Source organism: Rhizobium sophoriradicis, from assembly GCF_025200795.1.
Classification (GTDB): domain Bacteria; phylum Pseudomonadota; class Alphaproteobacteria; order Rhizobiales; family Rhizobiaceae; genus Rhizobium; species Rhizobium sophoriradicis.
Genome location: NZ_CP104152.1, coordinates 3,770,295 through 3,826,050 on the forward strand (window position 1 = coordinate 3,770,295; position 55,756 = coordinate 3,826,050).

The 55,756-nt window shown below is 62.2% G+C and carries 55 protein-coding genes and 1 tRNA gene (2 of these 56 only partly in view); 27 read left to right on the top strand and 29 right to left on the bottom strand.

Annotated elements, in window-relative coordinates; genetic code table 11:
• Together N2597_RS18485 and N2597_RS18490 are read left to right on the top strand one after the other, a co-directional pair.
• Nucleotides 1-190 carry the final stretch of a YdcF family protein gene (locus tag N2597_RS18485; protein ID WP_170961493.1) on the top strand. Its footprint begins 527 nt before the window's first position, so only the last 190 of its 717 coding nucleotides appear in the window; its start codon lies beyond the left edge, outside the window; it ends in the stop codon at nucleotides 188-190.
• A gap of 86 nt (nucleotides 191-276) precedes the next feature.
• Entirely contained in the window at nucleotides 277-1,074 is a 798-nt protein-coding gene (locus N2597_RS18490) for a lysophospholipid acyltransferase family protein (RefSeq protein ID WP_183598542.1), read from the top strand.
• A 58-nt stretch (nucleotides 1,075-1,132) separates the two neighbouring features.
• Here N2597_RS18490 and N2597_RS18495 read toward each other — a convergent pair whose 3' ends face one another.
• Complete coding sequence (locus tag N2597_RS18495) at nucleotides 1,133-1,663, bottom strand: gamma-glutamylcyclotransferase (protein WP_039623548.1); 531 nt, start codon at nucleotides 1,661-1,663, stop codon at nucleotides 1,133-1,135.
• Nucleotides 1,664-1,713: 50 nt separating this feature from the next.
• Here N2597_RS18495 and N2597_RS18500 point away from each other — a divergent pair, with 50 nt between their 5' ends.
• Nucleotides 1,714-2,730, top strand: a complete 1,017-nt coding sequence (locus N2597_RS18500; protein WP_096771513.1) for a DUF2125 domain-containing protein — start codon at nucleotides 1,714-1,716, stop codon at nucleotides 2,728-2,730.
• 12 nt (nucleotides 2,731-2,742) lie between these two features.
• On the opposite strand, the gene N2597_RS18505 is transcribed toward N2597_RS18500, so the two are convergent.
• The 4 genes from N2597_RS18505 to N2597_RS18520 all read right to left on the bottom strand — a co-directional run bounded on the left by N2597_RS18505 (nucleotide 2,743) and on the right by N2597_RS18520 (nucleotide 6,059).
• On the bottom strand, nucleotides 2,743-3,162 hold the full coding sequence (locus N2597_RS18505; protein WP_183598544.1) for a GNAT family N-acetyltransferase: 420 nt from the start codon (nucleotides 3,160-3,162) through the stop codon (nucleotides 2,743-2,745).
• Between the two features lie 7 nt (nucleotides 3,163-3,169).
• A complete protein-coding gene (locus N2597_RS18510; RefSeq protein WP_183598546.1) occupies nucleotides 3,170-4,096 on the bottom strand; it encodes a prephenate/arogenate dehydrogenase family protein in 927 nt (308 codons plus the stop codon).
• The gene (hisC, locus tag N2597_RS18515; RefSeq protein WP_183598548.1) at nucleotides 4,093-5,202 is read right to left on the bottom strand and encodes a histidinol-phosphate transaminase; all 1,110 of its coding nucleotides are present in this window, start codon (nucleotides 5,200-5,202) and stop codon (nucleotides 4,093-4,095) included. The genes N2597_RS18510 and hisC overlap by 4 nt, the downstream gene beginning before the upstream one ends.
• Nucleotides 5,203-5,282: 80 nt before the next feature.
• A complete protein-coding gene (locus tag N2597_RS18520) occupies nucleotides 5,283-6,059 on the bottom strand; it encodes a class I SAM-dependent methyltransferase (RefSeq protein ID WP_038691615.1) in 777 nt (258 codons plus the stop codon).
• A gap of 53 nt (nucleotides 6,060-6,112) precedes the next feature.
• On the opposite strand from N2597_RS18520, the gene gloB reads away from it, so the two are divergent.
• Nucleotides 6,113-6,883, top strand: coding sequence for a hydroxyacylglutathione hydrolase (gene gloB / locus N2597_RS18525; RefSeq protein ID WP_183598549.1), 771 nt, complete (start codon nucleotides 6,113-6,115; stop codon nucleotides 6,881-6,883).
• Nucleotides 6,883-7,305 carry a cupin domain-containing protein gene (locus N2597_RS18530; RefSeq protein WP_077992034.1) on the top strand — a complete coding sequence of 141 codons (423 nt, stop codon included), beginning with the start codon at nucleotides 6,883-6,885 and terminating at the stop codon, nucleotides 7,303-7,305. Before gloB ends, N2597_RS18530 begins: the two co-directional genes overlap by 1 nt.
• A 3-nt stretch (nucleotides 7,306-7,308) precedes the next feature.
• On the opposite strand, the gene yddG is transcribed toward N2597_RS18530, so the two are convergent.
• Nucleotides 7,309-8,199, bottom strand: a complete 891-nt coding sequence (gene yddG, locus N2597_RS18535; protein WP_096761991.1) for an aromatic amino acid exporter YddG — start codon at nucleotides 8,197-8,199, stop codon at nucleotides 7,309-7,311.
• A 30-nt stretch (nucleotides 8,200-8,229) separates the two neighbouring features.
• The gene (locus N2597_RS18540; protein ID WP_039622511.1) at nucleotides 8,230-9,009 is read right to left on the bottom strand and encodes a DUF3108 domain-containing protein; all 780 of its coding nucleotides are present in this window, start codon (nucleotides 9,007-9,009) and stop codon (nucleotides 8,230-8,232) included.
• A 239-nt stretch (nucleotides 9,010-9,248) separates the two neighbouring features.
• On the opposite strand from N2597_RS18540, the gene rpmB reads away from it, so the two are divergent.
• Nucleotides 9,249-9,548: a 50S ribosomal protein L28 gene (gene rpmB, locus N2597_RS18545; protein WP_004679586.1), complete on the top strand. Its 300-nt coding sequence runs from the start codon at nucleotides 9,249-9,251 to the stop codon at nucleotides 9,546-9,548.
• A 111-nt stretch (nucleotides 9,549-9,659) separates the two neighbouring features.
• Nucleotides 9,660-10,295 (top strand): VUT family protein, encoded by a 636-nt coding sequence (locus N2597_RS18550; RefSeq protein WP_039622513.1) that lies wholly within the window; start codon nucleotides 9,660-9,662, stop codon nucleotides 10,293-10,295.
• A gap of 15 nt (nucleotides 10,296-10,310) precedes the next feature.
• Here the strand turns inward: N2597_RS18550 and N2597_RS18555 are convergent, their stop codons facing one another.
• The 5 genes from N2597_RS18555 to N2597_RS18575 form a co-directional block, all read right to left on the bottom strand.
• Complete coding sequence (locus tag N2597_RS18555; protein ID WP_096761993.1) at nucleotides 10,311-10,877, bottom strand: ATP-binding protein; 567 nt, start codon at nucleotides 10,875-10,877, stop codon at nucleotides 10,311-10,313.
• 62 nt (nucleotides 10,878-10,939) lie between these two features.
• Nucleotides 10,940-11,965, bottom strand: coding sequence for an esterase-like activity of phytase family protein (locus N2597_RS18560; RefSeq protein WP_096761994.1), 1,026 nt, complete (start codon nucleotides 11,963-11,965; stop codon nucleotides 10,940-10,942).
• A 24-nt stretch (nucleotides 11,966-11,989) separates the two neighbouring features.
• Nucleotides 11,990-13,891, bottom strand: coding sequence for a cobaltochelatase subunit CobT (gene cobT, locus N2597_RS18565; RefSeq protein ID WP_183598551.1), 1,902 nt, complete (start codon nucleotides 13,889-13,891; stop codon nucleotides 11,990-11,992).
• Nucleotides 13,892-13,903: 12 nt separating this feature from the next.
• Nucleotides 13,904-14,896, bottom strand: a complete 993-nt coding sequence (gene cobS / locus N2597_RS18570; RefSeq protein ID WP_004679595.1) for a cobaltochelatase subunit CobS — start codon at nucleotides 14,894-14,896, stop codon at nucleotides 13,904-13,906.
• Between the two features lie 305 nt (nucleotides 14,897-15,201).
• Nucleotides 15,202-15,819 carry a J domain-containing protein gene (locus N2597_RS18575; RefSeq protein ID WP_096771518.1) on the bottom strand — a complete coding sequence of 206 codons (618 nt, stop codon included), beginning with the start codon at nucleotides 15,817-15,819 and terminating at the stop codon, nucleotides 15,202-15,204.
• 102 nt (nucleotides 15,820-15,921) lie between these two features.
• Between N2597_RS18575 and N2597_RS18580 the strand changes: the two genes are divergently transcribed.
• On the top strand, nucleotides 15,922-16,206 hold the full coding sequence (locus tag N2597_RS18580) for a BolA family protein (protein ID WP_183598553.1): 285 nt from the start codon (nucleotides 15,922-15,924) through the stop codon (nucleotides 16,204-16,206).
• Between the two features lie 42 nt (nucleotides 16,207-16,248).
• Here N2597_RS18580 and N2597_RS18585 read toward each other — a convergent pair whose 3' ends face one another.
• The 3 genes from N2597_RS18585 to N2597_RS18595 are packed head-to-tail and all read right to left on the bottom strand — an operon-like array spanning nucleotide 16,249 to nucleotide 19,276.
• Nucleotides 16,249-17,559, bottom strand: coding sequence for an HlyC/CorC family transporter (locus N2597_RS18585; RefSeq protein ID WP_039622521.1), 1,311 nt, complete (start codon nucleotides 17,557-17,559; stop codon nucleotides 16,249-16,251).
• The gene (aroB, locus tag N2597_RS18590; RefSeq protein WP_183598555.1) at nucleotides 17,559-18,689 is read right to left on the bottom strand and encodes a 3-dehydroquinate synthase; all 1,131 of its coding nucleotides are present in this window, start codon (nucleotides 18,687-18,689) and stop codon (nucleotides 17,559-17,561) included. The genes N2597_RS18585 and aroB overlap by 1 nt, the downstream gene beginning before the upstream one ends.
• The gene (locus N2597_RS18595; protein WP_183598557.1) at nucleotides 18,686-19,276 is read right to left on the bottom strand and encodes a shikimate kinase; all 591 of its coding nucleotides are present in this window, start codon (nucleotides 19,274-19,276) and stop codon (nucleotides 18,686-18,688) included. The genes aroB and N2597_RS18595 overlap by 4 nt, the downstream gene beginning before the upstream one ends.
• A 148-nt stretch (nucleotides 19,277-19,424) precedes the next feature.
• Here N2597_RS18595 and N2597_RS18600 point away from each other — a divergent pair, with 148 nt between their 5' ends.
• The 9 genes from N2597_RS18600 (at nucleotide 19,425) to N2597_RS18640 (ending at nucleotide 27,467) form a co-directional block, all read left to right on the top strand.
• Complete coding sequence (locus tag N2597_RS18600) at nucleotides 19,425-19,601, top strand: hypothetical protein (protein ID WP_183598559.1); 177 nt, start codon at nucleotides 19,425-19,427, stop codon at nucleotides 19,599-19,601.
• Between the two features lie 5 nt (nucleotides 19,602-19,606).
• Nucleotides 19,607-20,560, top strand: coding sequence for a site-specific tyrosine recombinase XerD (xerD, locus tag N2597_RS18605; protein ID WP_183598561.1), 954 nt, complete (start codon nucleotides 19,607-19,609; stop codon nucleotides 20,558-20,560).
• Between the two features lie 62 nt (nucleotides 20,561-20,622).
• Complete coding sequence (locus N2597_RS18610) at nucleotides 20,623-21,576, top strand: acetyl-CoA carboxylase carboxyltransferase subunit alpha (protein ID WP_183598563.1); 954 nt, start codon at nucleotides 20,623-20,625, stop codon at nucleotides 21,574-21,576.
• 195 nt (nucleotides 21,577-21,771) lie between these two features.
• A complete protein-coding gene (locus tag N2597_RS18615) occupies nucleotides 21,772-22,998 on the top strand; it encodes a L,D-transpeptidase family protein (RefSeq protein ID WP_077992054.1) in 1,227 nt (408 codons plus the stop codon).
• Nucleotides 22,999-23,003: 5 nt separating this feature from the next.
• Nucleotides 23,004-23,228, top strand: a complete 225-nt coding sequence (locus N2597_RS18620) for a sulfurtransferase TusA family protein (RefSeq protein ID WP_183598565.1) — start codon at nucleotides 23,004-23,006, stop codon at nucleotides 23,226-23,228.
• 466 nt (nucleotides 23,229-23,694) lie between these two features.
• A complete protein-coding gene (locus N2597_RS18625) occupies nucleotides 23,695-24,672 on the top strand; it encodes a TRAP transporter substrate-binding protein (RefSeq protein WP_183598567.1) in 978 nt (325 codons plus the stop codon).
• 148 nt (nucleotides 24,673-24,820) lie between these two features.
• Nucleotides 24,821-25,399 (top strand): TRAP transporter small permease, encoded by a 579-nt coding sequence (locus N2597_RS18630; RefSeq protein WP_077992057.1) that lies wholly within the window; start codon nucleotides 24,821-24,823, stop codon nucleotides 25,397-25,399.
• Between the two features lie 4 nt (nucleotides 25,400-25,403).
• Complete coding sequence (locus tag N2597_RS18635; protein WP_077992059.1) at nucleotides 25,404-26,684, top strand: TRAP transporter large permease; 1,281 nt, start codon at nucleotides 25,404-25,406, stop codon at nucleotides 26,682-26,684.
• A 9-nt stretch (nucleotides 26,685-26,693) separates the two neighbouring features.
• A complete protein-coding gene (locus tag N2597_RS18640) occupies nucleotides 26,694-27,467 on the top strand; it encodes a FadR/GntR family transcriptional regulator (protein ID WP_077992060.1) in 774 nt (257 codons plus the stop codon).
• 34 nt (nucleotides 27,468-27,501) lie between these two features.
• Here the strand turns inward: N2597_RS18640 and N2597_RS18645 are convergent, their stop codons facing one another.
• Both N2597_RS18645 and N2597_RS18650 read right to left on the bottom strand, forming a co-directional pair.
• Nucleotides 27,502-28,662 carry a CobW family GTP-binding protein gene (locus tag N2597_RS18645; RefSeq protein WP_183598569.1) on the bottom strand — a complete coding sequence of 387 codons (1,161 nt, stop codon included), beginning with the start codon at nucleotides 28,660-28,662 and terminating at the stop codon, nucleotides 27,502-27,504.
• Between the two features lie 28 nt (nucleotides 28,663-28,690).
• Nucleotides 28,691-29,824: a D-alanyl-D-alanine carboxypeptidase family protein gene (locus tag N2597_RS18650; protein ID WP_077992066.1), complete on the bottom strand. Its 1,134-nt coding sequence runs from the start codon at nucleotides 29,822-29,824 to the stop codon at nucleotides 28,691-28,693.
• A gap of 157 nt (nucleotides 29,825-29,981) precedes the next feature.
• Here N2597_RS18650 and N2597_RS18655 point away from each other — a divergent pair, with 157 nt between their 5' ends.
• A complete protein-coding gene (locus N2597_RS18655) occupies nucleotides 29,982-31,145 on the top strand; it encodes a M20 aminoacylase family protein (RefSeq protein WP_183598571.1) in 1,164 nt (387 codons plus the stop codon).
• A gap of 158 nt (nucleotides 31,146-31,303) precedes the next feature.
• Nucleotides 31,304-31,380, top strand: a tRNA-Arg gene (locus tag N2597_RS18660).
• Between the two features lie 34 nt (nucleotides 31,381-31,414).
• Here N2597_RS18660 and N2597_RS18665 read toward each other — a convergent pair.
• Together N2597_RS18665 and N2597_RS18670 are read right to left on the bottom strand one after the other, a co-directional pair.
• A complete protein-coding gene (locus N2597_RS18665; RefSeq protein WP_004679623.1) occupies nucleotides 31,415-31,660 on the bottom strand; it encodes a DUF982 domain-containing protein in 246 nt (81 codons plus the stop codon).
• A 92-nt stretch (nucleotides 31,661-31,752) separates the two neighbouring features.
• Complete coding sequence (locus N2597_RS18670) at nucleotides 31,753-32,271, bottom strand: DUF2937 family protein (protein WP_183598573.1); 519 nt, start codon at nucleotides 32,269-32,271, stop codon at nucleotides 31,753-31,755.
• 163 nt (nucleotides 32,272-32,434) lie between these two features.
• On the opposite strand from N2597_RS18670, the gene N2597_RS18675 reads away from it, so the two are divergent.
• Together N2597_RS18675 and N2597_RS18680 are read left to right on the top strand one after the other, a co-directional pair.
• Nucleotides 32,435-32,698, top strand: a complete 264-nt coding sequence (locus tag N2597_RS18675; protein ID WP_096762000.1) for a hypothetical protein — start codon at nucleotides 32,435-32,437, stop codon at nucleotides 32,696-32,698.
• A 104-nt stretch (nucleotides 32,699-32,802) separates the two neighbouring features.
• Nucleotides 32,803-32,955, top strand: coding sequence for a hypothetical protein (locus N2597_RS18680; RefSeq protein ID WP_009994881.1), 153 nt, complete (start codon nucleotides 32,803-32,805; stop codon nucleotides 32,953-32,955).
• Between the two features lie 95 nt (nucleotides 32,956-33,050).
• On the opposite strand, the gene N2597_RS18685 is transcribed toward N2597_RS18680, so the two are convergent.
• Together N2597_RS18685 and N2597_RS18690 are read right to left on the bottom strand one after the other, a co-directional pair.
• Nucleotides 33,051-33,341: a BON domain-containing protein gene (locus N2597_RS18685; RefSeq protein ID WP_009994883.1), complete on the bottom strand. Its 291-nt coding sequence runs from the start codon at nucleotides 33,339-33,341 to the stop codon at nucleotides 33,051-33,053.
• Nucleotides 33,342-33,403: 62 nt separating this feature from the next.
• Nucleotides 33,404-34,057, bottom strand: coding sequence for a hypothetical protein (locus tag N2597_RS18690; protein WP_096762117.1), 654 nt, complete (start codon nucleotides 34,055-34,057; stop codon nucleotides 33,404-33,406).
• A 369-nt stretch (nucleotides 34,058-34,426) separates the two neighbouring features.
• On the opposite strand from N2597_RS18690, the gene dxr reads away from it, so the two are divergent.
• Nucleotides 34,427-35,617: a 1-deoxy-D-xylulose-5-phosphate reductoisomerase gene (gene dxr, locus N2597_RS18695; protein WP_096762001.1), complete on the top strand. Its 1,191-nt coding sequence runs from the start codon at nucleotides 34,427-34,429 to the stop codon at nucleotides 35,615-35,617.
• A gap of 3 nt (nucleotides 35,618-35,620) precedes the next feature.
• Here the strand turns inward: dxr and N2597_RS18700 are convergent, their stop codons facing one another.
• From N2597_RS18700 to hemA, 7 genes are all read right to left on the bottom strand, one after another.
• Complete coding sequence (locus N2597_RS18700) at nucleotides 35,621-36,706, bottom strand: ABC transporter ATP-binding protein (RefSeq protein ID WP_183598575.1); 1,086 nt, start codon at nucleotides 36,704-36,706, stop codon at nucleotides 35,621-35,623.
• An 11-nt stretch (nucleotides 36,707-36,717) separates the two neighbouring features.
• Nucleotides 36,718-38,640: a glycoside hydrolase family 127 protein gene (locus tag N2597_RS18705; RefSeq protein WP_183598577.1), complete on the bottom strand. Its 1,923-nt coding sequence runs from the start codon at nucleotides 38,638-38,640 to the stop codon at nucleotides 36,718-36,720.
• A gap of 15 nt (nucleotides 38,641-38,655) precedes the next feature.
• A complete protein-coding gene (locus tag N2597_RS18710) occupies nucleotides 38,656-39,519 on the bottom strand; it encodes a carbohydrate ABC transporter permease (RefSeq protein ID WP_183598579.1) in 864 nt (287 codons plus the stop codon).
• Nucleotides 39,516-40,433, bottom strand: a complete 918-nt coding sequence (locus N2597_RS18715; RefSeq protein ID WP_183598581.1) for a carbohydrate ABC transporter permease — start codon at nucleotides 40,431-40,433, stop codon at nucleotides 39,516-39,518. The genes N2597_RS18710 and N2597_RS18715 overlap by 4 nt, the downstream gene beginning before the upstream one ends.
• Before the next feature lie 75 nt (nucleotides 40,434-40,508).
• Nucleotides 40,509-41,747 (bottom strand): ABC transporter substrate-binding protein, encoded by a 1,239-nt coding sequence (locus N2597_RS18720; RefSeq protein ID WP_183598583.1) that lies wholly within the window; start codon nucleotides 41,745-41,747, stop codon nucleotides 40,509-40,511.
• A 54-nt stretch (nucleotides 41,748-41,801) separates the two neighbouring features.
• Nucleotides 41,802-42,779, bottom strand: coding sequence for a LacI family DNA-binding transcriptional regulator (locus N2597_RS18725; RefSeq protein ID WP_341356205.1), 978 nt, complete (start codon nucleotides 42,777-42,779; stop codon nucleotides 41,802-41,804).
• A 339-nt stretch (nucleotides 42,780-43,118) separates the two neighbouring features.
• Nucleotides 43,119-44,333: a 5-aminolevulinate synthase gene (hemA, locus tag N2597_RS18730; protein WP_010059967.1), complete on the bottom strand. Its 1,215-nt coding sequence runs from the start codon at nucleotides 44,331-44,333 to the stop codon at nucleotides 43,119-43,121.
• Between the two features lie 325 nt (nucleotides 44,334-44,658).
• Here hemA and N2597_RS18735 point away from each other — a divergent pair, with 325 nt between their 5' ends.
• The 3 genes from N2597_RS18735 to N2597_RS18745 all read left to right on the top strand — a co-directional run bounded on the left by N2597_RS18735 (nucleotide 44,659) and on the right by N2597_RS18745 (nucleotide 53,503).
• Nucleotides 44,659-44,916, top strand: a complete 258-nt coding sequence (locus tag N2597_RS18735) for a YMGG-like glycine zipper-containing protein (protein WP_004679653.1) — start codon at nucleotides 44,659-44,661, stop codon at nucleotides 44,914-44,916.
• A gap of 169 nt (nucleotides 44,917-45,085) precedes the next feature.
• Entirely contained in the window at nucleotides 45,086-47,014 is a 1,929-nt protein-coding gene (locus tag N2597_RS18740; RefSeq protein ID WP_183598585.1) for an autotransporter assembly complex protein TamA, read from the top strand.
• 66 nt (nucleotides 47,015-47,080) lie between these two features.
• A complete protein-coding gene (locus tag N2597_RS18745) occupies nucleotides 47,081-53,503 on the top strand; it encodes a translocation/assembly module TamB domain-containing protein (protein ID WP_183598618.1) in 6,423 nt (2,140 codons plus the stop codon).
• Nucleotides 53,504-53,569: 66 nt separating this feature from the next.
• Here the strand turns inward: N2597_RS18745 and N2597_RS18750 are convergent, their stop codons facing one another.
• A complete protein-coding gene (locus N2597_RS18750) occupies nucleotides 53,570-54,007 on the bottom strand; it encodes an Lrp/AsnC family transcriptional regulator (RefSeq protein ID WP_179363777.1) in 438 nt (145 codons plus the stop codon).
• Nucleotides 54,008-54,129: 122 nt separating this feature from the next.
• On the opposite strand from N2597_RS18750, the gene rocF reads away from it, so the two are divergent.
• Nucleotides 54,130-55,065 (top strand): arginase, encoded by a 936-nt coding sequence (rocF, locus tag N2597_RS18755; RefSeq protein WP_096762007.1) that lies wholly within the window; start codon nucleotides 54,130-54,132, stop codon nucleotides 55,063-55,065.
• 17 nt (nucleotides 55,066-55,082) lie between these two features.
• A protein-coding gene (gene rocD / locus N2597_RS18760; RefSeq protein ID WP_183598587.1) for an ornithine--oxo-acid transaminase crosses the window boundary here: on the top strand, nucleotides 55,083-55,756 show its 5' portion. 526 nt of this gene lie beyond the right edge of the window; only the first 674 of its 1,200 coding nucleotides appear in the window; the start codon lies at nucleotides 55,083-55,085; the stop codon falls past the right edge of the window.

A 55,756-nucleotide genomic window follows, 5' to 3' on the forward strand; every position in this document is an offset into this window, starting at 1 on the left:
CGACATCGAGTTCATCCCCTATCCCGTGGTCAACTCGGATCTGAAGACCCGCAACTGGTTCACCGATCCGAACGCGATGCGCGTCATGCTGGCCGAATATCTGAAGGTGCTGCTGGCCGGCGCCCGCAACATCACCGGCTTCGGCCGTCATACCGGATTGCGCTCGGCCAGCGTATCCGCCTCAGACTAGGTTTTACATTCGGATGGCATCAAACGCTTTTTAAGACGGGCAATATCGTGTAGGCCGGTCGCGTGAGCATGCCTCGGGAAAATTTCATGATCGCCCTGCGTTCCGTCCTCTTCAACACGATCTTCTATGCCAATCTCATCATCCGGATGATCGTGCTCTCGCCCTATTATTTCGTGGTGCCGCGGCTTACCGCCTATGAAATCCCGAAGAACTGGGCGCGCTCCAATCACTGGCTGATGCGCGTGATCGTGGGCACGACCTTCGAGGTCGAGGGACTGGAGAACCTGCCTGACGGCAGCTACATCCTGGCGCCGAAACACCAGTCCTTCTGGGACACCTATGCGCTGCTGCCCAGGCTCAAGGACCCGGTCTACATCCTGAAGCGCGAGCTGATGTGGATTCCGCTCTTCGGTTGGTATGCGAAAAAGCAGCGCATGATCCCGGTCGATCGCGGTGCCCGCGGCAAGGTGATGGTGGACGTGTTGAAGCGCACGAGGGAAGAGCTTTCGACCGGCCGCCAGCTCATCATCTATCCCGAGGGCACCCGCCGCCCGCCAGGCGCCGAGCCGGTCTATAAATACGGCATCGCCCGCATGTACCGCGACCTTGGCATTCCCGTCGTGCCGGTCGCCATGCATCCCGGCCTGTTCTGGCCGCGGCGGAGCATCCGCCGTTATCCCGGCCATTTCAAGGTGAGAATCCTGCCGCCGATCATGCCGGGAATGGATCCGGACGCCTTCTTCGCCCACCTGATCGAGGTGACCGAACGGGCAAGCGACGAGCTCTTGCTCGACACCATCGAACGGAATCCGCATCTGCCGCTGCCGCCGACAGCGATCGCCAGGTTGACCGAGCTACGCAAAGTGAAGGCGGCGACGGCCTGAAATTACAAGGACGCTGTAACACTTTGAGTTGCTGCCTGATTCCTTATATCGACACCGATCAGGCAGCCCGCAGCCGTTCCACCTCGTTGACGACCTGCTCTAACCACTGATCGCGAATGCCCATCTGCCTCAGATGCGCAAGCGTGTTGAAGACATAGGCATCATTCGGACCGGACTGGCCGCTGGCCTCGTTCACCACCCGTGCCGCCGCGAGCGTGTCAAGCGTGCCGGCATATTGCTCGTGGTCGCGATCAGCGACATAGGTCACCGCCTGCGTCCTGCGACCGCCGGCGAACTGCAGCCGGACCCGGCGTTCCAGATAGACATTGGTGACAAGTTCGCGGGCGCGGAGATACTCGATCACCTCATCCCATCTGTCCGGCGCAATCCGGAAGGCCATGCCGCGGCAGGCGCCGCCCCTGTCGAGGCCGAGGACGAGGCCCGGATTGTCGCGCGTTCCGCGATGAACGAAGGACCGGACACAGAGCGAACGCCTGTAACCATGCACCAGGGCTTCTGCCCGTTCCAGAAACTCAAAGCCCGGATTCCACATCAGCGAGCCGTAGCCAAACACCCAAAATTCGTCCATATCGCACGCCAGACCGGAATCACATTCGCGATTCACCATTGGAGAACATCATGGCAGCGTCAAGCCGATCCGGCAGCGGTCAATCCAGCAGCGGCAAGAAATTCTGGTTGCTGGGCGGAGGCATTCTCCTGGTGATCGCGCTTTATACCGGCGGCTGGTTCTATGCGGCATCGGCGTTGAAGACCACGGTGCTGAAAGCGATCGCGCCGCGCGATCAGGCGGGCGTCAGCGGCGAATGCTCCGATATCGAATTCCGCGGCTATCCCTTCCGCATCGGCCTGTTCTGCTCCAAGGTCGATGTCGACGACAGTGTCAACGGCGTCTCCGCCACCTTCGGCGCCCTGCGCTCGGCAGCCCAGGTCTATGCGCCCGGCAATATCGTCTGGGAACTCGATTCCCCGGCCGAGATCCGCACCAGCAACGGCCTCTCGATCTCGGCCCAGTGGGCGAACCTGCAGTCGAGCCTGGCGACCAGACTGAAGGGCATCGACCGCAGCTCGATCCTCATCGAGGGCCTAAAGGCGACGGCGGTCTCTTCCTTCACCGGCCAGACCGTAAGCTTCGATGCCGCCCGTACGGAAATCCATCTGCGCCAGAACGGCGCCGATCTCGACGGCGCGATCTCCGTGCAGGATGCGAATACCGCAATCACGGACTGGCCCCAGGTCTTCCCGAAACTCTCCGCCAGCATCGATCTCACCGTTACCGGCAAGGCCGGCCTGATCGACGGCAGCGACCCGAATGGCCTCAATGGCGCAGCCGGCGAGCTGCGCCGCATCGTCGCCGACATCGGGGACGGCAAGGTCATGACGCTGACCGGTCCCTTCTCCTTCGACGAACAGGGTTTCCTGTCGGGAAAATTCAAGCTGGAGATCGAACGGCTCGGACCATGGGGCGACAGCCTGAAGCAGACCTTCCCGGACATTGCATCGACCGTCAACACGGCGACCAAGCTCTTGAAATCGCTTGCCGGCGGCAAGGATAAGGTGTCGGTCGATCTCGTTGTCGATCATGGCAACGCCACCGTCAGCGGCTTCATCCCGCTCGGCCGGATACCGCCGATCTGAGAGGCTCGCCTTTCAGCCGATGTGCTTGATGAAGAAAACCTCGGGCACCGATTGCAGACCGGGCAGCTCGATGGCGCCGGTTTCGATAAATCCGTTGCGGTGATGCCAGTCCTGCGGCCGGCTCTCGTCGCATTCGCTCGATGTCATCAGCATGCGGGCGCCCTCGGCACGCATCGCCTGTTCCCAGGCAAGAAACAGCGCCGTGCCGACACCCGACCGGCGACGGGCAGTCTGGATACGGATCATTTCCATATAGGGAACCCTGCCCCAGAAGCGCGAGAAGCGCAGGAAGCCAACGATCTCGCCGGCCTCCTTGGCGACGAGATATTCGCCGAGCGCCACGCATCGCGATATCCATGCCTTGCCGGCATTGGCATCTTCGCGCACCAGCCAATCGATATCCGCCTGGGTCGCGCTGACCACCTCCACCATCGCGCGGCTACTTCTTGTCCAGCGGATGGGGGCGGCCGAAATCGGGGGCATCGACGTCCTGGCCGGCCTGGACGATCGAGCGGCGGATGGCGCGCGTGCGGGTGAAAAGTTCGAAGATCTTGTCGCCCTCACCCCAGCGGATCGCCCGCTGCAGATAGGCGAGATCCTCCGAGAAGCGTGCCAGCATTTCAAGGATGGCATCGCGATTGTGCAGGCAGACATCGCGCCACATCGTCGGGTCGGAGGCGGCGAGACGGGTGAAGTCGCGAAAGCCGGAGGCGGAATATTTGATGACTTCCGATTCCGTCACCGTCTCCAGATCGTCGGCGGTGCCGACGATGTTGTAGGCGATGATATGCGGCAGGTGCGAGACGATCGCCAGCACCTTGTCGTGATGTTCCGCATCCATCTCGTCGACCTTCGAGCCGAGCGCCTCCCAAAAGCCGCGCAGCCGCTTCAGCGCCGTCTCGTCGGTTTCCGCGACCGGCGTGAAGATGCACCAGCGGCCTTCGAAGAGGCCGGGAAAGCCGGCATCGGGACCGGACTTTTCCGTGCCGGCCAGCGGATGGCCGGGGATGAAATGTACATTCTCAGGCATATGCGGCTGCATCTGCGCGATGACGGACGCCTTGGTGGAGCCGACATCGGTGACGATTGCGCCGGGCTGGAGGTTGCCGGCGATTTCCTTCGCCACGCTTTCCGAAGCACCGACCGGCACCGAAACGATGATGAGGTCGGCATGCTTGACGGCCTCTGCCGAAGAGGTCGTATAGCGATCGCCGAGGCCAAGCTCTTCGGCACGCTTCAGCGTACCGGCGCTGCGTGTGGCGACGACGATCTCTTTCGTCAGCCCGAGCCGGCGAATGTCGTGGGCGAGCGAAGATCCGATCAGGCCGATGCCGATCAGCGCGATTCGGTCAAACAGCACGCTCATGCCTGACGTCCCATGAATTCGCGGAGTGCTGCGATGACGCCGCGATTGGCCTCTTCAGGACCGATGCTCATGCGCAGCGCATTGGAAAAGCCGTAGCTGCGCACGGCTCGCAGGATGTAACCGCGGCTCGTCAGTAGTTCGTCCGCATCGGCGGCACGCTTGCCATCGATCTCGGGGAAATGGATGAGGACGAAATTGGCGACCGAAGGCGTGACTTTCAGCCCGATCGCTTCCAGCGCCTCCGTCAGCGTTCCCACCCACATCTGGTTGTAGGAGACGGCCTGCTGGACGAAAGCCTGGTCGCGGATGGCCGCGGCACCGGCAGCGATCGCCGCCGCATTCAGGTTGAACGGCGCGCGGACGCGGTTCACCGCGTCGACGATCTCGGCCGGCGCGTACATCCAGCCGACGCGCAGCGCCGCCAGACCGTAGGCCTTCGAAAAGGTGCGGGTCATCACCACGTTGGAGCTGGAAGACACCACCTCGATGCCGGCTTCGTAGTCGTTGCGGCGCACATATTCGGCGTAAGCCGCATCGAGCACGAGGACGACGTGTTTCGGCAGGCTTGCCTGCAGGCGGCGGATTTCGCTGACCGGAACATAAGTGCCGGTGGGATTGCCGGGATTGGCGATGAAGACGATCCTCGTCCTTTCCGTCACCCCGGCCAAAATCGCGTCGACATCGACGGTGTAGTCCTTTTCCTTGACGACGACGGGCGTGGCACCCGTGCCCATGATCTGGATCTTGTAGACGAGGAAGCCGTGCTCGGTGATGATGCCTTCGTCGCCCGGGCCGAGATAGACATGGCAGAGCAGGCCGAGCAGTTCGTCCGAACCGTTGCCGCAGAGGATGTTTGCCGGATTGAGGCCGTGCACGGCGGCGATCGCCTCGCGCAGTTCGATAGCCTGTCCGTCGGGATACCGTCCGAGATTATCGGCAGCGGCCTTGACGGCCTCGATCGCTTTCGGGCTGGCGCCGAGCGGCGTTTCGTTGGAAGAGAGCTTGTAGACTCGGGCAACACCCGGCGCATGTTCCTTGCCCGGCACATAGGATGCAATATCGAGAATACCGGGACGCGGAACGGGCTTGCTGATCTCAACGCTCATGGGTCGACCTTGGATTTTCCGGAAAATGACCAAGTGGCATTAAAGCGGAATGCGGTTCTTGTCGAGAGCCCGGAACGGGGTCACCGGTTGCGCGCCGTCGGCACGCCGTGGGGTGCGAGCACCGGTACGAAGACGCGGCGCGACGCCCGTGCCGCCACCGGCAGTCCCTGATAGAGCCGCTTCTGCGCCTCGACGATGATGACGCCCGAAAAGGCTGGCCACAGCGTCCGGCCGATCCGCTCGAAGGCGCGGCGAAGCCGCAGGATGGTCCTGAGTTTCGAGGGCGGAAAGAACAGCGCTTCGGCAGTCGCGCCGGGCGTGAAATTCGTCTCGCGCAGCAGATGCGTCAGCTGACCGCGCGAATAGGGCCGGCCCGAACCGAAGGGCGTATGCTCCATGCGCGCCCAGACGCCACGCCGGTTCGGCACGACGATGACCAGCCGTCCGCCCGGCGCCAGCACCCGCCAGAGTTCCTTCAGCGTCTCGCGCGGGCTTTCGGCAAATTCCAGCGAATGCACCATCAACACCCGGTCGATCGAGGAATCCGGCAGCGGCAGTTCCTCATCGAAAATCAGCGTCGTCGACGACAGCGAGCCCATCGGCCAGTTCACTGCGCCCTGTCCGGCCGGCATGAAGGCGAAGGTGCGTTCGGTATCGGCTTGGAATCGATCGAGGAAGGGCACGGCATAACCGAGACCGACCAAGCGCTCCTGCGGCAGGCGCACCCAGAGCGACGACAGCGCCATGGCGATCGACTGCTCGGCAAAACGCCCGAGGTCGGAATGATAGAACTGACGTAGGTCGACGATATCGGCGTGCATTGCGATAAATGTTATCAGCGGGCGGTTGGACTTCAAGGCCGGAACCTCTACATTCCCGCGAGACTCGCATGACAAAGGATTATTGAACGATGAAACCTTTGGAATTAGACGTTTTTCTCTGCCGCACCGATAATTTCGGCGTTCTCGTGCACGATCCGGAGACGGGATTTACCGCGGCGATCGATGCGCCGGAGGAGGCGCCGATCCTGGAAGCGGCGACACGGCGCGGCTGGAAGATCACGCATATCTTTACCACCCATCATCACACCGATCACGTCGCCGCCAATCTGGCGCTGAAGGAGCAGTTCAGCTGTGAAATCATCGGCCCGATCAACGAGGCCGTTGCCATTCCCGGCCTCGACCGGACGATGGCGGATGGCGACAGGTTCCTCTTCGGCAACCACACGGTCCACGTGATCGAGACGCCGGGCCACACCGCCGGCCACATCTGCTATCACTTCGTCGATGACAAGCTGCTTTTTGCCGCCGACACGCTGTTTGCTCTCGGCTGCGGCCGTCTGTTCGAGCGCCCAGCCGCCGACATGTGGCATTCGCTGCAGAAACTTGCCGTGCTGCCGGATGAGACGGCCATCTATTTCGGCCATGAATATACGCTCTCTAACGCCCGCTTCGCGCTGACGGTCGATCCCGACAACGAACGCCTGAAGAGCCGCGCCGCCGAGATCGAGGCTTTGCGCGCCGAGGGCAAATTCACCATTCCGACGACACTGGGACTGGAAAAGGAAACCAATCCATTCCTGCGCGCCGGCGATCCGGCCATCCGCCGCAACCTGATCATGGAGGGCAAGACGAACGAGGAAGTCTTCGCCGAAATCCGCAAGCGCAAGGACAATTTCTGATGTCGCCCGAGGACATTGTCCGGCAACTTGGCTTGCAGCCGCATCCGGAAGGCGGTTGGTACGTCGAGACATTCCGCGATGCGGCGGGCGGAGAGCGCGGACATTCGACCGCGATCTATTACCTCCTGACCAGCGGGCAGCGCTCGCACTGGCATCGCGTCCACGACGCCGCCGAGATTTGGCATTATTACGCCGGCGCGCCGCTGGCGCTGCACCGCTCTCAGGATGGGGCGGCAAGCGAGACCCTGACGCTCGGACCGAATCTGATCGCCGGCGAGCGGCCGCAAGCGGTCATTCCCGCCAATTGGTGGCAATCGGCGGAAACCCTTGGCGATTTCACCCTGGTCGGCTGCACCGTTTCGCCCGGTTTCGTATTTGCAAGCTTCGAAATGGCCCCACCCGGCTGGAAGCCCGGCGGCTGAACCCTATTTCGCCGCGGCCGGCCGCAGCCGGGACTTGCGACGGAACATCTCCTGGGCGGCCAGTACCGCCCCGCCGGTGACGAGCAGGCAGGCGAGCGCGATACGCCAGCTCGGCTCGGCAAATCCGAACAGCGTCAGGATCAGCGTCGAAAGCAGGGGTGCTGCATAACTTGCCGCGCCGAGGATCTGGATATCGCCGTTCTTGACGCCGTAATCCCAGGCGTAAAAGGCTGCGCCGACGGGCAAAAGCCCGAGCCCGATGACGGCGATCCACTCGAAGCCCGTTGCCGGCCAGACGGTCACTTCCAGGCCGAGATGGCAGAACAACGACAGGATTGATGTCGCAAGGCAGAAGCCGGTGACGACGTCGGTGGAGACGGCCTCGAAGCGCCGCGTCAACAGGGAATAGCCCGACCAAGTGAAGGCGCAGAGGAAGGCGGCGCCGTAACCGACGGCATAGGCGCCGTCGAAATCGATGCCGTTGCGGCCGACGATCAGGAAGGTGCCGTAAAGCCCGGCCAGCGCGCCCGCCACGTGATACCAGCGCAGCCGTTCGCCCGGCAGCAGCGCCGAGCCGACGACGATCAGCAGCGGCCAGAGATAGGCGATCAGCCCCGCCTCCACCGCCGGCGCGTTCCTGAGCGCGGTGAAATAGAGGAAATGGTAGCCGAAGAGCCCGGCAATGCCGGTGAGCCACACCTTTGCCGGCTGCTTCAGCAGCGTCAGCCGCGACGGGTTGAGAATAAGCACGACGAGGCCGGGGACGCTGCCGATCGCAAAACAGATGGCCGAAAGCTGGAACGGCGGCATCTTGCCCGAAGCAGCCGTAAACAGCGCCAGGAACGACCACATCAGAATGGCCGTAAAACCGATCAGCGTCGCGCGAAGTTTCACCTGTCCCCCTTCACGGAGGCGAATGCTCCGTCAGCTGACGCTGCCATATTTGACGGCAGTGATCGTCACCATTCCATATTCGGTTGGAATGCGCACATAAACAGGAGCATATACATTTGCAGCGTCCGACTTGGCAAACCAGATTTCCATGCGGTCGCTTTTGCTCAGATAGTCAATGTCCTTGCGGCCCTTCTTGTAGCCCGAGCGCGGCACGAAGCGGACGCCGCAGACAACCGCCTTGCCCTTGAAGCCGTCGGTGGAAAAATCCTCGTCGCCCTTCGGCGAGAGCACCAGATCCATGCGCGTCTCGCCATCGAAGATCGGCAGCGTCTGCGAGCAGACCTTGGTGTCGCCGGTGAAGACCAGGCCGGAGATCGGGTCGAGCACCGAGCGCATGTCGCGCGGCGTGACGTCGATCCAGTTCTTCGGCCGCTTCGGCGGTGGGGTCGTCGTCGCCGAGATGATATCGCCGTTGCGGTAGCTGACCTCGTAGACGCGGGCCTTCTTGCCGCTCTTATAATAGAGCGAATATTTCAACGCCTGCAGCCGATCATTGCGCACGACGCCGGTGACGCTGGTCTTTGCCGAGATAGTCTTGACGAGATTGGCAAGGCCGGCCGATTTGATATCGCCGGCGATTTTGTAAGAATGATCGTCCTCGATCTGCGTCAGGAACGCGGCGCGCGCGATCGGCAGGCCGGCAAGCGTCACCCGGTATACCGTCCGGTGCTGGATCTCGGCCGCCGCTGCCGGTATGGCAAGGAGCGCGGCGATGGCCGAAATGAAAATGCGTCTGCCCGAATGAGCCATGTGTGTAGCCTTGTCCAACCGCGCGGCAGTCCTTGCCGACACGCTCTATACTCCTGCCTTGAAGGGAAGAAAACAGCAGCTTTTTGACAGAATTGCGGGAAAGGCCAAGGTTTGGCTTGACGCGAGCAGGCTCTCTGACTATAGAACCGCAACTTTCCAATCATGCCTGTTGGATTGCGAGCCCGGTTTTGCCGGGGATGGCAATCCGATGGCCCGAGAAAAACAAGAATAGGTGTTCCATGTCCCGCGTGTGCGAATTGACCGGCAAGGCCGTCCTGACTGGTAACAATGTCAGCCATGCCAACAACAAGACCAAGCGCCGGTTCCTGCCGAACCTGTGCCAGGTAACGCTGATTTCCGACGCTCTCAACCAGCGTTATCGTCTTCGCGTTTCGGCTGCTGCTCTTCGTTCCGTCGAGCATCGTGGCGGCCTCGATGCCTTCCTGCTGAAGGCCAGCGAAAACGAACTGTCGATGCGCGCCCGTCTGCTGCGCCGCCAGATCGTCAAGAAGACTGCCGAAGCCGCAGTTGCTGCGTAAGCTTCTGCCCTTCTTGCATACGGCTTCAAAGGCTTGAACGGGTGATACCGGACAAGCCTTTTGCTTTGCCGGATCGTCTCTCCAACTGGTGGCATCACCCAGAATAAAAAAATGCTGAAGACCCGCTATACCATTGCCTATGTCGCGCTGATGACGCTTGTCGTCGTCGCCTCCAACTTCCTCGTTCAGTTTCCGCTGAACGCCGAAGTCGCCGGCATCAACCTCGCCGACATCCTGACCTGGGGCGCCTTTTCCTATCCGGTCGCCTTCCTGATCACCGATCTGACCAACCGCCAGTTCGGCCCGCAGACGGCCCGCAAGGTGGTCTTTGCCGGCTTCGTTGTCGGCGTCAGCCTCTCCTTCTTCACCTCGGTGCCGCGTATCGCCATTGCCTCCGGCTCGGCCTACCTCGCCGGACAGTTGCTCGATATCGCCGTTTTCAACCGCCTTCGCCGCCAAGCCTGGTGGCGCGCGCCGCTCCTCGGCTCGCTGATCGGCTCGGCGCTCGATACGGTGATGTTCTTCTCGCTGTCCTTCGCCGCGTTTTTCGTCGTCCTCGGACCGAACGATCCTTTCGCGCTCGAATCGGCGCCCATCCTCGGCGTCTTCGCAGCAGAAGCTCCGCGCTGGATCTCCTGGGCGATCGGCGATTTCGCCGTCAAGATGATCGTCGGCCTCGTCATGCTGCTGCCCTATGGCGCGCTGATGAACGTGCTGCGGCCGATGCAGCCCGCCCGCGCCAGCTGAACACGCCGGAGAAGTTCACCGACGCCGCCGGACCGCACCGGCGGCGATGGCGGGGTGCAGAAGAACCTCTGCGAGCAGGTCGTCGATGTCTCGCGACGAATCGAGCCGCAGCACCGGCGCGGTCTGCGTTTCCAGCCATTGCTCATGCGCCGCGAGGCTGCGGCGCTCGGGGCCGGCCGTATCGTAGCTTGCTGCCCATGCCAGGAATTCTCCGCTTTTGGCTTCCATGTCGCCGCCGAGCCCGATCCTGTCTCCGTATCGAGCCGCCTCGCGCGCACGGATTCGCGCCATGCGAAGCTCCGGCTCGATCCTGAGGAACACGATCAGATCGTAGAGCGGCTCGAGCGGCCTGCCCCATTTCAGCGCCGATCCGGAAAGAATCCAGCCGCCGGGCCGCCGCGTCTCCTCGAGCAACAGCCTTATGCGCTCGCCGGCATCCCGCGGCGTCGTGAACGGCGGATCGGTCGGCAGCCAGAAGAAATCGTCGGTGTCGAGATGAGCGATATCCAGCTTTTCGGAAAGCGCACGGCCGAGCGACGTGGTGCCGGAACCGGACGCACCCATGACATGAATATGCACCATGATTTTCCTCCGAAACCGCCGCTTCTGCGATACCGCCAGCGGGATAACCGAGGCATGTGACGTCAATCTGACGATCCGAGCAATTGCGGCTCATCGTCAAGCCGGAATTCCAGCATCAGATTGCGCTGCAGAATGGAATGATTATCGTCCGACACCAGAATGATATGGGTCGTGCCGTCGGCCGCCCGAAAAGCATCGAGACCCTCCATATTGTCGATCTGCGAATTGAAATTGCCTTCGAGCAGCAATTCGCCCTCGACCACGGCTCCCGGCCTGATATCGGCGCCCTTGATGCGTCGAAGGCGCATGCCGATGCCTTCGGCCATATTGAAGCGGCGCTCGAGCAGCAGCAGATCGCCGTTCGGCAGGAAGGCGCCGTCGGTGACGTCGAAACTCCCGTCCCGCGCCACCGCGAAGCGCCCCTTCAGCGGTCCGCTGAGGACCGCCGCCACCCGGTTGCCCTCGCTGTCGAGGCCGCGTTCGGAGACGATGACCACACCGCCCTTGAGCGGGCTCGATGAGGGCGCGACAGCAATCGTCTCGATACCGCGATTGTCCTTCAGCATCTTGCGCGGAATGAGGAGCGGCAGGGTGCCGACCGCCGGCGATTCGGCAAAGCCCGGATCGGGATAGACATCGACGCGATGATCCTGCTCGAAGGAGACCAGGATCCGATCGCCGTCGAGCGCCAGGCCCTCGGCATCCATATGGCCCTTACCCTCGAAGCTACGCCCGGCGCGGTTCTTCATCGGGGTGATCTCGACATCCGAAACGCCCCAAAGCTTGCCCTTGGCATCGCGCTCGATGCTGCCGGTCAGCCACTGGCCGGTATCGAGCACGACCACGAAATGCTTCTGGTCCGGCCGGAAGCGGATGGAGGAAAGCGAGCCGAACAGCGCCTTGCCGGAAACCATCTCCAGGCCGCCAAGAAATTCCAGCGATCCGAATTTGGTCTCCGAAGAGCCGATCCTGAAATCCGATATTTGCCGGCTAATGACCGGCACTTCATCGACCGCCCATGAGGGGCAAGCGCCTGTTGCGACGCAGAGAGCGATCGAGGCCGCACGGCAGAGGCGCTTGCCTGTCATTCCGGCGATTTCCCTGAAGCGGCGTCAGCCGGCACGGCGCAGCCGGCCGCCGCGCGGCTGGACGGATTGATCTTCGAAGAGCGAGGCAAGCTGCTCGGTCATCGCACCCGCAAGCTCGTCGGCGTCGACGATCGTCACGGCCCGGCGGTAGTAGCGCGTCACATCGTGACCGATACCGATCGCCAGCAATTCCACCGGTGAACGGGTCTCGATCCGCTCGATGACGGCACGCAAATGCCGTTCGAGATAATTGCCGGGATTGACCGACAGGGTCGAATCGTCCACCGGCGCCCCGTCCGAGATCATCATCAAGATGCGGCGCTGTTCACGCCGCGCGAGCAGGCGGTTATGCGCCCAGATCAGCGCCTCGCCGTCGATATTTTCCTTGAGCAGACCCTCGCGCATCATCAGCCCGAGATTGGCGCGCGCCCGCCGCCACGGCGCATCGGCCGATTTGTAGACGATATGGCGCAGGTCGTTGAGGCGGCCCGGCGTCTGCGGCTTGCCGCCGGCAAGCCAGCTTTCCCGCGCCTGCCCGCCCTTCCAGGCCTTTGTCGTAAAGCCGAGGATCTCGACCTTGACGCCGCAGCGCTCTAGCGTGCGGGCAAGAATGTCGGCGCAGGTGGCGGCAACCGTGATCGGCCGGCCGCGCATCGAGCCGGAATTGTCGATGAGCAGGGTGACAACCGTATCGCGGAACTGCGTGTCGCGCTCCATCTTGAAGGAGAGCGCCTGCATCGGATCGATGATGATGCGCTGCAGCCGGGCTGGATCGAGATAACCTTCCTCCAGGTCGAAATCCCAGGAGCGGTTCTGCTGCGCCATCAGGCGGCGCTGCAGCCGGTTGGCGAGGCGGCCGACGGCGCCCTGCAGATGCGCCAGCTGCTTGTCGAGGAAGGCGCGCAGGCGCTCCAGCTCGGCGGCGTCGCAGAGTTCCTCGGCGGTGATAATCTCGTCGAACTCTTCGGTATAGACGTGATAATCGACCTTCTCGTTGAAATCGGCGAAGGGCGTGTTCGGGCGGCGGGTCTCGCCCGGCGTTTCCGAATCGTCCTCGCCCTCTTCCATCATGTCGTCGTCGGAGATTTCGGCGCCTTCGGTCTCGCCGTCCTCCATCTGTTCGTCGGCGACTTCACTGTCTTCGACCGGGGCGGCCTCGGTGCCGGCATCCTCGTCGACCTCGTCCTGATCCTGCTCGTCGCCGCTCGGCTGGTCTTCCTGCTCCGACTGATCGTCGTTGTCGGCTTGGCTGTCGTCGTCGCCGTATTCCTCGGCCATCTCCATGGCCGACAGCATGTTGCGGATCACCTTGGCGAAGGCCTGCTGGTCGTTGATCGCGCCCGACAGGTTGTCGAGTTCGGAGCCCGCCTTGTCCTCGATGAAGCCGCGCCAGAGGTCGAGCACCTTGCCGGCGGAGGCTGGCGGCCGCTGGCCGGTCAGCTTCTCGCGCACCATCATGGCGACGGCTTCGCCGATCGGGGCATCTTCCTGGCGTTCGATACCGGTGAAATTCGCCTTGGAATATTTCTCTTCCGTCATCGAGCGCAGGTTCGACGCCACCCCTTCCATGCGCAGCGCACCGATCGATTCGACACGCGCCTGCTCGACCGCATCGAAGATCACCCGGGCGTCCGAGCCCTGCGGCGCCATCGTCGTATGCACCTTCTCGTCATGGCAGGCCAGCCGCAGCGCCATGGAATCGCCGAGCCCGCGGGTGACCGCCAGCTCATGCGCCGTCGGCCGCTTGGAAAGCTCCGGCAGACGGATGCGCTCGCCGGTCATACCCGGCCGTTCGTTGGCGAAGGTCACCTCGACATCGCCGTCGCCGGCGATCGAGCGCACGCAGCCGGATATCGCCCGACGCAACGGCTCGACATCGACGGGCGCACCAGGCTTTGCTTTCGAATTGTCACCGCGAGCTGCCATGATCGGTCGGTCTCAGGCTCCGAGAACGATGTTGGCGGCGCTTTCCTTCAGCTCGACGCCGAAGGCCCGCTGATAATGCTCGGCGACCAGCGGCCGCTCCAACTCGTCGCACTTGTTGAGGAAGGTGGTGCGGAAGGCAAAGGCGAGATCACCGAAGATCTCGGCGTTCTCAGCCCAGGTAATGACCGTGCGCGGGCTCATCACGGTGGAGAGGTCGCCGTTCATGAAGGCGGCACGCGTCAGGTCGGCAACCCGCACCATCTTCGACACGGTCTCGCGGCCTTCCCTGTCCTTGCCGAAGCTCTTCACCTTGGCGGCGACGATATTCACTTCGTGATCGTGCGGCAGGTAGTTCAGCGTCGTGACGATCGACCAGCGGTCCATCTGCGCCTGGTTGATCTGCTGCGTGCCGTGATAAAGGCCTGTGGTATCGCCGAGGCCGATCGTATTGGCGGTCGCAAACAGGCGGAAAGCCGGGTGCGGCCGGATGACGCGGCTCTGGTCGAGCAGCGTCAGGCGGCCGGAGGATTCGAGCACGCGCTGGATGACGAACATCACGTCGGGACGGCCTGCATCATATTCGTCGAAGACGAGCGCGACATTGTGCTGATAGGCCCAGGGCAGGATACCGTCTTTGAATTCGGTGACCTGCAGCCCGTCCTTGACGACGATGGCGTCCTTACCGACGAGATCGATACGGCTGACATGGCTGTCGAGGTTGATGCGCACGCAGGGCCAGTTAAGCCGTGCCGCCACCTGTTCGATATGCGAGGACTTGCCGGTGCCGTGATAGCCGGAGATCATCACGCGTCGGTTATGGGCAAAGCCTGCGAGAATGGCGAGCGTCGTGTCGCGGTCGAACAGATAGTCGGGATCGAGGTCCGGCACATAGGCGTCGCCCTTGCTGTAGGCGGGGACGCGGATGTCCGAATCGATGCCGAAGGTCTCGCGAACCGAAACGGTGGTGTCGGGCAGTTCAGATATATCCAGGTCGATCTTGCTCATCATGTCTCCAAGGCGGGTGATGCCACCCGGCCATACTGTCTCAGGCCATGTCGCAACCGTGACGCCGCGATTATCTCCGCGCCCGTCCAGGTCGGAACGTCGGCGATACTTCTCCGGGACTGAAACGAAACCTCGGCGGGATGATGTCCGCTTGCGAGCATTCTTGAAAGAGTCCCGGACAAGAAACGCCGCGTCCGGAAGGTCGGCGGAGGCGATGGGTAAACACGCAAATAGGAGCCGCGTTTGCCTGCGGCCTCAGCCGATTTGGACCATACCCGATTGAAGCCTAAGAGCAAGGACGGGAATTAACAAAAACCGTTCTGCTTCAACAATTGATAGGCCTGGATGACGGCGCGGAAGCGCTCCTCCGAGCCGCGGTCGCCGCCATTGGCATCCGGATGGTGCTTCTTGACCAGCTCCTTATAGCGGCTCTTGATCTCCGCCGACGTCGCATTGGCGTGCAGCCCCATCGTATCGAAAGCCTTGCTTTCCAGCGACTTCAGCTTGCGCGCCTGGGGAAAACGCGGGCCGCTGCCCTTGCCGCCTTCCTTGACGAAACCGAAGGGATCGCGAACGCGGGTATAGGCGCCGGAGCGGACTTCCGAATGCAGCGGACTGTCCTTCGCCGACTTGTTGACGCCGACGGTCCATGTCGGCCGATGGCCGGTGATCGCCTCTTTCTGATATCGGGCGATCTCGCCGTCCGAAAGGCCGGAAAAATAATTGTAGCCCTTGTTGTATTCCTTGACGTGCTCGAAACAGAACAAAAAGAACTGGCCTTCCGCATTGCGTCCGACAGGAGCGCGATGCGAACCTTTCTTGTCGCAGCCGTCCCACTGGCAGGTAGGCGGCGCCTGCTCTGCGTCCTGCTCGCGTTTGCGGCGTGTTCGGATGCGATCGAAATATTTGGAATCAAGTCTCATGGCGGCGCTAATTATGGGGCTGTCGGAAGGCGACAACAAGAATTGACAAATGGGAATGTTGCTGGCTTGGTGGGAACCCCTTTCGCCCAACAGCAAGACCGGATGATGACCCTCAGGACCCGCATCGAAGAAAAACTTGTCGAAGCCTTCGCGCCCGAACGCCTGAGCGTCACCGACGAAAGCCACCTGCACGCCGGCCATCAGCCCGATATCACAGGCACCGGCGAAACCCACATGCGGGTGAGGATCGTTTCGGCGAAATTTGCCGGCCTGTCGCGGCTGGCGCGCCACCGCGCCATCACGGATCTGCTGAAACCGGAGCTCGATGCCGGCCTCCATGCGCTGGCCGTCGAACCGGCAGCACCGGGCGAGGCGACGCGATGGTAGCAGCGCCTATATGGGGAATGGTCGCCGGCGATCCAAGCGGGATCAGGCCGGCTTTGCGCCGTCTTCCCCGGCGGGACGGATGCGCAGCTTGGTGATGCGGTTCTTCTCCCGCTTCATGACGACAAAACGTTTGCCATAAAAGGTGAAGGCCTGGCGCTCTTCCGGAATGGTCATCGATTCATGGATGACGAGGCCCGCGATCGTCGTCGCCTCCTCGTCAGGCAGGTTCCAATCGAGCGCACGATTCAGGTCGCGGATCGGCACGCCGCCATCGACGACGACCGAACCATCCGCCTCCTGGCGCACGCCCTGAATCTCGATGTCGTGCTCGTCGGAAATGTCGCCGACGATTTCCTCGAGAATATCCTCGAGCGTGACGATGCCCTGGACCTCGCCATATTCGTCGACGACGACGGCGAAATGCTGTTTGCGGCGCAGGAAGGCATTGAGCTGGTCTTCGAGGTTGGTGCTGTCGGGCACGAACCACGGCTTCTGCGCGATCTTGACGATATCGAGATTCTGCGGCTCCATGTTTGGCTCGGCCAGCGCCCGCAAGAGATCCTTGGCGTGAACGACACCGATGATGTTGTCGATCGTGCCTCGCCACAGCGGCATGCGCGTATAAGGGCTTTCGAGGATGGCGCGCACCACCGCCTCCGGCGGATCGTCGGCATTGATCGCCCGCATCTTCGTGCGGTGGACCATGATATCAGACAGTTCCAGCTCGCCGAGATCGAGCACGCCGCCGAGGCGATCGCGGTCGGCCTTCACCACCGACCCCTCGCGATGCAGCAGATCGACGGCGCCGCGCAATTCCTCATGGGCCGTCAGCATCGAGACCTCCCGCGAGAGATTGATGCCGAACAGCGCAAGAATCCGCCGCACGATGCCGTTGACAAAGGAGGAAATCGGACCGACGACGGTGACGAAAAGCCTGGTCGGAAGCGCGACGGCGAGGGCGAAGCGCTCGGGCGCCGATATCGCCCAGCTCTTCGGCAGCACTTCCGCGAAAATGACCAGGATGACGGTCATCGCCAGCGTCGCCAGCGCCACGCCGGAACTGCCGAACAGCCCGAGAAACAGGCTGGTGGCGATCGACGAGGACAGGATATTGGCGAGATTGTTGCCGATCAGCATCGCGCCGATCAGCCGGTCGCGCCGCTCGATCAGCTGGCGGACGAGGCCGGCCCGCTCGTCGCCGTTGACCTCAAGCGTATGGATGCGACTGCGCGACACGGCGGTCAGTGCGGTTTCCGAGCCGGAAAAGAAGGCGGACGTCAGCACGAGCGCGGTGATCGAAAGGATCTCCGGCCAATATGTCGTGAGAAATGCCAGAGCGCCTTCGACCGTCATCAGGGATGTTTTTCCCGGAGAAAGCTGATCACCTCGGAGGCCGGAACGTCGTGGGCGACGAAGGACTGGCCGATGCCGCGCGTCAGGATGAAGGTGAGCTTGCCGCCCTTGACCTTCTTGTCCTGCGCGATCGCCTCCATCAGCACCTCAGCCGGCGGCAGCTCGCCCGGAATTTCGGACATCCTGGTCGGCAAGCCGACCGCCTGCAGATGCCGCGCGACGCGGCGCGCATCGTCGGGGCTTGCGAGGTTCATCCGTGCGGAGAATTCATGCGCCAGCACCATGCCGATCGAAACGCCCTCGCCGTGCACAAGGCGGCGGCTGTCATAGGCGGTCGCCGCTTCCAGCGCATGGCCGAAGGTGTGGCCGAGATTGAGCAATGCCCTTTGGCCGTTCTCGCGCTCGTCGGCGACGACGACATCGGCCTTTGCCTGGCAGCTTGTGGCGATCGCTTCGATGCGCGCGGAACCACCTGTAAAAACCGCCTTCCAGTTCGCTTCCAGCCAAGCGAAGAAATCCGGCTTATCGATCAGCCCGTATTTCGCCACCTCGGCGTAACCGGCGCGGAATTCCCGTTCGCTCAGCGTGTTCAGCACGTCGGTGTCGGCCAGGACGAGGTCCGGCTGATGGAAGACGCCGATCAGGTTTTTGCCGTGGCGGGAATTGATGCCAGTCTTGCCGCCGACGGAGGAATCGACCTGCGCCAGCAGCGAGGTCGGCACCTGCACGAAGCGCACGCCGCGACGCACGATGCCAGCCGCAAACCCCGAGAGGTCGCCGATGACGCCGCCGCCGAGCGCGATGACGCAGTCGTTGCGCTCGATGCGGGCTTCCAGCACCTTGTCGCAGGCCGTCATCAGATGTTCGAAACTCTTCGTCTTCTCGCCGGCCGGCAACACGACCGCAGCCGAGGCGATGCCCGCCGCATCGAGGCTGGCAACGAGGGCGTCGAGATAGAGCGGCGCGACATGTTCGTCGCTGATGACAGCCGCCTTGCGGCCCTTGAGGCGCAAAGCGATCTCGGCGCCGGCCCGGGCAATCAGCCCCGGCCCGATCAGGATGTCGTAGGCGCGCTCGCCGAGGGGCACATGCACGGTCTGGACGGCCGAGGCGGAGCTTATCGCATTCATGACGCTGTACTTTCCTTCTGAGCTTCGACCATCGCCTTCAGCACCTCGTCGGCCATGATTTCCTTGCGCACGTCGCGCGAGAGCACGGTAAGATCAGCCTGAGCGTAGATCGGATACCGTGCGTTCATGAGGTTTTCGAGCGTCTGCTTCGGATTTTCGGTCTTGAGCAGCGGCCGCGTGTCGCGTTTGTTGACCCGTTCCCAGAGCACCTCGAGATCCGCCTTCAGCCAGACCGAAAGGCCGCCCCTCTTGATATGCCTGCGCGTCCGCTCGTTGACGAAGGCGCCGCCGCCGGTGGAGACGACGCGCGGACCGCTCTTCAGCAGACGCTTCATGACCCGCGTTTCCAGCGCCCGGAACTCGTCCTCACCATAGGCCGCGAATAGTTCGGCGATCGTCATGCGCGACACCCGCTCGATTTCGTGATCGCTGTCGATGAAGGGAATGCCGAGTTGGCTGGCGACAATGCGCCCGACGGCGGATTTTCCCGCACCCATCAGGCCGACGAGGATCAGATTGCGTGAACCGAGCGCGGCGCGAGCTCTGTCTTTCAGGCTGTCAGCAACGGTCAGCAGTGGTTCACTCATCGGTCCATTCACACTTTGTTTGCAAACCGTATCGACAAATGCAGGTGGAGCGTCAAGTCGCGGTCAAGGGAATCATCGCTTGAATACCGCTTCTTGCGCTGTCAGATACGCTTCTTATAACAGAAGCAGAGCATGAAGGAGTTGCCGGATGCCGACCCTGTTCCGTTTTCTGTTCGTCTGCGCGATCCTCGCCGGGACGGTTTACGGAGCGATGTGGGCGCTTGCGACCTTCGTGGAGCCCGAGCCGCGCGACGTGACGATCCGCATTCCGTCCGAGCGGGTCAATCCGCCGCCGACGGGCACGATCGACACCATCGGGAAGTGAGAGACATGAGGGATCTCGGCCGCGCCCATGTGGAATCCTTCCTGGAAATGATGAGCGCCGAACGCGGTGCCGCCGTTAACACGCTGCAATCCTATGAGCGCGACCTCGATGACATCAGGTCCTTCCTGAACGGCCGCAGCATAAGGTTGACCGAAGCCGCCTCCACCGATCTTTCCGCCTATCTCGCCTCGCTCGCCAGCCAGGGTTTCAAGCCCTCCTCGCAGGCACGCCGGCTCGCGGCCATGCGGCAGTTCTATAAGTTCCTCTACGCCGAAGGCATTCGCACTGACGATCCTACAGGCGTGCTCGACGCGCCGAAGAAAGGCCGGCCGCTGCCGAAGACGATGGGGGTCGAGGAGGTCGGCAGGCTGCTGTCGCAGGCGCAGGCCGAGGCCGACGACCCGGCCCCGGGCCAGTTGCAGCGCCTGCGCATGCTGGCGCTGCTGGAACTGCTCTATGCCACCGGCATGCGTGTCAGCGAACTGGTCTCGCTTCCCGCCCGCGTCCTCGACCAGGAGGGCCGCTTCCTGATGATCCGCGGCAAGGGCAACAAGGAGCGGCTGGTGCCGTTGTCGCTCTCGGCGATCAGAGCTTTGAAATCCTACGGCGGCCTGCTGGCTGCCGAAAATGCCGCGGCAAAGGAGCCGCAGGAAAGCCCCTGGCTGTTTCCGGCCGCCTCGAAGGAGGGCTATCTGCCGCGTCAGGTTTTTGCGCGAGACCTGAAGAACCTGGCGATCCGCGCCGGCCTGACGCCGTCGCTGATCTCGCCGCACGTCATGCGCCACGCCTTTGCCAGCCATCTGCTCGCCAACGGCGCCGACCTGCGCGTCGTGCAGGAACTCCTCGGCCATTCGGACATTTCGACCACACAGATCTACACACATGTGCTCGAAGAGAGGCTGCAGCAGCTCGTCCAGACGCATCACCCCCTTGCCAAACAGGCGAAAAAGCACGAATAGGACCGGCGACAAGGGGCGGAGCCAGGAAAACGCCCCGGGCACAAGGAACGGAAACGCACCTCATGCACAATTATCTCGACTTCGAAAAGCCGATCTCCGACCTCGAAGGCAAGATTATCGAACTGAAGAAGCTCGCCACGGAAGACGAGAGCATCGACACCACCGATGAAATCGGCAGGCTCGAGATCCGCGTCCGCGAGGCGATCGTCGAAATCTATTCCAAGCTCAATCCCTGGCAGAAGACACAGGTCGCCCGCCATCCGCAGCGCCCGCACTTCGTCGACTACGCCAAGACCCTGTTCCAGGAATTCACGCCGCTCGCCGGCGATCGCAAGTTTTCCGAGGATGCCGCAATCCAGGCGGGCCTCGCCCGCTTCCGCGGCCAGCCCGTCGCCGTCATAGGCCAGGAAAAGGGCAACGACACCAAGACCCGCCTGAAGCATAATTTCGGCAGCCCCCGCCCCGAGGGCTACCGCAAGGCGATCCGCATCCTTGAAATGGCCGATCGTTTCGGCCTGCCGGTGATTTCGCTGGTGGATACGGCAGGCGCCTATCCCGGCGTCGGCGCCGAAGAGCGCGGCCAGGCCGAGGCGATCGCCCGCTCGACGGAAATGTGTCTCGGCGTCAAGGTTCCCCTCGTTTCCGTCGTCATCGGCGAAGGCGGCTCGGGCGGCGCGATCGCCATCGCCACCGGCAACAGGGTCTATATGCTCGAGCATTCGATCTACAGCGTAATCTCGCCGGAAGGGGCCGCCTCCATTCTCTGGCGCGATTCGACCCGCGCCCGGGAAGCGGCGACCAACATGAAGATCACCGCCGAAGACCTGAAATCGCTCGGCGTCATCGATGGTATCATTTCCGAGCCGCTCGGCGGCGCCCATCGCGATCCCGACAGCGTCATTGCCGCAACCGGCGACGTGATCGCCAATGCACTGGCCGAAATGGCATCCCGCTCCGGCGAACAATTGCGCAACGAACGGCGCCAGAAATTCCTCAACATGGGCCGAAATTTGTAAGCTAAGCGGCAGCTCTTTGCCGATTGAGGCCAAACCTTGGCCACATTGATGTTATCTCTGACATTTGCGCTTGCGGGGGCGTTCCTCACACGTCATAGGCTGGTAAGGATTTGTGAAGTATAAGCCGCTTATGATTCTGCCTCGTGCCAGGACTCCTTAAGCGACCGGGTCGCACTTCTTTATGGGCTAGTTTGGATGCGCATACGTCATTTTGCCTATGTTTCCCTCATCGCGCTGGCTCTGACCGGCTGCAATGACGCGCTGGAGACGGCGCAGGTCGACCTTTCCAAGGTCAAGAACAAGGTCGAGCAGCCGCTTCCTCCTCATATTCTCGCCGCCATGTCCGCCAAGGGCATGGACCGCAACTCGCCGATCATGATCCGCATCTTCAAGGAAGAAGGTGCCATGGAGATCTGGAAGGCGAAGACCGACAACCGCTTCGACAAGATTGCCGACTACAAGATTTGCGCCTGGTCCGGCCGCCTCGGTCCGAAGGTCAAGACTGGCGACCGGCAGGCGCCGGAAGGCTTCTACGACCTGACACGCGCCAACCTGAACCCCAACTCGAAATATTATCTGGCGATCAACACCGGCTTCCCGAACCGCTACGACGCGGCGAACGGCCGAACCGGCTCCGATCTGATGATCCATGGCGCCTGCTCGTCCTCCGGCTGCTATTCGATGACCGACCAGCAGGTGCTGGAGATCTATGCTTTTGCCCGCGACGCTTTCAAGGGTGGTCAGGCGACCGTGCAGCTGCAGGCCTTCCCCTTCCGCATGACGGCGGAAAACATGGTCAAGCATCGCCTCGACAGCAATTACGAGTTCTGGAAGATGCTGAAGGTCGGCTATGACAATTTCGAAGTGACGAAGCGCCCGCCCGAGGTGAACGTCTGCGAGAAGAAATACGTCTTCAATCAACAGGCAACCGATGGCGGCGCTTTCAATGCCGCCGGCAAATGCCCTGCCATGTCGACGCCGCCGGCGCTGACGGCAGCCCTTGCCTCCTATGGCAAGACCTACGATGCCGACTATGCCAAGGCCATGAGCAAATATGACGGCATGGCCTGGTACGACCCGTCCGAAGCCGAGCGCAAGGCGGTGGTCGCCAAGCTGCGCAAGGGCCGCGAGCTGGCCTTCGCCCCGACCGGCACCTCGCTGGAAGCCGGCCGCATGGTCAAGGTCGCCGAGCTCGAAGACCTGATGGCCAAGCGCACCGCCCACAGCGTGACCACCCAATCCGCGACAGGCGCCACGCCCGCAACGCCCGCCCAGCCGCAGGCAACGGCCGTCGCGGCCGCAGCCCCTGCGGTCGTGCCGGTGCCGATGCAGAACCCGCTGGCCTTTACCGCGCCGGAACCGCAAGAAACGGCAGAAGCCGTGACGAAGAAGCCGTTCTGGAAATTCTGGGCGCGGAACTGAACGGCTTGAACCCCGTTCTGTACGATCTCCGTGGCCTGAAATGCCCACTGCCCGTGATCAAGACACGCAAAAAGCTTGCCGCCATGGCAAGCGGTGCGCTCATTCGTGTCGACACCACCGATCCGCTTGCCGTGATCGACATGCCGCATTTTTGCAGTGAGGACGGCCACGAGCTGGTCGAGACCGAAAAGACCGAAAGCGGCCACCGCTTCCTGATCCGCAAGCGCTAAACTTTTCTACGATAAATAGTCAGAGCAGATGCCGTCCGGAACGGCAGGATCACAGCCGCTCTCGGCGCATTTCCAATTTCCCTGCCATTTCTCGGCTCCGCCGCTCGGAAGTCGCTCCCGCGCCAAAAATTCATCATACAACTACACAGCTTTTGTATGTTGACATTATACTTGGCTGGTTCTAGCCATAGTAAGCCGGTCGGAGGAACGGCAAGAATAGAGGAGGCTGACTGACCCACATCTTCTGTTTCCACGAGAAGGGTAAGCGTGCGCCATCAGATCCGATGAGCACGCCGAGACCGTTTGCTATGTCTCGATGAGGCCTTTCGCGTGATGTTTCCAGCGCGCCTGCCCATGCGGGGCCGGCCTCGCAAATTGCAGGAAGCAGGCGAAGCGTGCAGGGATCTTCAGCAAAGCCGGGATACTGACTTCTGAGAATAATCGTCATGCAAAATGGGAGGAGAGCATGAAAAACTTTGTCAAACTGGCCGCCGGTCTTATGGTTGCCGCTTCAGTCATGAGCAGCGCCGCCAGCGCGCAAACGGTGCTGAAATCGTCCGATACTCATCCGGACGGCTATCCGACTGTTGAGGGCGTCAAATATTTCGGCGAACTGGTGAAGGAGCGTACGAAGGGCCGCTATTCGGTCGAAGTGTATCATTCCGCCCAGCTTGGCGAAGAGAAGGACACGATCGAACAAGTACGCTCCGGCGTGATCGAGCTCAACCGCGTGTCGATGGCGCCCTTTAACGGCACGGTGAAGGAATCAATCGTTCCGGCCCTGCCCTACATCTTCCGTTCGGAAGAGCACATGCACAAGGTCATGGACGGCGCGGTCGGCGATCAGATCAAGAAGGCCTTCGAACCGGCCGGCCTCGTGGTGCTAGCCTTCTACGATGCAGGCGCGCGCTCGTTCTACAATAAGACGAAGCCGATCAATTCAGTTGCCGATATGAAAGGTCTGAAGTTCCGCGTCATCCAGTCGGACATCTTCGTCGACATGGTGGCGGCCCTCGGCGCCAACGCGACGCCGATGCCCTATGGTGAAGTCTATTCGGGGATTGAAACCGGCGTCATCGATGGCGCTGAAAACAATTTTCCGAGCTACGACACCGCCAAGCATGCGGAAGTGGCGAAGAACTACTCGCTTGACGAACACACCATCCTGCCGGAGGTGTTCGTGATGAACAAAGCGGCGTTCGACAAGCTGACGCCCGAGGATCAGGAAATCTTCAGGCAGGCAGCCAAGGACAGTGTCGCCAAGCAGCGCGAGCTCTGGGCAGCCAAGGTCGCTGAATCACGTGCCAATGTCGAAAAGCTCGGCGCGCAGATCACCACACCGGACAAGCAGGGCTTCATCGACGCGATGGCCCCGGTTTACGAAAAGCACGTCAAAGACGACGTGCTGAAAAAGATGGTCGCGGATGTAAAGGCTGTGCAGTAGCCTTCGCTTGCCTTCCTTCTTGCGGGAGGCCGCGTGAGCCATCGGGGTGGAGGACTACCTCCACCCCATTTCACCCTTCCGTGCCCCACATTTCTTGATCGATCCTCTCTGTAAGGGAGAGCGTCCGCCCGATTTCGACGAGGCCTGCATGTCGAATAACCTGATCCCCGTCACCAACTTCCTGGCGCGCCTAAGCAACGCTGCCTTGTGGCTCGCCGGCGGCGGCCTGATCCTGATGACGGTCTTTGTCGCCTGGCAGGTATTCTGCCGTTACGTATTGAACGACTCGCCGAGTTGGACGGAGCCGGGCTCGGTCATGCTGATGAGCTGGTTCATCTTCCTGGGCGCCGCCGTCGGGATCCGGGAAAACAATCATCTTGGTTTCGACGTGCTGCTTTACGTCCTGCCAAAATCAGGAAAGCGCGTCCTGCGCATGATCTCGGACGTCGTCATTCTCGCATTCGGCGCCGGCATGATTTGGTATGGCGGCGCGCTCATGAGCCTGACCTGGAACACGACCCTGCCGTCGCTGGGCATTTCCGGCGCGTTCGATTATCTGCCGCTAGCCGCCGGCGGCGTCCTTGCCGTGATCTTCTCGCTGGAGCGGATTGTGCTGCGCCTCGCTGGTGAGCCGATCGACGACGTGCTGGATGAAGTTCTGCCGGCAGAGATTGCCGTCGAGATCGAAAACATCCAAGCCGACCCGAACGCCAAATTGAAAGTGTAGCGCGATGGAACTGTGGATTCTGTTCGGTGTTTTCACCGCCCTAATGCTGATCGGCACTCCGATTGCCTTCTGCCTCGGCGTCGCCAGCTTCGCTACGGTGCTATACATGGGCCTGCCGCCGCTCGTCATCTTTCAACGGCTCAATTCCGGCATGAGCGTCTTCTCGCTGCTTGCCATCCCCTTCTTCATCTATGCCGGTGACCTGATGGTGCGCGGCGGCATCGCCAGCCGCATCGTCGCCTTCGCCGCATCATTAGTGGGGCATGTGCGCGGCGGCCTCGGCCAGGTCAATGTCGTCACTGCGACGCTGTTCGGCGGCATTTCCGGTTCGGCGGTGGCAGAGGCCGCAGCCGTCGGGGGGCTGATGATCCCGCAGATGAAGCAGCGCGGCTATGGTGCCGACTACGCGGTCAACGTCACCTCGATGGCGGCACTGATCGCGCTGCTCCTGCCGCCTTCCCACAATATGATCATCTATTCGATCTCCGCCGGCGGCAAGATATCGATCGCCGATCTGTTCACCGCCGGCGTCCTGCCTGGCCTGTTGCTCGCAGCCGCACTCATGGTGACCGCCTACATCGTCGCACGCTCCCGCGGTTATCCAACGGAACCGTTTCCCGGCTTGGTCATGGTGGCTCACCTGCTCGCCGTCGCGGTACCCGGGCTTCTGCTGATCGCCATCATCTTCGGCGGGGTGAGGTCCGGTGTTTTCACAGCGACGGAAAGCTCGTGCATCGCTGTGCTATACGCGCTGCTGGTAACTCTCTTCGTCTACCGGCAGATGAGCTGGAAGGACTTCGTCCACGCGACGCAGGGCGCCGTGCGCACGACGGCAATGGTACTCCTGATCATCGGCACCGCCGCCGCTTTTTCCTGGCTGATGGCCTTCCTCAAGGTGCCCGCTTCGCTGGTTATCTGGATGAAGAGCGTCGCCGACGACCCGCTGACGGTGCTGCTTCTGCTCAATGTGCTGATGCTGGTGCTCGGCACCTTCATGGACATGGGACCGACCATCATCATCTGCACGCCGATCTTCCTGCCGGTGGCACAGGCTTACGGTGTCGATCCGGTGCACTTCGGCGTGATCATGATCCTGAATTTCGGCATCGGGCTGAACACCCCTCCTGTCGGCGCCGTGCAATTCGTGGCCTGTGCGGTCGGCAAGATTTCGGTCTGGGAGGCTATGCGCTCCATCTGGCCGTTCTACGGCGCCGGTCTCGTCGTGCTCGGTCTGGTCACCTACATCCCGGCGATTTCGCTGTGGCTGCCGGCTGTGTTCAAATAGGAGGGCCACATGGCGGCCGATACAGCCGTTGAATTAAGGATCGAGCGAAGACCGAAACTCTCCGAGGGCGTGGTTTCGGCGATCCGCGCCCAGGTCTTGTCCGGGGGTTACGCGCCGGGCGAGAAGCTGCCGACGGAATCACGAATGGGCGAGCTTTTCGGCGTCAGCCGGACTGTTGTCCGCGAGGCGATTGCAACCCTTGCCGCCGATGGCCTCGTAGAGGCGCGGCAGGGCGCCGGCGTCTTCGTCAAAAATCACCCAACGATCGCCTTCGGCGCGATCAGCCTCGATGTGGGAAACAAGATTTCGCATGCACTCAACGTCATCGAGGTACGCATGGGACTGGAGATCGAAAGCGCCGGACTGGCCGCGCTGCGACGTAATGCAGCTCAGGAAGCGCAGATCCACGAAGCCTTCTTCGAGTTCGACCGGCTGCTCGAGCGTGGCGAGGCGACCGGCAAGAGCGACTTCGCCTTTCACCGAGAAATCGCGGCTGCCACGAACAATTCATATTATGTGGAAGTTCTCGATGCGCTCGGCATGCGGGCGATCCCCTGCGACATCGCCTCGCCCTGGGGCACGGACAGCACGCTGTCGCGCGATTATCAGGAAGGCCTGCAGCGCGAGCATTTGGCAATCCTGAAGGCGATTTCGGCCGGTGAGCCGGAAGCCGCCCGCGCCGCCATGCGCGCCCACCTGACCGCGAGCCAGGAGCGCTATCGCACGCTGCTGAGCGGCCAGCAGGCAAGATGGCTTTCAGGCACCCGTAAACACAACAGCTGAAGACGATCGCGTCACAACAAAATGCTCCGGCGGTTTAGATCCGCATGCCGGGAATGGCCAGCGGATTGTCCGACAGCGCCGCACGATCCGGCATATCGATGCGCGGTTTGCCGAGGAAAGCGTCGAACAGATCCTTGACGAAGGCTTCCGGCAGATCCCGGGTGATCAGCACCATGCGTGTGCGCCGGTCGTTGGGGTCCGGCCAGGCGGCAAGCCGCACCGGCGGATGGAAAATGCTCTGCACGCCATGCAGCACCAGCGGCCGTTCCGGCCGGTCGGAGACGGAAACGATCGCCTTCATCCGCAGCAGCTTCTCGCCATGGGCCGAGCGCAGGAGATCGATGAACATCTCGAGCGCCATCGGATCGATCGGCTTCTCCTCGATGATCGAGAAAGAGCGGATCGAGGCATTGTGACGATTGATGTCGTGCGGATCCTGATGAGCCTCACCGCCATGATGGTGGTGATGATGATGACCGTGATCATGATGGTGATCGTGGTCATGGTTGTGGTGCGCCGCGTGTGCATCCTCGTCCTGCAGCCAGCGGCCGACATTGGCGATCTTCGTCGCCGGATCATAGAGGCCGTTGACCAGCATCGCAGCACTGCCCGCCTCAGTGCTGTCGGCATCCATCATCGTCGCGCGTGGATTGAGCGCCCGCAGGCGCTTTTCCAGCCTGTCCGTCGCCTCGGCCATCGTCCTTTTCGAGACGATCAGCCGGTCGGCGACGGCCGCCTGTTTGCGCGCTTCCTCGTGATTGTCGAGCGTCTGCAGGCCGTTGACCGCATCGACGACGGTCACGACGCCGTCGAGCTCGAAATTGGTGGCGATGACGGGATTGCCCATGATCGCCTGCATGACCGGTGCCGGATCGGCAAGGCCGGTCGTTTCGATGACGACGCGTTTCACCGGCTTGACGCGGCCGGTCTGCACGGCATCCATCAGGTTCGCCAGCGTATCGACAAGCTCGCCGCGCACGGTGCAGCACAGGCAGCCGTCGGAGAGCTCGATGATCGAATCGCCGGAGCTTTCGACCAGCAGATGATCGATGCCGACATCGCCGAACTCGTTGATGATGACGGCCGCGTCCTTCATCGCAGGGTCTTTGAGGATGCGGTTGAGCAGCGTCGATTTGCCGGCGCCGAGAAAGCCGGTCAGGATGGTGACCGGAATCCTGTCGTTGAGCGCGCTCATCTCATTTTACCTTGAAAACGATCTTGCCTTAGAACGAAGTCGGACGCGGCATCGGCACCGGCACGTTGGCGACAGCTCCGGCCGCATCGCCGGTTGCTACTTTTTCCGGCTGCTGCGCCGGCTGCGGATCCTGCCCCGGAATGAGGCCGGCGAAGACGAATTGCGGATCGTGGTCCATTTCCAGAATATAGGGTGAGCTCACCTTCATGCGGCCGACCTCGTCGCGCGTTTCGCTGCGTATCTTGGCGCCCTTGGCGCTGCAGATATCGGCGGTAATGTCGGTCACCTGGTCCTGTCCCTGTCCGTAAGGCTTCAGCGAACCGAGCGTGTCATTGCCGGGAAACTGGGTGGTGAAGCCCTTCTGCAAAAGGTTCGCCGTCGCATCGGCGCGCGCTGCCAGGCTGTCGGTGCCGAGCACGACGGAGACGAGGGTGCGGCCGTTGCGGGTCGCCGAACCGATCTGGTTGAAGCCCGAGGCACAGATGAAGCCGGTCTTCATGCCGTCCGCGCCGGCGAAGCGGCCGATCAGCATGTTGAGATTCGGCACGTTCTGCTGGCCGGTGGTAAATCCCTCCAGCGAGAAATAGCTGGCATATTGCGGAAAGTCGCGGCGCAGCGCCACCGTCAGCACCGCAAGGTCGCGCGCCGTCGTATATTGTCCTTTGCCCGGCAGGCCGTTCGGGTTGACGAAATGCGAATCCGTCATGCCGAGCTTCAGCGCCTCGCCGTTCATCCGCGTCACGAAGCCTTCCTGCGTGCCGCCGACGGCTTCGGCAACCGCAACCGCGACGTCGTTCGCCGATTTCACCAGCAGGATCTTCAACGCGCTGTCGAGCGTCAGCTTCTGGCCGGGCTTGAAATACATCTTGGCGGCCGGCTGCGCGGCGGCGCGCTTGCTCATGACAATGGGCGTATCAAGGCTGATCTGGCCGGCGCGGATCGCATCGAACACGGTATAGACCGTCATCAGCTTGGTGAGCGAGGCCGGGTACCACTTGCGGAAGGCTTCCTCATGCTCCAGCACGCGGCCGGTCTGGACGTCGACGAGAATATGCGGATTGGCCTGAGCGAGCGAAATAGAGGCGAGAAAGGCGGCAGTCGCGGCGACTGTGAAACCCAACGGCCGCATGGCGGCAAACAAACGGAAGTGGCTCGTCGACACGGTTCGTCCTTCAGATGTCCGGAAAATCTCGCAACCTTCCTCTATCTAGCCTATATGGCTATGACATGGCAAAGGTCATTGAAGAAGTAATTTCCAAAAGCCTCACACCCTTGTGATGCGATCAAGATTGTCGGGATTTCATAACAGGAACGCCAACATGCCGATTTTGAACAGAGCCGCCGAATTGCAGGATGAAGTCGCCGAATGGCGCCGTCACATTCATGCCCGGCCCGAGCTCCTCTTCGCGGTGGAAAATACGGCCACCTTCGTTGCCGAAAAGCTTAAGGAATTCGGTGTCGACGAGATCGTCACCGGCATCGGCCGCACCGGGGTCGTCGGGCTGATCAAAGGCAAGGGCGAGGGCCGCCGCACCATCGGCCTGCGCGCCGACATGGACGCCCTGCCGCTGACCGAGATATCGGGCAAGCCCTGGGCCTCGAAGACGCCGGGCAAGATGCATGCCTGCGGCCATGACGGCCATACCGCGATGTTGCTCGGCGCCGCGAAATATCTGGCCGAGACCCGTAATTTCAACGGCAATGTCGCCGTCATCTTCCAGCCCGCCGAAGAAGGCGGCGGCGGCGGCAACCTGATGGTCAAGGACGGTATGATGGAGCGCTTCGAGATCGAAGAGGTCTACGGCATGCACAATCTGCCCGGCCTGCCGGTCGGCCAGTTCGCCACCCGCAAGGGCGCGATCATGGCGGCCACCGACGAATTCACCGTCACCATCAAGGGCCGCGGCGGGCACGCCGCCCAGCCGCATCGGACGATCGACCCGATCGCCATCGGCGCCCAGATCGTCGCCAATCTGCAGATGATCGCCTCGCGCACCGCCGATCCGATCAGCTCGGTCGTCGTCTCGGTGACCAAGTTCAACGCCGGTTTCGCCCATAATGTCATTCCGAACGATGCGACCTTCGCCGGCACGGTCCGCACCCTCGACCCGGACGTGCGTACGCTCGCCGAGACGCGCTTTCGGCAGATCGTCGAGGGCCTTGTCGCAGCCCACGGCGCCGAAGCCGAGATCAGCTTCAACCGCAACTACCCCGTCACCATCAACCACCCCGACGAGACCGAGCATGCGGTCGCCACCGCCAGCGCCATTGCCGGCGAGGGCAACGTCAATGCCGAGATCGATCCGATGATGGGCGGCGAGGATTTTTCCTACATGCTGAACGCCCGCCCCGGCGCCTTCATCTTCATCGGCAACGGCGACAGCGCCGGCCTGCACAACCCAGCCTACGACTTCAACGACGAAGCCATCGCCCACGGCATCTCCTATTGGGTCCGCCTCGCCGAACAGCGCCTAGGGCTCTGAAGCGCGTCGCGATCTTTCCGATCGCTCCTCGCGCTTTAGGTTTCTTGTTCTTACGCACGTCGCTATCGCAAAACCGCCGCGCACTTTTGCGCGACGTGCTTCGGCAACAATTAAGGCTTGGCTTCCCGCCAAGCCTTTTGTATGCATGGCATGCAAGTGGTCCCGTAGCTCAGCAGGATAGAGCACCAGATTCCTAATCTGGGGGTCGCGCGTTCGAATCGCGCCGGGATCACCAGTCTTTCAAGCGCTGAGCCAGATCGCGCATTGCCTCACACCTTGATCGGAATTCCAGCCTCGATTGCAGCCTCGATGAAAGCCTGTCGCGCCTCCTCGCGGCTTCGCTTTCCGGAGATGACATCGGCGCATACGGCACAAGCCCGATCCAGGGCGGGGCCCTCGTCTGTCGGCCAATCTTCAATCAGCGCCCATGTCGCAGCCTGGGTGGTTTGTATCACCACCCATTGATCCGGACCTTCAAGGGCGATCGTCACCGGCTTCTTCCAGATGGTCTGCATTCCTTTGGCCTTCCTTGACTGCTGCGGTCGTAGTTAGACCGATAAATCTCGTCTTGCAAATCAGCGCCGACTGCATTGCTTCCCCTATCGGTTCAAGGTGCGTGGGGAGAAGCTCGCCGGCCGCGCACAACCCGCTGCACGCTATATCCCAGCAGCGCCGCAACTACCCAAGCGCTGACAAAACCAATCGCACCCCAGACGAGGCCTGCGAAGCTGACCGGCACGCCGGGCACGAAATCCCGCCAGGTATTGGCGAAAACGACATCATCCGGATTGCGCAGGAGCACGAACGGCTTGGCGACGGGGGCGGCGGTGCCGAGTTTCAGTTGCTGCGACAGCAGCGTCTCGTAGCGTGCGATCGTGCTTTGCATGGAGACGCCGCGGTCGCGCAGGAAATCGTCGGAAGATTGCGCATAGGTGTTCAGCGCCTGCTGGCGATCGAGCTGGTGCTCGGCCGCCTGCCTGTGGAAATCCTCGACAATGACGCGCAATTCGTCGATCGCTCCGCCGATTCGCTGGCGATATTGCTGGGCGAATTCAGGCGCCTGCGAAAACACCGTGCCGCCGGCAAGCCCGGCGGCGATGGCGATGATCCTTGCAATCGGTCCCATGATCGATGCCTCCGGCTGTTCCCTGCGCTAACGATCCGCGGCCGCAAAGGTTGCTTTCGACACAATCGGTAACGCTATGTGATTGAACCGGCGACACTTCCGGCGAGTTGACGCCATGACAACCGAGTTGCTCCCATGAGCAATTGAGAAAGAGAGGCTCGTCATGAAACAGTTCATCCTCGCCTGCACACTCGCCGCAGCGTCCGTTTTGTCAGCCATGCCGTCCCAGGCGGCAAGCGTGACCATCACCACGGATGATGCGCGCCCCTATTACCGCGATTCGGAACGTCCCTATTACCGCCACCACAGCCCCTATTACCGCCACGACATGCGGCGGCGTTACGTTTCCCGCGATTGCTTCACCAAGACCGAAAAGATCCGTCGCCACGGTGATACGGTCATCAAGGAAACTCGAATCTGCCGATAAGGCAAAGCCCGGCCGATCCCTTTCGGCCGGGATTTTTCACTGATCTCCACGGTAAGGAACTTCGCAAACCCAGCCGCGTTTAGCGCGAAATGGGAGTACCCGCCATGCGTATCAAGATGACCGTTCTGGCATTCGCCTATGTCGCCGTCTGCGCTCTGCTTCTCGCCATCGCCTACCAGCCGCAGGGGCAGGTGGCTGCCGCGAAGACCGATCGGCCGGCCGGCTCGTCTTTTCTCGTCGAGCGCTTCGCCGGTTGATCTCCGGCCCGAGAGAGGCCACCGTTAAGGCAGCGCGGCCAGCGACCGCACCATATCCACCGGGCTCCTTCCAAGGCGATGGAGCACCCTCACCATCAATGCGTGCCGTCCAGGGACGATCCGCCGAGGAGGATCCGGTTCTGAACGCGATGCACGCCCTCGACGGCCATGGCGACCGCGGTCGCCCGTTCGATCTCGCCGACTGTGCCGACCGTGCCGCTGAGCACGATCTGGTCTTTTTCCATTGTCACCTCGACATCGGACGCATCGATGCCGCCGGCAATCGCCAGCGCATTGGCGACGGCCGCCTCGACCGACGCACGATTGGCGATTTCGGCCTCCATTTCAGGCTCGAGCCCGTGAAATGTCTGCTCCTTGAAAACCATGACCCGTTCCTCTGTGAAATCTTGAAAGGAAACGCCTGCCGGTTGGTTTTGGTTTCAGCCTGTTACCAGTTGAGGCGATAGCGCAGATTGACGCTGCCGGCCTCGTCCTCCGAAAACGGGTTGTTCATCGATGCATCGAGATTGAGGTTCGGCAGGATCGTCTGACTGACGCCCACCGAACTGGAGAAGTCGCCGCTGGCGTTGCTGAGGCCGGCGCCGGCCGAGAGCGAGGTTCCTGTCCAGGGATGGATGAGTTTCAGCGCCTGCGACGCCGTCACCGAGGCCTGCCGGGCATCGACCGGATCGTAACCGATGCTGACGGAGCGGCTCGATTGCATGTCGAGCGAATCCGACAGGATCCAGCTGCGCGAACGGCTGAGCGTCAGCGCGCCGCTGCCGCGAAGTGTATCGACGCTGACCTTCGCACCCCGCTGTGATTGGCCGGCCGGCGTGACCTCCGTTCTCACGATTCTGCCCCAGAGCATCGCCTGTTCGGAATCGGGGAGCGGCGCGCCGCCTTTCGTCGCTGCCAGTGCGATGTCGGCGCCGGCGCTTGTTTCCCATTCCGCCGGCAGACGAAAACCCATTGTCGCCTTGTACGACCGCTCCGAAAGCTTGGCGGGCGACCAGATCAGCAGGTCGTCTGCCTTTGCCACCGCGGGGAGCGAAAAGGGCAGCACGGCGAAAAGAATGCAGGCTATCTTGAGTATCTTCATGTGACCCGATCGTTGGACAAGCTTGCTCGCCGAACGGCGCGATGCCGCAGCAAAAGTACGCATAGCGAACCCGCAAGGGAGCAGCGCGGCCAAGCCGTCCATCCCAATGTCATCCTCGATTTAAAGTGTGGCCGAAACGGCCGACGGCAGCCAGGTGCCTGTTCAATGGACGCCGCGGCGCCCTTGGATACCCATGCGACCATGAGCGGCCGCCTGAGACTCATTCCCTCAGGAACGTCGCCAGGATCACATCTCGCCGCCGCTCTGTAAACCCCTTGAGGGCGGAAATCTGCTGCACTGCACACTTGCCGCACCTTCCAAACCCTAGTAGAGCCTCAGCCTACGAGACAAATTTTCGCGAAATTCCACATGACGACCGGCAAAACCGCCCCGCGGCGCCTCAGCATCTTCGGTTCGACCGGCTCGATCGGCCGCAACACGCTCAATGTCGTCGAACACCTGGGCGGACGAGACAGCTTCGAAATTTCCGTGCTGACCGGCAACGGCAATGTCGAATTGCTGGCCCGGCAGGCAAAAGCATGGGGCGCGCGACTGGCGGTGACAGCCAGCGACCGGCATTACGAATCGCTGAAGAGCGCGCTTTCCGGCAGCGGCATCGCGGTCGCCTCGGGAAAATCAGGCCTTATGGAAGCCGCCGATCGCGAAGCCGACTGGGTGATGGCGGCAATCGTCGGCACGGCGGGTCTCGCGCCGACACTCGCCGCCGCACGCCGCGGCGCCGATATCGCCCTTGCCAACAAGGAATGCCTCGTTTCGGCCGGCGATCTCTTCTTCAAGGCGATCCGTGAAGGCGGCGGCAGGCTGCTTCCCGTCGACAGTGAGCACAACGCCATCTTCCAGGTGCTGGAGGAAAACCAACGCCATGCCATCGAGCGCGTCGTGCTGACGGCCTCGGGCGGGCCCTTCCGCACCGCCTCGCTGAAGGAAATGGCCGGTGTGACGGCGGAAACCGCGCGGGCCCACCCGAACTGGTCGATGGGATTGAAGATCTCGATCGACAGCGCCTCGATGTTCAACAAGGCGCTGGAGATGATCGAAGCGCGGCATCTTTTCAGCCTCACGCCCGAGCAGATCGAAGTCATCATCCATCCGCAATCGATCATCCATTCGATGGTCGGCTATACCGACGGATCGGTGCTGGCCCAGCTCGGGGCGCCCGATATGCGCACCGCCATCGGTTATGCGCTGTCCTTTCCGCGCCGGCCGAACCTGCCGATCGAGCGGCTCGATTTCGCCAAGCTCGCCCGGCTGGATTTCGAGGCGCCGGATGAGCTGCGGTTTCCGGCCTTGCGGCTCGCGCGCCTGGCGATGACGCGCGGCGGCGTTCAGGGTGCGGTACTGAACGGCGCCAAGGAAGTGGCGCTCGAAGCCTTCATCGAAGGGCGGCTGCCGTTCCTCGCCATGGCCGAGATTACCGAAAGGGTGATGGACGATCTGGCCGGCCTGCCGCCGGCCGCCGAGATGGACGATGTCTTCGCCGCCGACAGGCAGGCCCGGCAGAGGGCTGCAGACCTCATGAAACTGGAGATCGCCGGCTGAAGGTTACCGCAGCCGGTTGCCAGCCTCACCGAACAACCGGCAATCCGGCGGTTCGAACAGCAGGCTGACCTCATCGCCGGCCGCGATGCTGACCGGTGAACGATGCTCGACGGTCAGCGATTGGCCGTCGCCGAGCTGACAGTAGAGATATTGCGTTCCCCCGAGATATTCCGAGAAATCGACCGTCGCCGTCAGCCTGCCCGACCGATCTGGCGCCACCTTCAGATGCTCCGGCCGCAAACCGAGCGTTACTGCGCCTCCCACCGGCCGGCCGGTGCAGGACAAGCGGGTTTCAATGAGGACGCCGGCGACCTCGACCAGGCCTTCCCCCGCAGAGCGGGCATTCAGGAGGTTCATGCGCGGCGAGCCGATGAAGCCCGCCACGAAGGTATTGGCGGGATCTTCGTAGATCTGCCGCGGCGTTCCGGCCTGCTCGACCCGACCGTCGCGCAGCACGACGATCTTGTCGGCAAGCGTCATCGCCTCGGTCTGATCGTGGGTGACATAAATCATCGTGTTGCCGAGTTCGCGGTGCAGGCGGGCGATCTCGATGCGCATGGAAACGCGCAGCTCCGCATCGAGATTGGAGAGCGGCTCGTCGAACAGGAAGACATCGGGCTTGCGCACGATCGCTCGGCCGATCGCCACGCGCTGGCGCTGGCCGCCGGAAAGCTGTCCAGGCCGCCGGTCGAGAAGGTGGTCGATTTTCAGGATCGCCGAGGCGGCCTTGACGCGCGTCTCGATCTCGGCGGCGCTCGTGCGCGCCATCTTCAAGCCGAAAGCGAGATTATCCCGCACGCTCATATGCGGGTAGAGCGCGTAGGACTGAAAGACCATCGCAATGCCGCGTTCGGATGGATCGAGATCGGTGACGAGACGTCCCTTGATCTCGATCTCGCCGTCGGTGACGTCTTCGAGGCCGGCGATCATGCGAAGCAGCGTCGATTTTCCGCAGCCGGAAGGTCCGACGAAAACGACGAATTCGCCCTCATCAATCGTCAGATCGATCCCGTGGACCACTTGCAGACTGCCATAGCTTTTTCGCACGTCCTGAAGGACGACGCTTTTGTTGCCCATACCGTTCGTCATCCCCAAACGACCTATTTGCCCGACTGGACCCAGACGAGCATCTCTCCGGGCGCACGGTTGTCCCACAGATGATAGGGCACGAAGCGCGCCGTGGCGACCCGCCGTTCGGCCGGCGCCTGGCGGTAGAGCGGTGTTCCCCAATTCGACGTCTCCTCGCGCTCGACCTTGAGATCAACGGCGACGGCATCGTTGAGGTCCTTCAGCACCACGGTTTCGGCGGCCGGCAGCGCGCGCGGCAGGACGATGGCGTTGAGATCCTCGCCATTGTCAGTCGTTTCCACGCAGTAGACGAGCGGGCCGCGCATCAACGCGACGCGGCCGGCATCCTGGCGCACCTTCGGATTGGCATATTGCGGGCGAAGCGAAAGCGGCAGGTGAAGGGCGACGCGATCGCCATCGGCCCATTGCCGATCGATCCTGGCATATCCGTCACGAATATTGGCGCCGAGGTCGAGCATCGTTCCGTTGACGCTGAGGCTTGCGCCCTCCGCCCAATCGGGAATGCGCAGCGACAGCGCGAATACCGCCGGATTCTTCATCCTGGTGGAAAAGGCCACCGCGCCGTCCCATGGATAGTTGGTGGTCTGCTCCAGTTCCACTTGCGTGCCGTTGGCAAGCTTCAGCCGCGCGGTGCTCTCGCCATAGAGATGCACGGCGATCTCGTCGTCGGCAACGGCGTACATATACGAGCCGATCGACGTCACCAGCCGGGCGATGTTGGGCGGGCAGCAGGGGCAATGGTGCCACTTCCACCGGTGGTGCTTGCCCGCGCTTTCGAGCGGGTTGTCATAAAAGAAGGTCTTGCCGTCGGTCGAAAGCCCGGGCAGCGCGCCATTGTAGAGCGCCTGTTCCATGATGTCGGCATAGCGGCGATCCGGACCGCGTCCGAGCATGCGGCTCGCCCAGAACACCAGACCAACGGAGGCGCAGGTTTCCGCATAGGCCGTGGCGTTGGGCAGGTCGTAATAATCGGTAAAGCCTTCATTCGACGCGGCCGGGCCGATGCCGCCGGTGATGTACATCTGCTTAGTCGTCAGATCGTCCCACAGCGTTTCCAGCGCCGCCGTCAGGCTGTCGTCCCTGTATTCGGTGGCGATGTCGGCCATGCCCGAATAAAGATACATGGCGCGCACGGCGTGGCCGACGACTTTTTTCTGCTCGCGCACCGGCTGGTGCGCCTGCCCATATTCATAGGTCTTCTGATGATAATCGGACAGGCTGCGGCCGTCACGAACGGCCTCAGCCGTGAAGAAATGCGGCTCGGTGCCGCGTTCGTCGATGAAAAATTTCGACAGATCGAGATATTTCTTCTCGCCGGTGACGCGGGCGAGTTTGACCAGCGCGAGCTCGATCTCCTCATGGCCGCAATAGCCCGGGATCTGGCCTTGGCCATGGCCGAAAACCTTGATCATGTAATCGGCATAACGGCACATGATGTCGAGCAGCTTGCGCTTGCCGGTCGCCTGATAATAAGCGACCGCCGCCTCCATCAGGTGGCCGGCGCAATAGAGCTCGTGATGATCGCGCAGGTTGGTCCACCGCCGCGATGGTTCGACACGCTGGAACCAGGCGTTCAAGTAGCCGTCCTTGTCCTGCATCCGCTCATACATGTCGATGATCTCATCGGCGCGCGCCTCGAGCTTCGGGTTCGGCCGGCGGTAGAGTGAATAGGCGATGGTCTCGATCGACTTGCCGAGGTCGGAATCCCAGAACATCTGCGTCGTCCCGCCCCAGGGCTGAATGGGAATGACGACACCGGGGCTCGGCTGATTGACGTCGATCGCCTTGAGCATGCCGGCCTCGACGCAGCGGTCGAGCAGCGTCTCGGCGGTGGAATTGCAGACGGCATCCTGCCATTTGCCCCAGAAGCCGCCGAGATCGACATCGGGAACGGCGACGGGACGGAACTGGCGGTCATTGCTTGATTTGGTCATGGCCTCAACTTTCTCTCATTTCACCGCGCCGGCCATCAGCCCGCGCATGTAGTAGCGTTGCAGGAGCAGGAAAACGATCAGGCATGGGATCGTCATGACGATGACGCCGGCCTGGACCGCTCCCCAATTGATGGCGCCGAGGCGGCCGGCGCGGACCGCCGTCATCAGCACCGGCAGGGTGTATTTCTCGTTGCTGGAGAGCAGCACCAGCGCGGCGAGAAACTCGTTCCAGGCATTGAGGAAGGCAAAGATCGCCACCGTCGCGACGCCGGGCAGAACCAGCGGCAGGAGAACACGCGCCAGCAATTTGAGATCGCGCGCCCCGTCGATGCGGGCGGCCTCCTCGATCTCCTTCGGCACGGCGTCGAAGGCGTTGCGCATCATGAAGACCGAGAAGGGCAGCTGCAGCGTCACATACACGAGTGTGAGCCCGAGCAGCGAATTGTTGAGGCCGAGCTTTGCCAGGATGATGAAGAGCGGCGTCAGGATCGACTGGAACGGGATCATCAGCGTGGCGATGATCAGCACGAAAAGCACGTTCTTCATCGGAAAGCGATAGCGGGAGAAACCGTAGCCGGCGAGCAGGCTGACGAGAACGGTGAGCACCACGGTGGCGACCGAAACGAACAGCGAATTGATCATGTGCCGCCAGATGCCGGCGCCGAACGTATCGAGCAGCGCGTAGGCATCGAAGCTGACGGCCGATGTCGGCCATGGCGGCAAAGGCGGCAGGCTGGATTCGGCTCCCGGCCGGAAGGAGGCAAGCAGCGTGATCGCGAAGGGGGCGAGGAAAAAGATCGAAATCGCAACGCCGGTGAGATGATAGGCCGATTTCGTGCGGGCAGCCTTGCGCACGCGCCGCTCTTTCGACGTGGTCATGGACGCTCCTCCCCGACGCGCAGCAGCCAGAGCTGCACGATGCTGATCGCCACTAGGATTGCGAGAAGCGCGATCGATAGCGCCGCGCCATAACCGAGGTTGAACGACACGAAGGACTGATTGAAGATGTAATAGACCACCGAGATCATCTTGTTCTGCGGTCCGCCCGACGTCATGATGTAGAACTGGTCGAAGGCGAGGATCGAGCCGGTAACCGAGACGATCAGCGCGAGGGCGATCGTCTTGCGCATCAGCGGCAGCGTCAGATGCCGGAAACGCTGCCAGCGGCCGGCGCCGTCAATGCGGGCCGCCTCCGTCAGTTCGGACGGAATGGCCTGCAGCCCGGTCAGCAGAATGATCATGGTGAAACCGGCGATCTTCCAGACGACCATCACCACAACAGTCAGGAACGCGGTATCGAAGGTCGCCAGCAGATTGGGGCTCTTTTCCAGAAGGCCGAGCGCCTTCAAGGCCGGGCCGATGAAGCCGCTATCGACATTGGCAAGCCAAACCCAGAGCAGCGAGGCGGTGGCAAGCCCGACGACGACAGGCAGGAAGATGATCGTGCGATAGGCGCTGACGAACTGCCGTTCCTTTTCGACAAAGATAGCCAGCGGAAAGGCAACCGCGAAGATCGCGATGGTGACGATGATCGTGTAATAGGCAGTGAAATTCAGTGCCGACATGAACCGCGTGTCGTTGACCATGCGGTAATAATTGTTGAAGCCGATCCAGCGCGAAGCCCCCATCAGCGGCCAGTTGTGCAGGCTCATCCAACCCGTGAAGAGGGCCGGCATGACGAAGAAGACGATGACGAGCGCCATAGCAGGCGCGATATAGGCAAAGCCGCGCCAGTTCGATCTGCGCCGTCGCTTTCGCCGAGGCAATAGGGTGTCCGAACCGGAACCGGTCATCGAAACGCTCCGCATCTGTCAATCGGAATTGGCCGGGAAGCTGCCACCGCTCCCCGGCCGCGGCCGTGGGAGAGTTTACTGGCCGCTATCGATGATCGATTGCATTTCCGACTGGGCGCTCGAAAACGCGCCGTCGACATCGTCGCCGAAGATGGCGGCGTTGGTGAAGCTCGCCCATGGGCCATTGGCGCTGTTGATCAGGTCGTTGAACTGCAGCGTATAGGGCGTCTTGGCGACGCTGATTGCCTTCAGGCCGACCTGCATGCGCGGATCGAGGCCCTCCAGCACCTTGTCGGCGATATCGCCGCGCGTCGGCAGGCTGCCATATTTCGCCATGATCTTCTGGCCGTCCATCGAATAGATATATTCGAGGAACTCCTTCACCGCGTCGATCTTCTTCGTTCCCTTGGTGATGACGAAGTTGTCCCCGCCGGCAAAGGACGAAGGTTTGCCGTCGACGCCCGGAATGAGGGTGACGCCGAAATTGATCTCGGGATGCTGGGTCACCAAAGTCCCGATGGCAAAGGCGCCGAGGCTTTGCTGCCCGATCTTGCCGTTGGTGAAGGTCAGGAAGTTCGTGCCGTTGTCGCTGGCCGCACCCGCCGGCACCAGATCCTTCTTGACCATGTTGCGGTAGATATCGACCGCCTTGCGCATCTGAGGCGTATCGAGCGTTGCCGTCTTGCTGTCGGCCGACAGGATGTCGGCGCCGGCACCCCAGACGAGCGGCGTAAAGGTGAAGATCATGCAGCCGCCGCAGCCGCCGCCGGAGAAATAGAAGCCGTAAGTGTCGTCACCCAGCGCCCGGATCTTCTCGGCGTTGGCGGTGATTTCATCCCAGGTCGCCGGCGCTTTCTCCGGGTCGAGACCGGCCTTCTTGTAGAGATCCTTGTTCCAGGCGAAAACCGAAGTCTCGACCGAGAGCGGCAGACCGTAGATCTTGTCCTGATAGGTGCCGAGGCGGACATGCGACGGCGACAGCGAATTGAAATAGGGAAGCGATTTTGCCCAGTCCGTCAGGTCTTCCAGCTGGCCGGCCGCGGCAAAGGCGGGATTATAGATCAGATCCATCGACAGCGCATCGGGCGCTTGCCCGCCGGCGATTGCGGTCGCATATTTCTGCACCAGTTCGGAGAACGGCACTTCGGTCATCACGACCTTGTTCTCATGGCTGGAATTATAGGCTTCGACGACCTTCTTGAAGGCGTCGCCGATCCCCGAGCGAACCCACATTTCGACATTTTCGGCAGCCAACGCAGCCGAAAACAGGCACAAGGTAGCGATGCCGGTCGCCGCCAATAGACGCTTGATCATGACATTCCTCCCAATATGGCGCATCTCCTCGCGCCTTCGCTCATTCCCTTGCTTTCACTTCCCGGGGGCTTCGCCCCCGCATGACTGCCGGACGATCAGCCGGCACGGCAATTTTCTGACACCCGGCTCGACGAACCGTCCCTCCGCAAGCGCCAGCACCGTCAATCCGGCCTGCCGCCCGAGCTCCTTCAGCTCCATATCCACCGTCGTCAGCGGCGGCCGCGTCTGAGCCGCGACGATCTCCCAATTGTCGAAGCCGATCACCGAGACGTCCTGGGGCACCTCGATGCCGCGCTCACGCAGCGCGTCGACGGCGCCGCGGGCGATCTGGTCGTTGCCGCAGAAGAGCCCGTCCGGCTTCTCGCCCGGCCTCTTCCACAGCTGCTCGACCGCCTCATGGCCCCAGCTTTCCGACCAGACGCCGTAAAGCACGGGCTCACGATGGCCCGCCACCTGGTGATAGGCGCCGGCCCGTTCCCGAACCGAAAAAAACTCCTCCGGGCCGGTGATATGCGCGATCCGCCGCCGCCCGATCTTCGCGAGCCATTCGACCGCCAGTTTCGCGCCCTGTTCGTCGTCCGAACGAAAGGTAACGCTGTTCTGCGTCCCCTCCGTGAAGGCGTAGACGACGGGCACATGCAAATTCGACAGATCGACGGGCAGACGCCTGTCCAGCCGCTTGCCGGTCGCAATGATGCCGTCGACCTGCTTGTCCAGCATCGCATCGACATGGGTCTGGGCGAGCGCCGGATCGTCTTCGATGGCGCACAGAAAAACCGAAACCCCATGATCGACGAGCGCGTCCGAAATACCCGCCATCACAGGCAGCGTGAAACGGCCGTAAGTGTCGTTCGTCAGCAGCCCGATGGTGAAGCTGCGCTTGCTGAGAAGACCTCTCGCCAGGGCGTTCGGCCGATAGCCGATTTCGCCGGCGATCCGCTTCACCCGCTCGCGCGTTTCCGCCCCCATCCGGCCGGTATTGTTGAGCGCCTTCGACGCCGTCGAAATGCTGACCCCGGCCGCCGATGCCACCTCATGGATGGTGATCCTGCCTCTTTTCCCTCCCGTTAGGTTCAGAGCTTCCTCCTTCTGAAGTTGGATTGAGAAAAGCTTTTACCAAGTCCACTGTCAAGTGAGAAAAGGTTTTCCCGTGCAATTCGGGAAGGCCGGCATCGACGAGGTGCTGCACGGTGAAAAGCAAGCGCCCGGACTCTGAGACCGATGGGTCACGTCCCAATGCACCAGCGCCGGATGGCACTGTGCAGGCCGAAAGAGGTTTAGGGGCGAAGTCTCACGGCCGCAAAACCAGTCGCGGCCAGAATCTCGGATGGAGATTCTGGCCGCGATTCGAACCGGACGATGTTGAGAGAATCAGGCGACGTGCCTTGCCAGCGCGCAGCGCGACCAGAGCGAATGCAGCGCCTCGACGAGATGGGCGATATCGGCGTCGGAATGCAGCGGTGTCGGCGTGATGCGCAGCCGCTCGGTCTTCTTCGGCACTGTGGGATAGTTGATCGGCTGGACGTAGACGCCGCAATTGTCGAGCAGCAGGTCGGAGATCCACTTGCACTTGGCGGCATCGCCGACCATCACCGGCACGATATGGCTGGGATTGTGCATATGCGGAATGCCGCGCTGGTCGAGCAGCGAGCGCAGCTTGCGCACCCGGTCCTGATGGCGGGCGCGCTCGAACTGGCTGACCTTCAGGTGCTGTATCGAGGCGACCGCGCCGGCGGCAAGCGCCGGCGGCAGCGCCGTGGTGAAGATGAAGCCGGAGGCAAACGAGCGGATGAAGTCGCAAAGGGCGGCCGACGCGGCGATATAGCCGCCCATCACTCCGAAGGCCTTGCCGAGCGTGCCCTCGATGACGGTCAGCCGGTCCATCAGCCCCTCGCGTTCGGCAATGCCGCCGCCGCGCGGGCCGTACATGCCGACGCCATGGACCTCGTCGAGATAGGTCATCGCCCCGTATTTATCGGCGAGGTCGCAGATCTCCTTGATCGGGGCGATATCGCCATCCATCGAATAGACGCTCTCGAAGGCGATCAGCTTCGGCGCCTTCGGATCGGCGGCCTTCAGCTTGGCTTCGAGATCGGCGACGTCATTGTGCTTCCAGATCACCTTGCCGCACTTGGCGTAACGGATGCCCTCGATCATCGAGGCATGGTTCAGCGCATCGGAAAAGATGATCAGGCCGGGGATCTTGGCGCCGAGCGTGCCGAGTGCTGCCCAGTTGGAGACATAGCCCGAGGTGAAGATCAGTGCCGATTCCTTGCCGTGCAGGTCGGCGAGCTCACGCTCGAGCAGGACGTGATAGTGGTTGGTGCCAGATATATTCCGGGTGCCTCCCGCACCCGCGCCACAGTGGTCGATGGCGGCCTTCATCGCCTCGATCACTTTTGGGTTCTGGCCCATGCCGAGATAGTCGTTGGAGCACCAGACCGTGACGTCCTTTTCGCCATCGGCCGTATGGCGCGTGGCGCGCGGGAAGTGGCCGCGCTGACGCTCGAGATCGGCAAAAACGCGGTAACGGCCCTCGGCATGAAGCCCGTCCAGCTCGCTTTTGAAAAACGCTTCGAAATCCATCATATGCTCCAGTATCACGCGGCCGTTCTTGCCGACCGGACGTCCGCGCGTCAATGCTTACCCTTTGCTTTAACATCAACTGCGGCAAAAGGCCCAGTTTTTTGAATGATTCCAGATAAAAAAATACGCGAGCGCGGATCACTCAACTGATGCGGCATAGACGAAATGGAATCGCGAAAACCGCTCGGCAGCGACAATGCCCATATTGCAAAAAAATCGGGCCAAGAGTGGACAACCCTTTCTTCCGACATAGTTTTCGGACTAGCGTGGCGAAAAAGACTAGGGACGGCCTATGCCCATCGGGCGACAACCCAGGAGAAAAGTGATGAAGAAAGCTGTCATACTCGCATTGATCGGCCTATCGATCGCAAGCTGCACACCGACCCAGCAGGGCGCCGGCATCGGCGCTGCATCCGGTGCCGTCATCGGTGGCGCAGTCACCGGCAATGTCCGTGGCGCGGCAGTCGGCGCGGCGATCGGCGGCGTGTCCGGCGCCCTCATCGGCAGCGTCGCCGAACAGCCCGGCCAATGCTACTATCGCGACCGCTACGGCCGCCGCTACATCGACGCCTGCCCGCGCTGAGAGCGCTTGCACATCGGCCAAATCAGGAAATCCCGGACACACATCCGGGATTTTTTGTGCTAATTTAGTGCGCTGGCAATTTAAAATGGTACACCCCGCGCGATTTTGCCGCTAAGCTGTTCACGGCTGGGCAACGAAGCTTCATTGTAGACGTAACCAAAAGCGGCGTATGCGGATTAGAGGGATAAGCCCGAAAACAGGTACTGCGTATCGGCGAACAGGCACCATGATGGTGGTCGCAGCGGCAGCTGCTTTCTCACCGGTCCTGATCGGCGACGCTTATGCCTTCAAGCTTTTCGGCATCACTATATTCGGCAAGGACGAGGACGACGCTCAACAGGTGCCTGATCCGGTGCGCTATCAGGTCGAACTGAAGGCCGACACCGCCGATCCTGATCTCAAGGAAGCGTTGGAGAACAGCTCCCGCCTCGTCAGCGACCAGAAACAGCCGGTCTCCGGCGATCTCGGCATCGTCGTCAAGGCGCGCGACGACCGCGAAAGACTGATTGCCGCCCTGTATGAAAAGGCCCGCTACGGCGGCGTGGTGACGATCACCATCGACGGCCAGAACATTGACGACCTGCCGCCCAATCCGACCTTCGACCGCTCCGGGCCGATTCCCGTCACCGTCGACATAACCCCGGGCCCCGTCTTCAGGGTCAGGGAAGTGCAGTTCGGCGGTGACGCCGCAGACCGCAATCCCGCCGATTACGACCTTGCCCCGGGCGCCGAAGCCGGTTCGCTCGCCATCATCAAGGCCGGCGATAAGATCGTCGAACAGCTGAAGACCGAAGGCCGGCCCTTTGCCAAATTGACCGAGCGCAAGGTCGTCGCCGACCACAGAAGCGATACCGTCGATATCGTGCTTTCCGCCGAGGGCGGGCCGGTCGCCCCGATCGGCGATGTCGGCGTCACCGGCGAAAAAACCGTGAGGCCGGGCTTTATCCAGCGTTATTCCAGACTGAACAAAGGCGACGCCTATTCGCCGGAAACCCTGAAGAAGGCCGGTGAGCGGCTTCGCGCCCTCGGCGTCTTTTCGAGCGTCACCATTCATGAGGGCGATGCGCTGGCGCCGGACGGCACGCTGCCGATGACAATTGAGGTTTCCGAAGGCAAGAGGCGCTATTTCGGCGTCGGCGCCCAATATTCCACTACCGACGGCTTTGGCGTCCAGGGCTATTGGGGCCACCGCAACCTGTTCGGCGAAGCCGAAACGCTGCGGATCGAGGGATCGGTATCACGGCTCGGCGAAACCACCGATGTCGGCAGCCTCGACTATTCCGCCGGCATCCTTTTCACCAAGCCCGGCGCCTTTTTCCCAGCCGCCACGCTGAAGGCCGGCATCGTTGCCAAGACCCAGAATCCGGATGCTTATAACGCGACGCTCATCACCGCCTCGCTTGGCCTTTCCTATGAGTTGACCGACAAGGACACGATCTCGGCGAGCGGCGAAGTCAGCTGGGAGCGCGATGACGACGCCTTCGGCACCAACGACTATCTGACCTTCACCTTGCCGATCCAATACGATCGCGACGCGCGCGACGACAAATTCAACCCGACGGAAGGCTATCGCGCGACGGTTTCGGTAAAGCCGGGCTACGAGATCTTCAACGCCACACCCTATGCAGCGTTCGAGGGCTCGATCTCCGGCTATCTGCCGTTCGGGGCCGAGGATCGCCTCGTGCTTGCCGGCAAGGTCGCGGCCGGCGTGCTGATCGGCGGCGGCGGGATCGAGGACATTCCCGCCACGCAACGCTTCTTTGCCGGCGGCGGCGGTTCGGTGCGCGGATACAGCTATCAAGAACTCTCGCCTTACGACGCCAATGGCGACGCCACCGGCGGCCGCTCCTATGTCACGGCTTCGCTGGAGGCCCGCATCAAGATCACCGATACGATCGGCCTCGTTCCCTTCGTCGATGTCGGCACCGTATCGGACAGCACCTTCCCTGGTTTTTCCGATATCCGCGCTGGCGCCGGCGCTGGAATACGATATGCCACACCTTTCGGCCCGCTGCGGCTTGATTTTGCCGTGCCGCTGAACAAGTACGAAGATGGCACAGATTATGGAATTTACGCCGGCATCGGCCAGTCCTTCTAGGACTGCGATTCCGCTGTCATGTCCGATCTGTGAGCCGTCATGAAAACGGGGGTAGTGTCCGCGCCGATGCAAACGCTGGCAAAAATCGTCAACTGGATCATACGGCTCACCGGCTATGCCGTGGGCGCCACATTGATTCTCGCCGTCGCAGCGCTTGCGATCTTCGGCTTCACCTCTTTTGGCGCCCGTATCGTCACCGAAAAAATAGCCTCCACGCTTTCCAATCGCGACATGACGATCGAGGTGCGCGAACCGGAAGGTCTGTTGACCGGCGGGCTTCGCGCCGCCGAGATCTCCATCTCCGACACGAGGGGCGTTTTTGCTGAGATCCACGGCGTGGCCATTGACTGGAATCCGCTGGCGCTGCTGACGGGAACCTTCCACGCCAAGCGCTTCGAGATCGAAGCGATCGACGTACTGCGCAAGCCGGTGCGCACCCTGCCCTCCCGGCCCGATGCCGAAAATTCCGGCGGCTTCTCTCTCCCGATCAAGATCGACGTCGACCAGGTTGCGCTGCCCAATATCAAACTTGCCGAAGCCTTTGCCGGGCGCGCCTTTGCCCTCGCCGCCGAAGGCAGCCTCTCGGCAGCTGGCGACGGCGGCGAAGCGATCGTCAAAGTCAGCCGCCACGCGGTCCCGGATGCGCGGCTTACCGCCGATATCGCCTATGCGCCGGCCGAAAACCGGCTGCTGCTGAAGGCACAGCTTGCCGAGCCGAAGGGCGGGCTGCTCGCAGGCTTCCTCGGCCTGCCGGACAGTCCCGCCGTCAACATCGACCTCGACGGCCAGGGACCGATATCCGACTGGAAAGGCAAACTGCAGGCGGCGCTCGACGGACAACAGCGGGCCGCAATCGAAGGCCGGCATGCGATCACCGCCGACGGGCTGCACCATCTCGACCTCAAGGGCGGGGGTGACCTGAGTTCGCTTCTGCCGGCAGCATTCCGGCCGCTTTTCGCCGGCCAGACCAACATCGATCTTGCCGCCACCTTCAACGATCATGGCAAGATCGACATCCAGACGGGCAATGTCGCCACCGGCAGCGTCGTCATTGCCGCATCCGGCACGCTTGATCCGGCCGGCAACAATAGCCTCAACGCCAACCTGCTCGGCCCGTCCGGGCCTGTCGATTTCCGCTGGCCGCTCGCCGAAGGCGAAGCGCGCTTCCTGATATCCGGTCTCAACCTGGCGCTGACCGGCGACTCGCAAGCCGCCCGGCTGAGCGTCAGCGGCTCGCTCGACAGCGCGACCCTCCCGCAGGCCGATATCGGCAACGTCAAGCTGACGGCAAAGAGCGACGCCTTCAATCTTGCCGCCCGCTCTGGCAGCGTCCAGCTGCGCCTCGTCGCCGGAGACGCGACTTTTGCCGAGCCGAACCTCAACCGTGCGGTCAAAGGCCCTATTACCATCGCCGCGCCGCTGCAGATCGCGGCCGGCAGCATTGGTTTCAATGGCACCACCGTCGAAAGCGCCAATATCAACGGCAGCCTCAACGGCTCCTACCGGCTGACAGACCGCGCTCTGACCGGCAATGTCAAGCTGATCATCGCGCCGGCGGCTCTGCCGGCTGCGGCGACAAGCAGGTTCGACGGTCCTATTTCTCTCGAAAGCCAGGTGGCGGGCACCGTCCCGTCGAAATTCGCGCTGTCCAACCTCGTCGTCAATTCCGGAACGCTCGAAGCTGCTGGCAACGTCGCCCTCGACGGCTCGACTTTGAACGCCGATCTCTCGGGCCGGCTGCCCGATATCGGCAAGCTGATGCCGGGTGCAAGCGGCGGAGCAGGCTACGCAGTGCGAATCGGCGGCGAACTGCCGGCAATTGCGGTGACGGCCAATCTCAAGGCCACCAGCCTTCAAATGGCCGACCGCACGCTCGCCAATCTTAATGTCGACCTGTCGGGTGTCGCCGATCCGAAGGCGCCACAAGGCAAGATTGCCGCCACCGGCACGATCGACGGCCAGCCGATCGACGTCAACGGCGATATCCGCTCGGAGAACGGCAGGATGAGCATTCCGGCACTGACCGCCGACATCGGCGGCAACCGGCTGACCGGCAATCTCGAATTTTCACCCTCCCTGACGCCCTCGGGCGCATTGACTTTCGATTTTCCCAATATTGGCCTGTTGGCTGCGCTCGGCGGACAGAAAGCCGAAGGCGATCTCAAGGGATCGCTCGACATCGCCGGCGATGATGGCAAGGTCGCCGTGAAGCTGCAGGCGACCGGCGCTTCGCTTCGCCGCGATACACTCGCCGTCGTCAAACCCGAGATCGACGTCACGGTCAGCGATCTCGGCGCCCTTGCGGCAAACGGCACGGTCGGGGCTGAGGAGGTGAATGCCGGCGCAAACAGTCTTGCCGGCCTTTCGCTGGCTTTCACCAAGCAGCAGAATCAAACCGACTTCGATCTCAATGCCGCCTATGATGGCAATCCGGTGCTGGCGACCGGCAATATCCAGACGGCGGACGGCACGATCGACGTAAACCTCGATCGTTTCTCGGCAAGTCCGCGCAACATCCCGCTCGAGCTTGACGCAGCGGCGCAGGTCAAAATCGCCGGCGGCGCCGCCAGTCTGAACGGACTGACGCTGAAAACGGGCACCGGCTCCGTGAGCGTCACCGGTTCGGCCGGGCAGACGCTGAAGCTCGATGCCGTCATCAAGGAGCTGCCGGCAGCACTCGCCAACGGTTTCGTGCCCAACCTTTCGGCTGGCGGCACGATCTCCGGAACGATCGCCGTGACGGGAACGCCGGCCGCACCCATCGCCGACTTCAAGCTTGACTGGAAGGATGCGACGACGGGCCAGACCAAGGGGGCCGGCTTGGCGCCGCTCGGCATCACCGCCGGCGGCAAATTTGCCGACAGGAAGCTCGATTTCGACACGACGATCGGCAGCGCCGACGGCCTCTCGCTCAAGGCGGCCGGCAATGTCGGCCTCGCCGATCCGGCGGCGCCGGTGCTCGATATCGACGCCAATATCCTCAACTTGCCCGCCGGTGTCGCCAATGGTTTTGTTCCCGATCTCGCCGCCGAAGGCACGATTACGGGAAGGGTGAACGCCGCCGGCTCCCTCAAGGCTCCGACCACAAATTTCGATCTCGCGTGGAAGAGCGCTGCGACGAGCCACACCAAACGCGCCGGTCTTACGGCTCTTGATGTGACCGCGTCCGGCAAATTCGCCGACAACACGCTCGATTTTGATGCCGCGGTCAGCGGCGCCGACAGCTTATCGCTGAAGGCAAACGGCAACGTCGAGGTCACCGGGACGACAATCGGCAGCGCCCAGATCGACGCGACACTGGCCAATATCCCTGCAGCTGTTGCAAACGGTTTCGTCCCCGATCTCGCAGCCGCTGGCCTTGTCTCCGGAACGGTCTCGGCGAGCGGATCCCTTGCTGCCCCGACCGCCGATTTCGATCTCCATTGGCAAAATGCCGTCACCAGCCACACCAAACGCGCCGGCCTCGCCGGTCTCGGCGTGACGGCATCTGGAAAATTCGCCGACAACAAGCTCGGTTTCGACGCTGCGGCCAGCGGCGCCGACGGCCTCTCGCTCAAGGCAAACGGCGATGTCGCCATTACCGGTAAGACGGTCGGCGCCGCCAAGGTGGATGCGACCTTGGCAAATATCCCGGCAAGTATCGCAAACAGCTTCGTCGCCGATCTTGCTGCCGAAGGCTCGGTCTCGGGAAAAATCTCGGCGGCAGGCTCGCCTTCCGCGCCGACCGCCAATTTTGATCTCAACTGGAAAGAGGCTGCAACGAGCCACACCAGGCGTGCCGGGCTTGCCGCTCTCGGCATTACCACATCGGGAAAATTTGCCGAGAACAAGCTTGATTTCAACGCAGCAGCCCTTGGCGATCAGGGCCTCTCGCTGAAGGCCGTGGGCAATGTCGCCCTCGCCGGCACGGCGATCGACAGCGTGAAGCTCGATGCCGAGATCGCCAAACTTCCCGCCGCTCTCGCCAATGCCTTCGTTCCAGGGCTGGCGGCCGGCGGCACGATATCCGGCACCATGTCTGCGGCCGGCACACCCGCCGCACCGAAGGCCGATTTCAAGCTCGACTGGACGGATGCCGCAACCAGCCACACCAGGACCGCCCAACTTTCCGGTCTTGCGCTTGCCGCCTCGGGCCACCTCGCCGACAATAAGCTTGATTTCAACGCCAATCTCGGCGGCAAGGACGGCCTCTCGCTGAAAGCTGCAGGCAACGTCGCGATATCGGGCGCCTCAGTCAGCAACCTTGACGTCAAGGCCGATCTCGCCGATCTGCCGGCGAGCCTTGCCAACGGCTTCGTTCCCGGCCTTGCGGCGGAGGGCACGGTGTCGGGAACGGCATCCGCCTCAGGCGCGCTTCCCAAGCCCGCCGTCGACTTCAAGCTCGACTGGAAGAACGCCGCAATCGCCCAGACCAGGAGCAGCGGTCTTTCCGGTCTCAGCGCCGCGGCATCCGGCAAATTCGCCAATGACAGGGTCGATTTCGATGCCAACCTCGCCGGCAAGGACGGCGTGCTGGCTAAGGCGACCGGCGGCGTCACGATTGCCGGAACGGCCATCCGCGACCTTTCGGTCAATGCCGATATTCCCGCCCTGCCGGCAAATATCGCCAATGCCTTTGTTCCCGGTCTCGGTGCTGAAGGCACGCTTTCGGCAAGCGCCGTCACATCGGGAACGCCGGCTGATCCGATCGTCGATTTCAAGCTTGACTGGAAGGATGCCGCGACCAGCCACACCAAGGCTGCCGGCCTCTCCCGTCTTGCGCTGGCGGCCACAGGAAAATATGCCGGCGACAGGCTCGATTTTGATGCTGACCTCCGCGGCAGCGGCGGCATTAACCTGAAAGCCGCCGGCAATCTTTCCATTGCAGGCACATCGATCCGATCGATCGACGTCACGGCAAACGCTGCCAATGTTCCGGCTGCCATCGCCAACGGCTTTGTTCCTGGTATCGGCGCCGACGGCACGATCTCGGCGAGCGCCAAGGCGACCGGCACGCTGTCCTCCCCCGCTGTCGATTTCAAGGTCGATTGGAAGAACGCCGCGACGAGCCAGACCAAGGGCGCCGGTCTTTCGCCGCTCAGCATCGGGGCCTCCGGAAAGCTGGCCGGCAGCAAGCTGACCGTCGAAACCAGTCTTGCTGGTGACGCCGGCATGTCGCTCAAGGGTGGCGGCAGTGTCGTTATATCAGGCAATCGAGCTCTTGACTTGCGCTTCAACGGCAATGTTCCTTTCGCGGTGCTAAGCACCCCGCTTGCGCAGCAGGGCCTGGTCGCCGACGGGGTCGCCACCGTCAATCTTTCGATCGGTGGAACGGCGGCAGCACCTGTCATCAACGGCACGGTCTCGACCAATGGCGCCAAACTTGTCGACGTCAGACGCAATCTTGCCGTCAACAATCTCGCAGCCACCGTCACCTTCAATGGCACCCAGGCCGTGATATCGCGCCTCAGCGGCAATCTCGGCGGCGGCGGCACGATTTCGGCGAGCGGCACCATCGGTATCCAGCCGGCCGGCGGCTTTCCCGCCGACATTTCGATCAAGCTCGACAAGGCGGTTTATGTCGACGGAACCCTCGTCGTCTCGACCGTCAACGGGACAGTGGGCCTGCGCGGACCGATCATGAGCGCCACGCTGAGCGGCAAACTGCGGCTGGACAAGACCTCGATCACCGTCCCGGAAAAATTGCCGACCTCCCTCAGCGAAATCGACATACGGCACAAGAACGCACCGCGGGCGGTGCTTGCGCAGCTGCGGGATGGCGGCGGACGGAAAACCGGCGAGAAATCTTCCGTCATCACCCTCGATCTCGAAATCGACGCGCCCTCGCAAATCTTCGTGCGCGGCCGTGGCATCGATGCCGAGCTCGGCGGCCGCGTGACGATCCGCGGAACGGCCGCGGCACCCATCGTCACCGGCGGTTTCACCATGCGCCGCGGCCGGCTGACCATTCTCAATCGCCGTCTGAACTTCTCCGACAAGAGCAGGATCACCTTTGCCGGTGATCTGACACCGGCGCTCGACATGGAAGCCACCTCCACCTCCGGCACGACGACCCTGACGGTTGATGTGGCCGGCCTCGCCACCGATCCTTCGATCACCTTTTCCTCCTCGCCGCAGCTGCCGCAGGACGAGGTGCTGGCGCAGCTGATTTTCGGCCAGTCGATGTCGAAGCTGTCGCCGGTGCAGATCGCCCAACTCGCCGATGCCGTCAGCCAGCTGGCCGGCAACCGCTCCACCTCGCTTTTCGAAGGCTTGCGCAACCAGCTCGGCGTCGACGATTTCGACGTCAGCACCGACGAGAAGGGCCAGACGAGCGTCAGCGTCGGCCGCTATCTCAACGACCGCACCTATTTCGAACTGCAGCAGGGCGGGGCGGCAGGCGCCAAGGCGATCATCAATCTCGATGTCGGCCGCGGCGTTAAACTGCGCGGCGCCGCCGGCGGCAACGGGGCGGGCGAAGCCGGCATCGTTTATGAGCGTGAGTATTGAGGCGGCTTACCTTTGTTTTGCGCAATCCCGGACGGAAAACCGCTTCGCACTTTTCCTGGGATTGCTCTAAAAACCCGTCTTGCTCGTCTTCAAGAGAATATTAGTCTCGGTCGAGTTGATACCGTTGATCAGCCGGATGCGGCGTAGCGTCTCGTCAAAGGAAACAAGGTCGCGATCCTCGAGTTCGGCGACGAAATCCCATTTGCCGTTGGTGCTGTGAAGGGCGCGAACCTGCGGCAGACCCCGCAACTGATCGGCCACCCTGTCGGCCAGTTTGCCGAGCACCTCGATCATGACGATGGCGCGCACGCCGGCCGATCGCGTCTCGTGGCTGGTGCGGATGGTGAAGCCGACAATGGTGCCGCTGGCGACCAGCCGGTCGATGCGGGCGGCGACCGTCGCCCGGGATGCACCTGTTATCGCTGCAAGCGAGGAGACGGAAATGCGGGCATTGTGGCGTAGTGCGCTCAAGAGTTCGGTATCGAGATCGTCCACACTGATCACTCTGTCAAAATAGCTCTATCAATCTGCGCAATCATAATCCATTTCTGGCACTTTTCCATCTTTTTGCCGGCAAACCATTATCCCACTATCGGCTGAAACAGGCCTCAACACGGAGCCCTCGAATGAATGTCCAATCGCGATCAGTCACCCTCATCGGCGCACCGCTGGAGGAAGGTTCCGGCCGAAGAGGCGCTGCCATGGGTCCCGCGGCGCTGCGCATTGCCGGTGTCGACCAGACGCTGATCGATCTCGGCCACGATGTCGCGGATAATGGCGATCTCAGGATCGTGCCGGCGATGGACCTGCCGAACCATTCCAAGGCCCATAATCTGAGAATCGTCGGCGCCTTCACCCGCGCACTCGAAAGCAGCGTCTATGATGTCGCCGCCTCCGGCCGCTTTCCGCTCATTCTCGGCGGCGACCACAGCCTTTCCATGGGCACCGTATCCGGCATGGCCCGTTATGCCGCTAGCAAAGGCCGCCCGCTCTTCGTGCTCTGGCTCGATGCCCATGCCGATTTCAATTCTCCCACCACCTCCCCCTCCGGCAACATGCACGGCATGCCCGTCGCCTTCTTCTGCGGCGAGGCGGAGTTCGCCGAAATCCTGCCGAAGGATCGTCCCTTCGTCGACCCGAAGCATGTCTTCCAAGTCGGCATCCGCTCGGTCGATGCGCGCGAGCGCGAAGAAATCCACGAACACGGTGTCAACGTCTTCGATATGCGTGCCATCGACGAACAGGGCATCGGCGCCATCATGCGGGACATTCTCGACGTCGTCGCCAAGGCGAACGGCCTGCTGCATGTCAGCCTCGATCTCGATTTCCTCGATCCCGACATTGCCCCCGGCGTCGGCACGACGGTGCCTGGCGGCGCGACCTTCCGCGAAGCCCATCTTGTCATGGAGATGCTCTCGGACAGCGGTCTCGTCTCGTCGCTGGATCTGGTCGAGCTCAATCCGTTTCTCGACGATCGCGGCAAGAGCGCCCGCATATTGGTGGAACTGACGGCCAGCCTCTTCGGCCGCCGCATCTTCGACCGTCCGACACGCGCCGCATAGACCAGAGGGGAAGGACCATGAACGCTTCGGAAAAATTGATTGCGACGGAACAGCGGCTCGGCGCCAATAATTACAAGCCGCTCGACGTGGTGCTGACGCGCGGCGAAGGCGTTCATGTCTGGGATACCGACGGCAATCGTTATCTCGATTGCCTTTCGGCCTATTCCGCCGTCAACCAGGGCCATTGTCACCCAAAAATCCTTGCCGCCATGGTCGAGCAGGCGGGCCGGCTGACCCTCACCTCCCGCGCCTTCCGCAATGACCAGCTCGCCTATCTCTATGAAGAGCTGGCGGCGCTCACCGGCTCGCACAAGATTCTGCCGATGAATTCCGGCGCTGAAGCCGTGGAGACCGCCATCAAGGCGGTGCGCAAATGGGGATACGAGGTCAAGGGCGTGCCGGAAGGCCAGGCGGAGATCATCGTCTGCGCCGATAATTTCCATGGCCGGACGCTGAGCATCATCAGTTTCTCCACCGATCCCGACGCCCGCAACGGCTTCGGCCCCTACACGCCGGGCTTCCGCACCATTCCCTTCGGCGATGCCGAGGCCTTCGAGGCCGCCATCAACGGCAATACGGTCGCCGCGCTGATCGAGCCGATCCAGGGGGAAGCCGGCGTCATCATCCCGCCGGCCGGATATTTTACCCGCATCCGCGAGCTTTGCACTGATAACAACGTCACCCTCATCCT

Excerpts from the sequence above, each read along its gene's own strand:
- N2597_RS18550 (WP_039622513.1), top strand. The coding sequence starts at position 9,660 with ATGCTGAAGACCCGCTATACCATTGCCTATGTCGCGCTGATGACGCTT.
- N2597_RS18555 (WP_096761993.1), bottom strand. The coding sequence starts at position 10,877 with ATGGTGCATATTCATGTCATGGGTGCGTCCGGTTCCGGCACCACGTCG.
- N2597_RS18540 (WP_039622511.1), bottom strand. The coding sequence starts at position 9,009 with ATGGCTCATTCGGGCAGACGCATTTTCATTTCGGCCATCGCCGCGCTC.
- N2597_RS18680 (WP_009994881.1), top strand. The coding sequence starts at position 32,803 with ATGCGTATCAAGATGACCGTTCTGGCATTCGCCTATGTCGCCGTCTGC.
- N2597_RS18670 (WP_183598573.1), bottom strand. The coding sequence starts at position 32,271 with ATGGGACCGATTGCAAGGATCATCGCCATCGCCGCCGGGCTTGCCGGC.
- N2597_RS18595 (WP_183598557.1), bottom strand. The coding sequence starts at position 19,276 with ATGAGTGAACCACTGCTGACCGTTGCTGACAGCCTGAAAGACAGAGCT.
- xerD (WP_183598561.1), top strand. The coding sequence starts at position 19,607 with ATGAGGGATCTCGGCCGCGCCCATGTGGAATCCTTCCTGGAAATGATG.
- N2597_RS18575 (WP_096771518.1), bottom strand. The coding sequence starts at position 15,819 with ATGAGACTTGATTCCAAATATTTCGATCGCATCCGAACACGCCGCAAA.
- N2597_RS18710 (WP_183598579.1), bottom strand. The coding sequence starts at position 39,519 with ATGACCACGTCGAAAGAGCGGCGCGTGCGCAAGGCTGCCCGCACGAAA.
- rpmB (WP_004679586.1), top strand. The coding sequence starts at position 9,249 with ATGTCCCGCGTGTGCGAATTGACCGGCAAGGCCGTCCTGACTGGTAAC.
- N2597_RS18580 (WP_183598553.1), top strand. The coding sequence starts at position 15,922 with ATGATGACCCTCAGGACCCGCATCGAAGAAAAACTTGTCGAAGCCTTC.
- N2597_RS18530 (WP_077992034.1), top strand. The coding sequence starts at position 6,883 with ATGTCGCCCGAGGACATTGTCCGGCAACTTGGCTTGCAGCCGCATCCG.
- N2597_RS18645 (WP_183598569.1), bottom strand. The coding sequence starts at position 28,662 with ATGAGCGCGCTCAACGACAGGATTCCGGTCACCATCCTGACCGGCTTT.
- N2597_RS18600 (WP_183598559.1), top strand. The coding sequence starts at position 19,425 with ATGCCGACCCTGTTCCGTTTTCTGTTCGTCTGCGCGATCCTCGCCGGG.
- dxr (WP_096762001.1), top strand. The coding sequence starts at position 34,427 with ATGACGACCGGCAAAACCGCCCCGCGGCGCCTCAGCATCTTCGGTTCG.
- N2597_RS18630 (WP_077992057.1), top strand. The coding sequence starts at position 24,821 with ATGTCGAATAACCTGATCCCCGTCACCAACTTCCTGGCGCGCCTAAGC.
- N2597_RS18715 (WP_183598581.1), bottom strand. The coding sequence starts at position 40,433 with ATGACCGGTTCCGGTTCGGACACCCTATTGCCTCGGCGAAAGCGACGG.
- N2597_RS18615 (WP_077992054.1), top strand. The coding sequence starts at position 21,772 with ATGCGCATACGTCATTTTGCCTATGTTTCCCTCATCGCGCTGGCTCTG.
- cobT (WP_183598551.1), bottom strand. The coding sequence starts at position 13,891 with ATGGCAGCTCGCGGTGACAATTCGAAAGCAAAGCCTGGTGCGCCCGTC.
- N2597_RS18675 (WP_096762000.1), top strand. The coding sequence starts at position 32,435 with ATGAAACAGTTCATCCTCGCCTGCACACTCGCCGCAGCGTCCGTTTTG.
- N2597_RS18640 (WP_077992060.1), top strand. The coding sequence starts at position 26,694 with ATGGCGGCCGATACAGCCGTTGAATTAAGGATCGAGCGAAGACCGAAA.
- N2597_RS18585 (WP_039622521.1), bottom strand. The coding sequence starts at position 17,559 with ATGACGGTCGAAGGCGCTCTGGCATTTCTCACGACATATTGGCCGGAG.
- N2597_RS18495 (WP_039623548.1), bottom strand. The coding sequence starts at position 1,663 with ATGGACGAATTTTGGGTGTTTGGCTACGGCTCGCTGATGTGGAATCCG.
- N2597_RS18700 (WP_183598575.1), bottom strand. The coding sequence starts at position 36,706 with ATGACGAACGGTATGGGCAACAAAAGCGTCGTCCTTCAGGACGTGCGA.
- N2597_RS18720 (WP_183598583.1), bottom strand. The coding sequence starts at position 41,747 with ATGATCAAGCGTCTATTGGCGGCGACCGGCATCGCTACCTTGTGCCTG.
- N2597_RS18500 (WP_096771513.1), top strand. The coding sequence starts at position 1,714 with ATGGCAGCGTCAAGCCGATCCGGCAGCGGTCAATCCAGCAGCGGCAAG.
- N2597_RS18705 (WP_183598577.1), bottom strand. The coding sequence starts at position 38,640 with ATGACCAAATCAAGCAATGACCGCCAGTTCCGTCCCGTCGCCGTTCCC.
- N2597_RS18655 (WP_183598571.1), top strand. The coding sequence starts at position 29,982 with ATGCCGATTTTGAACAGAGCCGCCGAATTGCAGGATGAAGTCGCCGAA.
- aroB (WP_183598555.1), bottom strand. The coding sequence starts at position 18,689 with ATGAATGCGATAAGCTCCGCCTCGGCCGTCCAGACCGTGCATGTGCCC.
- rocF (WP_096762007.1), top strand. The coding sequence starts at position 54,130 with ATGAATGTCCAATCGCGATCAGTCACCCTCATCGGCGCACCGCTGGAG.
- N2597_RS18490 (WP_183598542.1), top strand. The coding sequence starts at position 277 with ATGATCGCCCTGCGTTCCGTCCTCTTCAACACGATCTTCTATGCCAAT.
- N2597_RS18665 (WP_004679623.1), bottom strand. The coding sequence starts at position 31,660 with ATGCAGACCATCTGGAAGAAGCCGGTGACGATCGCCCTTGAAGGTCCG.
- N2597_RS18690 (WP_096762117.1), bottom strand. The coding sequence starts at position 34,057 with ATGAAGATACTCAAGATAGCCTGCATTCTTTTCGCCGTGCTGCCCTTT.
- N2597_RS18510 (WP_183598546.1), bottom strand. The coding sequence starts at position 4,096 with ATGAGCGTGCTGTTTGACCGAATCGCGCTGATCGGCATCGGCCTGATC.
- hisC (WP_183598548.1), bottom strand. The coding sequence starts at position 5,202 with ATGAGCGTTGAGATCAGCAAGCCCGTTCCGCGTCCCGGTATTCTCGAT.
- N2597_RS18610 (WP_183598563.1), top strand. The coding sequence starts at position 20,623 with ATGCACAATTATCTCGACTTCGAAAAGCCGATCTCCGACCTCGAAGGC.
- N2597_RS18685 (WP_009994883.1), bottom strand. The coding sequence starts at position 33,341 with ATGGTTTTCAAGGAGCAGACATTTCACGGGCTCGAGCCTGAAATGGAG.
- N2597_RS18625 (WP_183598567.1), top strand. The coding sequence starts at position 23,695 with ATGAAAAACTTTGTCAAACTGGCCGCCGGTCTTATGGTTGCCGCTTCA.
- N2597_RS18740 (WP_183598585.1), top strand. The coding sequence starts at position 45,086 with ATGCGGATTAGAGGGATAAGCCCGAAAACAGGTACTGCGTATCGGCGA.
- N2597_RS18560 (WP_096761994.1), bottom strand. The coding sequence starts at position 11,965 with ATGACAGGCAAGCGCCTCTGCCGTGCGGCCTCGATCGCTCTCTGCGTC.
- N2597_RS18745 (WP_183598618.1), top strand. The coding sequence starts at position 47,081 with ATGCAAACGCTGGCAAAAATCGTCAACTGGATCATACGGCTCACCGGC.
- gloB (WP_183598549.1), top strand. The coding sequence starts at position 6,113 with ATGAAACCTTTGGAATTAGACGTTTTTCTCTGCCGCACCGATAATTTC.
- cobS (WP_004679595.1), bottom strand. The coding sequence starts at position 14,896 with ATGAGCAAGATCGACCTGGATATATCTGAACTGCCCGACACCACCGTT.
- N2597_RS18635 (WP_077992059.1), top strand. The coding sequence starts at position 25,404 with ATGGAACTGTGGATTCTGTTCGGTGTTTTCACCGCCCTAATGCTGATC.
- N2597_RS18505 (WP_183598544.1), bottom strand. The coding sequence starts at position 3,162 with ATGGTGGAGGTGGTCAGCGCGACCCAGGCGGATATCGATTGGCTGGTG.
- N2597_RS18735 (WP_004679653.1), top strand. The coding sequence starts at position 44,659 with ATGAAGAAAGCTGTCATACTCGCATTGATCGGCCTATCGATCGCAAGC.
- hemA (WP_010059967.1), bottom strand. The coding sequence starts at position 44,333 with ATGGATTTCGAAGCGTTTTTCAAAAGCGAGCTGGACGGGCTTCATGCC.